This is a genomic window from Thioalkalivibrio sp. (assembly GCF_041685615.1).
Taxonomy (GTDB): Bacteria; Pseudomonadota; Gammaproteobacteria; order Ectothiorhodospirales; family Ectothiorhodospiraceae; genus Thioalkalivibrio.
This window is the reverse complement of sequence record NZ_JAWLFK010000004.1, coordinates 27,536-83,572: the sequence shown is the minus strand read 5'-3', so window position 1 is coordinate 83,572 and position 56,037 is coordinate 27,536. Positions and strand designations below refer to the sequence as shown.

Here is a 56,037-nt window from a genome sequence, read left to right as displayed (position 1 = left end):
ACGCCCGCCGCCGCGATGGAGGGCGAGGCCCTGGCCGCGCTGGAGTCGCTGGGCTATCCGCGGGCCAGCGCCGAGAAGATGGTCGCGGCGGTCCGCGACCAGGCGGATTCGGTGGAGACGCTGGTGCGGCTGGCCCTGCGCGCCACCGTCAAGCGCTAGCGCGTGCCGGGCCTCGCAGCGCACTGGCGAGTCAGCGCCGGGCAGTATGCGGACCGAGGAAACCGTAAACCCCCAGCGACGAACCGGGACCAGCCATAAAGCCGGATATTGAACTCGGGCCAGCTGCGAAGGGAGCGGGCGGCGACGCCGAAAGCGGGGATCTCGTTGGACGCCGCGCGCGGCGCTCGCGTACACTTGGAAGCGTATCCGCACCCGTCCCGTGAGCGCCGAACCGTTGTCCAGAACAGGGCCCCGTCCCTGTTGAGAACGGTGTGGGCGAGGTCGGGTCCAAGACCCGAATCGATCGCAGTATCGCCGCCGGTCACTGGCCTGGCGGCCCCGACCCAGACCATCCGGAGGTCCCCCGTGTCCGCGCCTGCTCTGCTCGTCCTGGAAGATGGCACTGTATTTCATGGTCAGGCGATTGGCGCCCTGGGCCAGACGGTTGGCGAGGTGGTGTTCAACACCGCGATGACCGGGTACCAGGAGATCCTGACCGACCCGTCGTATCACCGTCAGATGGTCACGCTGACCTATCCGCATATCGGCAATACCGGGACGAACCCGGAGGACGACGAATCCGCGCGTGCCCATGCCGCGGGGCTGATCATCCGCGACCTGCCGCCGCTGGTGTCCAATTGGCGCTCGCGCGAGTCGCTGCCGGACTACCTGCTGCGTCACGGCATCGTGGCGATCAGCGGTATCGATACCCGCAAGCTGACCCGCATCCTGCGCGAGAAGGGCGCGCTGAACGGCTGCATCCAGGCCGGCGAGGTGGATGAGGCCGCGGCCCTGGCGGCGGCACGCGAATTCCCCGGGATCAAGGGCATGGATCTGGCGCGCGAGGTGACCACGCGCAGCCGCTACGAGTGGCTGGAAGGGACCTGGCAGTTGGGCGAGGAGCCATCCCGGGTCGACCCGGACGCTGCCGACTATCACGTGGTGGCCTACGACTTCGGCATGAAGAAGAACATCCTGCGCATGCTGGCGGATCGTGGCTGCCGCGTGACCGTGGTCCCGGCCGAGACGCCGGTGGACGAGGTGATGGAGCTCGAGCCCGACGGGGTATTCCTGTCCAACGGTCCGGGCGACCCCGAGCCCTGCACCTATGCGATCGAGGCGATACGGGACTTCTGCGAGCGCAAGCTGCCACTGTTCGGGATCTGCCTGGGGCATCAGCTGCTCGGCATCGCCAGTGGCGGCAAGAGCATGAAGATGAAGTTCGGCCACCACGGGGCGAATCACCCGATCCGGCACGAAGAGAGTGGGCGGGTGATGATCTCGTCGCAGAACCACGGCTTCGCGATTGATGAGGACAACCTGCCGGAGACGCTGACGCCGACCTACCGCTCGCTGTTCGACGGCACGTTGCAGGGCATCGCCCGCACCGACTGCCCGGCGTTCAGCCTGCAGGGCCACCCGGAGGCCAGTCCGGGCCCGCATGACGTGTCCCCGGCGTTCGACGACTTCGTCGAGATGATGCGTGCCGCGCGCGGCTAGACCGTTTTTCCTGATTTCCGATTTCGACAGCCTGCGAGAGCTGCTCCATGCCCAAGCGTAACGATATCCAGAGCATCCTGATCCTCGGGGCCGGCCCGATCGTGATCGGCCAGGCCTGTGAGTTCGACTACTCCGGTGCCCAGGCCTGCAAGGCCCTGCGCGAGGAGGGTTTCCGGGTGATCCTGGTGAACTCCAACCCGGCGACGATCATGACTGACCCGGAGATGGCGGATGCCACCTACATCGAGCCGGTGGAGTGGGAGACGGTCGCCAAGATCATCGAGAAGGAGCGCCCGGATGCGGTGCTGCCGACCATGGGCGGGCAGACCGCGCTGAACTGTGCGCTGGATCTGTCGCGTGAGGGCGTGCTCGAGAAGTACGGCGTGGAGATGATCGGCGCGAACGAGGCGGCGATCGACATGGCCGAGGACCGCGATCACTTCAAGGCGGCGATGGCCGACATCGGCCTGGACACCCCGACCGCGATGCTCGCGCACTCCTGGGAGGAGGCGCAGGAGATCCAGCCGAAGATCGGCTTCCCGGTGATCATCCGGCCCTCGTTCACCCTCGGTGGTTCGGGCGGCGGTATTGCCTACAACCGCGAGGAGTTCGAGTACATCGTCAAGAACGGGCTCGACCTCTCGCCGGTCAACCAGGTGCTGCTGGAGGAGTCCGCGCTCGGCTGGAAGGAGTTCGAGATGGAGGTGGTCCGCGACAAGGCGGACAACTGCATCATCATCTGCTCGATCGAGAACCTCGATCCGATGGGTATCCACACCGGTGACTCGATCACTGTGGCCCCGGCGCAGACGCTGACCGACAAGGAATACCAGATCATGCGCGACGCCTCGCTGGCGGTGCTGCGCAAGATCGGCGTGGAAACCGGCGGCTCCAACGTGCAGTTCGCGATCAACCCGGAGAACGGGCGCATGATCGTGATCGAGATGAATCCGCGGGTGTCGCGCTCCTCCGCGCTGGCCTCCAAGGCCACCGGCTTCCCGATCGCCAAGGTCGCGGCCAAGCTGGCGGTGGGCTACACCCTCGACGAACTGAAGAACGAGATCACCGGCGGGCTGACCCCGGCCTCCTTCGAGCCGTCCATCGACTACGTGGTCACCAAGATCCCGCGCTTCACCTTCGAGAAGTTCCCGCAGGCCGAGGCGCGCCTGACCACGCAGATGAAGGCGGTGGGCGAGGCCATGGCCATCGGTCGCACCTTCCAGGAGTCGTTCCAGAAGGCGCTGCGCTCGATGGAGACTGGCATGGACGGCCTCGACGAGCGCATTGACCTGGAAGCCGACGACGTGGTGGACCAGCTGCGCACCAAGCTCGCCAACCCCAGCCCGGAACAGGTGCTGTACGTGGCAGACGCCTTCCGTGCCGGGTTCTCGATCCAGGATATCTTCGACCTGACGGCGATCGACCCCTGGTTCCTGGCGCAGATCCAGGAACTGGTGGACGTCGAGAAGGGCCTGCGCGATCGCATCCTGGGCGACATCAAGGCCGAGGAGATGTACCGGCTGAAGCAGCGCGGTTTCTCCGACCTGCGCCTGGCAACGATCCTCAACGAGACCGAAAAGGCTGTGCGCAAGCATCGCCACGGCCTCGGCGTGCGTCCGGTCTACAAGCGGGTGGATACCTGTGCGGCCGAGTTCGCGACCACCACCGCCTACATGTACTCCTCGTACGAGGAGGAGAACGAGGCGGAGCCGACCGACAAGCAGAAGATCATGGTCCTGGGCGGCGGGCCCAACCGCATCGGCCAGGGCATCGAGTTCGACTACTGCTGCGTGCACGCCGCGCTGGCGATGCGCGAGGACGGCTACGAGACCATTATGGTCAACTGCAACCCGGAGACCGTCTCCACCGACTACGACACCTCGGACCGCCTCTACTTCGAGCCCCTGACGCTGGAGGACGTGCTGGAGGTTGTGGCGACCGAGAAGCCGGCCGGCGTGATCGTGCAGTACGGCGGGCAGACGCCGCTGAAACTGGCGCGCGACCTGGAAGCCGCGGGCGTGCCGATCATCGGCACCAGCCCGGACTCCATCGACCTGGCGGAGGATCGCGAGCGTTTCCAGGCCCTGCTGAACAAGCTGGGGCTCAAGCAGCCGCCGAACCGCACCGCGCGCAGCGAGGAGGAGGCCGAGAAGCTGGCCGAGGAGATCGGTTACCCGCTGGTGGTGCGCCCCTCCTACGTGCTGGGTGGCCGCGCGATGGAGATCGTGCGCGATCGCGAGGACCTGCGCAGCTACATGCAGAACGCGGTGTCCGTCTCCAACGATGCCCCGGTGCTGCTGGACCGCTTCCTGGATGACGCCATCGAGGTCGACGTCGACGCGATCTCGGATGGCGAGAATGTGATCATCGGCGGGATCATGGAACACATCGAGCAGGCCGGTGTGCACTCGGGCGACTCGGCTTGTTCGCTGCCGCCGTTCTCGCTGTCTATGGAGCTGCAGGACGAGATGGTCGAGCAGGTGCGCAAGATGGCACTAGGGCTCAAGGTCGTCGGCCTGATGAACACCCAGTTCGCGATCAAGGGAAACGACATCTACGTGCTGGAGGTGAACCCGCGGGCCTCGCGCACCGTGCCGTACGTCTCCAAGAGCGTCGGCCGCCCGCTGGCCAAGATCGCCGCGCGCTGCATGGCTGGTCAGACCCTTCCCGACCAGGGCGTGGGGGACGCCGTTTATCCGGACTATTACTCGGTAAAGGAGTCGGTCTTCCCGTTCGCCAAGTTCCAGGGCGTGGACCCGATCTTGGGGCCGGAGATGAAATCCACCGGTGAGGTGATGGGGGTCGGCCGCAGCTTCGCCGAGGCCTTTGCCAAGAGCCAGCTGGGCGCGGGCGTGCTGCTGCCGTCCACCGGCAAGGCCTTCGTGTCGGTACGCGAGATCGACAAGCCGCTGGTGGGCGAGGTCGCCCGGCGTCTGGTCGAGCTGGGTTTCGAGGTGCTGGCCACCCGCGGTACGGCGAACGTGCTGGAAGAAGCGGGTATCGCGGTGACCCGGGTGAACAAGGTCACCGAAGGCCGACCGCACATCGTGGACATGATCAAGAACGACGAAATCAGCTTCATCATCAATACCGTGGAGGGCAAGCAGTCGACCTCCGACTCCTACACCATCCGCCGCGAGGCGCTCATGCACAAGGTGGGCTATACCACCACCATCGCCGGGGCCAGGGCCACCGTGCAGGCCCTGGACCATCTGGGGGCGAATGACGTCTTCCGGCTGCAGGACCTCCACCAGGAAAACCTCGGAGGGAAAAGCGCATGAACAAGACGCCCTTGACCGTGACCGGCGCGGAAAAGATGAAGGAGGAACTGAAGAAGCTGAAGGGCGAGGATCGCCCGCGCGTGGTCAACGCGATCTCCGAGGCGCGCGAACATGGCGACCTCAAGGAGAATGCCGAATACCACGCCGCACGCGAGCAGCAGAGCTTCATCGAGGGCCGTATTCGCGAGCTGGAGGCGAAGCTCTCCAACGCCCAGATCATCGATGTGACCACCTTGCCGCAGACCGGCAAGGTGGTGTTCGGCACGACCGTGGTGCTGGAGGCGACCGAGGACGGGCGCCAGGTGACCTACAAGATCGTGGGCGAGGACGAGGCCGATATCAAGAACAACATGATCTCGGTCTCCTCTCCCATCGCGCGGGCGCTGATCGGCAAGGAAGAGGGCGATGTGGTTACCGTGCAGGCCCCGGGCGGGGAGATGGAGTACGAGATCCTGGAGGTCCGCTACGTCAAGTGACGGGACCTTGGGTCGGGTCGCGCCCGTTTGCGGGGCGGGGCGGCGCCGTCAGGCCGGGTCCAGCGAGACCTTGGGGTCGTCCGGGTTGCGCCGGAACAGGGTGGCCACATACCCAATGCGCTGCACTCGCTCGGCGCCGGTGCGTTCGCACAGTTCTTCCACGGCCCCGTTGCGGGCCTCGCGGTCGCCGATGTTCACCCGGATTTTGACCAGTTCGTGGTGGGTGAGTGCCTGCTCCAGCTCCACGAGTACTGCGTCGGTCAGCCCATTGCGGCCAATGGTCACGATGGGTTTGCGAGGGTGGGCGAGGCTGCGCAGATGGCGCCGTTGCGCGTCGGTGAGGTTCACGGGAGGCCATTTTCGGTGTTGAAACCGCGAAATTGTAGCACGCCGCGCCCTGGCGCGAGGACCGGGCATGCCGAAGCGTAGCCGCTCGAGCCAGCGCTGGCTGAAGGAGCATTTCGACGACCCCTACGTCCAGCGGGCCCAGCAGGAGGGCTACCGCGGGCGCGCGGTCTACAAGCTCCAGGAGATCGACGAGCGCGACCGGCTGCTGAAGCCCGGGATGCGCGTGGTGGATCTGGGCGCGGCTCCCGGCGGGTGGACCCAGTACGCTGCCCGGAAGATTGGTCGCAAGGGCGCGCTCGTCGCCACGGACATCCTGCCGATGGACCCGGTCCCCGGCGCGGAGATCGTGACCGGCGACTTCCGCGAGGATGCCGTTCTGGAGGCGATCCTTGCGGCCCTCGGGGGCGAACCCGCCGACCTTGTCCTTTCCGACATGGCCCCCAACCTGACCGGTACGGATGCCGTGGATCAGCCGCGCTCGATCCACATTTGTGAACTGGCACTGGAGTTGGCCACCCAGATTCTGAACCCCCGGGGGGCGTTTCTGGTCAAGCTCTTTCAGGGGGAGGGTTCGGACGCCTACCTGACCGAGGTCCGCCGCCGGTTTGGATCGGTCAAGGTGCGCAAGCCGAAGGCCTCGCGGCCACGGTCACGGGAAGTGTATGTATTGGCGCGCGAGCCCCGGGATGTGTAAAGCTCCCCGCAACTGACGATTGATGTTTTTCGAGGTGTCGTTTTGAACGGTCTGGCCAAGAACCTGATTATCTGGGCGGTGATTGCCGTCGTCCTGATGTCTGTCTTCAACAACTTCGGCCCGCAGCAACAGACGCAGGACGTGCGGAGTATTACCTACTCCGAGTTCATCCGCGATGTGCAGGGTGGCCGCGTGGACAACGTCACCATCGAGGGCGAGAAGATCAAGGGCACCGACCTCGAGGGCCAGGAGTTCACTACGGTGAACCCGAATGACCCCGGTCTGATCGGCGACCTGCTGCAGAACAACGTGGATGTGAATGCCCAGGAGGAAGCCGAGCGCTCACTGCTGATGAGCATCCTCATTAGCTGGTTCCCGATCCTGCTGCTGATCGCCGTGTGGATCTACTTCATGCGCCAGATGCAGGGCGGCGGGGCTGGCGGGAAGGGCGCGATGTCCTTCGGCAAGTCCAAGGCCAAGCTGATGTCGGAAGATCAGGTGAAGGTCGGGTTCGGCGACGTGGCCGGCTGTGACGAGGCGAAGGAGGAGGTGACCGAGCTGGTCGATTTCCTCCGTGACCCGTCGAAGTTCCAGAAGCTGGGCGGCCAGATCCCACGCGGCGTGCTGATGGTCGGCTCGCCGGGTACCGGCAAGACGTTGCTGGCCAAGGCCATCGCCGGCGAGGCCAAGGTGCCGTTCTTCAGTATCTCCGGTTCCGACTTCGTCGAGATGTTCGTCGGGGTGGGCGCCTCGCGGGTGCGGGACATGTTCGCCGAGGCCAAGAAGCACGCCCCCTGCATCATCTTCATCGACGAGATCGACGCCGTCGGGCGCCAGCGTGGCGCCGGCATGGGCGGCGGTCACGACGAGCGCGAGCAGACCCTGAACCAGCTGCTGGTCGAGATGGACGGCTTCGAAGGTACCGAGGGGATTATCGTGATCGCCGCGACCAACCGCCCCGACGTGCTCGATCCTGCGCTGCTGCGCCCAGGGCGCTTCGACCGTCAGGTGGTGGTGCCGCCGCCGGATGTGCGCGGTCGCGAGCAGATCCTCAAGGTCCACATGAAGAAGACCCCGATCGCCGATGACGTGCGTCCCGACCTGATTGCGCGTGGCACGCCGGGCTTCTCCGGCGCGGATCTCGCGAACCTGGTCAACGAGGCGGCCTTGTTCGCGGCCCGTTCCAACAAGCGCCTGGTGGACATGTCCGACTTCGAGCGCGCCAAGGACAAGATCATGATGGGCGCCGAGCGCAAGTCCATGGTGATGTCCGAGGACGAGAAGAAGCTGACGGCCTACCACGAGGCCGGGCACGCGATCGTCGGCCTGACCGTGCCGGAGCATGACCCGGTGTACAAGGTCAGCATCATCCCGCGTGGACGGGCCCTGGGCGTGACCATGTTCCTGCCCGAGGAGGATCGCTACAGCCACTCCCGGACGCGCCTGGAGAGCCAGCTGGCAAGCCTGTTCGGCGGGCGTCTGGCCGAGGAGATCATCTTCGGCAATGAAAAGGTCACCACCGGTGCCTCGAACGACATCGAGCGCGCGACGCAGATCGCCCGCAATATGGTCACCAAGTGGGGCTTGTCGGACAAGCTGGGTCCGCTGGATTACGGCGAGGAGGAGGGGCATCCCTTCCTGGGTGGCCAGATGGGCAAGTCGAAGCCGATGTCCGACGAGACAGCGCGCGAGATCGACGCGGAAGTCCGTTACGTCATCGATGCGAACTATCAGCACGCCAGGCAGATCCTGGTCGATAACATCGACAAGCTCCACGCGATGGCCGGGGCGCTGATGAAGTACGAGACCATCGACGACAAGCAGATCGAGGACATCATGGCTGGGCGGGAACCCCGCGAGCCGGCCGACTGGGACAGTGGCGGTGGTTCCGGCGGTTCCCCGCAGGCTAGTGACGATGCCGAAGCCGGCGCCCCGGAAGCCGAGGGTGGTTCGGGCGACGGTTCCAGTGGCAGGGATGACGACAACAAGGGCGTCGTGGGCGGCCCCGCGCCGCAGTCCTGACCGGGCTCGTCCCGCTCGTGACCGGGTGTGGTTCCGGTCGCGGTATCAGGCCGCCAGGCCCGTTGCCTGGCGGCCTTTTTCGTTGGGCTCTTCGGGAGAATGACCGTGCCGATTGACCAAGCTGTCCTGCAATGCGGGGAGCGCACCCTGGGTCTCGGGCAGGCGCGCATCATGGGTGTCCTCAACGTGACCCCCGACTCGTTCTCCGATGGTGGCCAGTACGCCCGGGTCGACGAGGCCCTCGCGCGTGCCCGGGCCCTGGTCGCGGAGGGCGCCGACATCCTCGACATTGGCGGCGAGTCCACGCGCCCCGGTGCCGAGCCGGTACCGCCCGCGGAGGAGCGCCGTCGCGTACTGCCGGTGATCGAGGCCCTGCATGCGGAACTTGCCGTGCCGATGTCGGTGGACACGATGAAGCCGGCGCTGATGCGCGAAGCGGTGGCTGCGGGGGCCGGGCTGCTGAACGATGTCAATGGCTTTCGCGCCGAGGGGGCCCTGGCTGTTGCGGTGGAGGCCGCCCGCGAGCGTGGTGTGGCGGTTTGTGCCATGCATATGCAGGGCGAGCCGCAGTCGATGCAGCGGTCGCCGCACTACGACGACGTGGTGGCCGAGGTCGGTGCGTTCCTCGACCAGCGGGCCGCCGAGCTGATGGCGGCCGGGGTGCCGCGTGGCCAGATCCTGCTGGATCCGGGGTTTGGCTTCGGGAAGACCCTGGAGCACAACGTTGCGCTGTTTCGCGGGCTACCACGCCTGGCGGCCGCCGGTTTGCCGCTGCTGGTCGGGGTCTCGCGTAAATCGATGATCGGGCAATTGCTGGGCGACCGCCCGGTCGCCGAGCGGGATCCGGGCAGTGCGGTTGCTGCCCTGCTGGCCGCGCAGGCCGGGGCGCGTGTACTGCGTGTGCACGACGTCTCGGCGACCCGTGATGCTCTGGCGCTATACTCGGTACTGAATGCGGCTGGTGGCAACGAGCAGGACAATCGAGGGAACTGATGGGGAAGTATTTCGGAACCGACGGGATTCGCGGGCGCACCGGGGACTGGCCGATGACGCCGGAGTTCGCGCTGCGCCTGGGCTACGCCGTGGGCGAGGTGCTGGGCGAGAATGGCCAGTGCCAGGGCCCGGTGCTGGTGGGCAAGGACACGCGTGTGTCCGGCTACATGTTCGAGTCGGCCCTGGAGGCGGGCTTGTCCGCCGCCGGGTTGGACGTTGCGCTGCTGGGGCCGATGCCTACGCCAGCCATTGCCTACCTGACGCACACCTTCCGCGCCACGGCGGGAATCGTGATCAGCGCCTCGCACAATCCGTTTCACGACAACGGGTTCAAGTTCTTCACGCCCGAGGGCGACAAGCTGCCGGATGCGACCGAGGCTGCTATCGAGGCCCGGCTGGACCAGCCGACTCAGCCGATCGACGCCGCACGCCTGGGCAAGGCGGTGCGCATTGCCGATGCGGCCGGGCGCTATGTGGAGTTCTGCAAGAGTGCGATCCCGGCGCGCTCCGAGCTGCGCGGCATGAAGATCGTGATCGACTGCGCCCACGGGGCGACCTACAACGTCTCTCCGCACGTGTTCGAGGAACTCGGCGCCCGTGTCGAGACCCTCGGGGTCAGCCCGGATGGCTACAACATCAACGAGGGGGTGGGCGCGCTGTACCCGGAGAAGGTCGCCGAACAGGTCCGGGCAACCGGGGCCGACCTGGGTATCGCGCTGGATGGTGACGGCGACCGGGTGATCCTGGCCGACGCCGACGGCACGGTCGTCGATGGCGATCAGATCCTCGGAATCCTCGCCCTCGCGCGGCAGCAGGCCGGCGGCTTCGATGGCGGCGTGGTCGGGACCCTGATGACCAATCTGGGTCTGGAACAGACCCTTAGCGCAGCCGGTATCCCGTTCGTGCGCGCCAGGGTCGGGGATCGCTACGTGCTCGAAGAACTCCGTCGCCGGGACTGGACCCTAGGCGGCGAGGGGTCGGGCCATATCGTCTGTCTCGAGCACACCACGACCGGGGACGGCACCGTCGCCGCGCTGCAGGTCGCGCACCTGATGCACCGTACGGGCCAGCCGCTGTCGGCGCTGTCGGCGGCCATTCCCAAGCTCCCGCAATGTCTGATCAATGTGCCCGTTAGTGGCGCCGCGGCTGGCTGTCTCGAGGCCGATCCGGTGCGTGCTCAGGTCGCCGCGGTGGAGGGGCAGCTCGGCCAGCGCGGCCGCGTACTGCTGCGCCCCTCGGGTACCGAACCCCTGGTGCGAGTGATGGTCGAGGGCGAGGATGCCGACGAAACCCGCTCAGCCGCCGAACGCATCGCGGACAGCATTCGCGCCGCAATCTGATCCGAGCCGTCGCTCGGGCGTCGCCCTGCCGCCTGCCGTGGAATGCCCGGTCCCGGCGCCGGGCGCTCGCTTGGTTGATTTGCTCCCGGTGCGCCGGTAACATCCCGCCGCTCTAATCATCATGATCGGACCCCGTCTATCCGCGGGGTCCGGCCGATCGCAGGAGGAAGATCCGCATGCGCATGCCGCTGGTCGCCGGAAACTGGAAGATGAACGGTTCGCGGGACGCGAATCGCGCGCTCCTGTCCGCCCTGAAGGGCAGCCTGGGCGACATCCGGAGCGTGGACGTGGCGGTGTGCCCGCCCGCGGTTTACCTCGCCGAGATTGCCAGCGAGCTCTCCGGCAGCCCCATCGCGGTGGGCGCCCAGGACTGCTCGGATCAGGAAAAGGGTGCCTACACCGGCGAACTCGCCGGCTCCATGCTGGCCGAGGTCGGGTGCCGCTACGTGATCGTCGGCCACTCCGAACGCCGCGAACGCGAGCAGGAGGACAGCACCTGGGTGGCCGCCAAGTTCGTCGCGGCGCAGGCCGCCGGGCTGACGCCGATCCTGTGTGTCGGCGAGCAGAAGGCCGATCGCGAAGGCGGCCGCACCGAGACCGTGGTGTCCGAGCAGCTGGACGCGGTGTTGGACGCGGCCGGTGTCGAGGCATTCGAACGCGCGGTCATCGCCTATGAGCCCGTCTGGGCCATCGGCACCGGCCTGACCGCGACGCCGGAGCAGGCTCAGGAAGTGCACGCTTTCATCCGCAATCGGGTTGCCGGTCGCGACCCGCGTATTGCCGCGGACCTGCGTATCCTGTACGGCGGCAGCATGAAGGCCGACAACGCGGCCGGCCTGCTGGCACTGGAGGACATCGACGGTGGCCTGATCGGAGGAGCCTCGCTCGACGCGGACGCATTCACCGCCATCGCCCGCGCCGCGGGCGAGCGAGCCACAGCATGATTTACGGCCTGCTCCTGGTCGTCCAGATCGCGGCCTCGATCGGTCTGATCGCGTTGATCCTGATGCAGCACGGGAAGGGCGCTGACGCTGGCGCTGCCTTCGGTAGCGGGGCCTCGGCGACGGTGTTCGGGGCGGCTGGATCGGCCAACTTCCTGAGCCGCTCGACCGCCGTGCTGGCTGTGGTGTTCTTCCTGAACAGTCTGACGCTGGCCTATCTCGCCGCGTCCAGCCCCGAGGCCGAGAGCCTGCTGGACCAGATGGAGGCCACGGAAGAGGAAGGCGATGGTCCGCCGGACCTTCCGAGCGAAGTGAACCCGGGTGACGAACCCGCCGGAGATACCCCGGAACCGGGCCGGCCGGCCGACGTTCCCGACTGACATGGAGCCCTTGTAGCAATTGGCAGATGTGGTGGAATTGGTAGACACGCTATCTTGAGGGGGTAGTGGCGCAAGCCGTGTGGGTTCGAGTCCCACCATCTGCACCAAATTTGGGTTGGCCCGGGTTCTGAACGTGTGTTGGGTCCCGGGCTAAATAACAATAAAAACAGTGACTTACAAAATAGCGAATACTTGACACTGTTTTTGGGCATCACCTAGACTCCGTGCCCGGTGTGCGGCCCTGTCTCGCCCCTGCGAGACCGACCCGTACCCGCGCTTTCAACCAGCAACGCTGAACGGCTCGCCGGCGCGCCCGATCCACGCGACGCCTCGCGAACCTGCCCGCCCGAGGCGGCGTACGGGAGAGAGAAATGCTGGAAGGTTATCTACCCATCCTGCTGTTCATCGCAGTAGGGATCGTGATCGGCATTGTGCCGTTGATCGTCGGTATGGCGGTCGGGCCCAACAAGCCCGATGCGGCGAAGAACTCGCCGTACGAGTGTGGTTTCGAGGCCTTCGAGGATTCGCGGCTGAAGTTCGATGTCCGTTTCTACCTCGTCGCGATCCTGTTCATCATCTTTGATCTCGAGATCGCGTTTCTCTTCCCGTGGGCCGTGTCGCTAGACACCATTGGCCTGTTCGGGCTTCTTGCGATGGCCCTGTTTCTTGTCATTCTGGTCGTCGGTTTCATCTACGAGTGGAAGAAGGGGGCGCTGGAATGGGAATAGAAGGCGTTCTGGAGAAGGGCTTCGTTACGACCTCGGCGGACAAGCTCATCAACTGGGCCCGCACCGGGTCGCTCTGGCCGATGACCTTCGGTCTGGCCTGTTGCGCGGTGGAGATGATGCATGCCGGTGCGGCACGTTATGACCTCGACCGCTTTGGAATTATCTTCCGGCCGAGTCCCCGTCAGTCGGACGTGATGATCGTGGCCGGTACGCTGGTCAACAAGATGGCCCCGGCCCTGCGCAAGGTCTACGACCAGATGCCCGAGCCGCGCTGGGTGATCTCCATGGGGTCCTGCGCCAACGGTGGCGGGTACTACCACTATTCCTACGCCGTGGTGCGCGGCTGCGACCGCATCGTGCCGGTGGATGTCTACGTGCCGGGCTGCCCGCCAACGGCGGAGGCACTGCTCTACGGCATCATCCAGCTGCAGAACAAGATTCGGCGCACGAACACCATCGCGCGCTGACGCACCCGGGGTTTCAGATGGTTGAACAAGACAACTGGATCGACGTCCTGCGGGCGGAACTGGGCGATGCCCTGGAGAGCCTGCACGAGGCGAACGACGAGATCACCGTCGATATCGCACCTGATTCCTGGCGCGCGGCGGGCGAGAAGCTCCGCGATTCCCTGGGCTTCGAGATCCTGATCGACCTGTGCGGGGTGGATTACCTCGAATACGGTCAGGACGAATGGGGCACGGACTCGGCCACCAATACCGGGTTCTCGCGCGGCGTGGAGGCGGCGACCTCCGGGCGCTTCACCTTCGACGACGCACCGGAAGATTCCAACTGGGACGGTCCGCGCTTCACCGTGGTGGCCCACCTGCTGTCGGTGGAACACAACCGTCGCGTGCGCATGCGCGCCTGGCTGGATGACGAGGAATTTCCCGAGGTCGAGTCGCTGGTCGAGGTCTGGGCTTCGGCCAACTGGTTCGAGCGCGAGGCCTTCGATCTGTTCGGCATCCTGTTCTCCGGCCACCCGGACCTGCGCCGCATCCTTACGGACTACGGCTTCGTTGGACATCCGTTCCGCAAGGATTTCCCGTTGATCGGGCATGTCGAGATGCGCTACGACGCCGAGCAGGCGCGCGTGGTGTACCAGCCGGTGACCATCGAGCCACGCGTCCTGGTGCCCAAGGTGATCCGCGACGACCATCGCTACAGCGAGGGCGAGAAGCCGGGCGAAGGAGCCGAGAATGCCTGAGATTCGCAACTTCACCCTGAACTTCGGGCCACAGCATCCGTCGGCCCACGGCGTGCTGCGCCTGGTGCTGGAGATGGACGGCGAGGTCGTGCAGCGCGCCGACCCGCACATCGGGTTGCTGCACCGCGGTACGGAGAAGCTGGCCGAGAGCAAGCCGTACAACCAGTCGATTGGCTACATGGACCGCCTCGACTACGTGTCCATGATGGCCAACGAGCATGGCTACGTGCTGGCCATGGAGAAGCTGCTGGGCATCGAGGCCCCGCTGCGGGCGCAGTATATCCGGGTGATGTTCGACGAGATCACCCGCATCCTGAACCACCTGATGTGGCTGGGTGCCCACGCGCTGGATATCGGCGCAATGGCGGTGTTCCTGTACGCCTTCCGCGAGCGCGAGGATCTGATGGACTGCTACGAGGCGGTCTCGGGTGCGCGCATGCACGCGACCTACTACCGTCCGGGCGGCGTCGCGCGGGACCTGCCCGGCACGATGCCGAAGTACCAGCCCTCCGCCTGGAAGTCCCAGGACGTGGTGGACGACCTGAACAAGATCCGCCAAGGTTCGCTGCTGGACTTCATCGAGGCCTTTACCGAGCGCTTCCCGGGCTGCGTGGACGAATACGAGACCCTGCTGACCGACAACCGCATCTGGAAGCAGCGCACGGTGGGGATCGGCGTGGTGGATCCGGATCGCGCGAAGCAGCTGGGCTTTACCGGCCCGATGCTGCGCGGCTCGGGCATCGAGTGGGATCTGCGCAAGAAGCAGCCCTACGAGGTCTACGACCGGCTCGACTTCGATATCCCGGTGGGTGCCAACGGTGACTGCTACGACCGCTACCTGGTGCGCATCGAGGAGATGCGCCAGTCCAACCGGATTATTCGCCAGTGCGTGGACTGGCTGCGCCAGAACTCCGGCCCGGTGCTGCTGGACGATCACAAGATCACCCCGCCGAAGCGCGAGGAGATGAAGGCCGACATGGAGGCCCTGATCCATCACTTCAAGCTTTTCACCGAGGGTATGTGCCTGCCGGAAGGCGAGGCCTATGCGGCGGTGGAGCACCCGAAGGGCGAGTTCGGGGTCTATCTCGTCTCGGACGGGTCCAACAAGCCCTACCGTCTCAAGGTCCGTCCGCCGGGTTTCGTGCACCTGTCCGCGCTGGACGAGATGGCGCGCGGCCACATGCTGGCCGACGTGGTCGCCATCATCGGGACCCAGGACATCGTTTTCGGGGAGATCGACCGCTGATGGCTGCCGAACAGAAAACCGTTGCCTTCCACAAGCCGGCCGGCAAGAAGGTCGAGCTGAGCGATCACGAGCGCGAAGAGATCGACGCCTGGCTGGCGCGCTATCCGGACGACCAGAAGCGCTCGGCCGTGCTGGGCGCCCTGCGTGCGGTGCAGCACGAGGACGGCTATCTCTCCACGGCCAAGATGGACGCCGTGGCCGAATACCTCGATCTGCCGGCCATCGCGGTCTACGAAGTCGGCTCGTTCTATTCGATGTACGAGCTCGAGCCGGTGGGCAAACACACCATCATGGTGTGCAACAACATATCGTGCATGCTGCGCGGCGCGGAGCCCATCATCGAGCACATCGAAAACCGCCTGGGCATCAAGCGCGGCGAGAGCACCCCCGACGGCAAGTTCTACCTGAAGCTGGAAGAGGAGTGCCTGGCGGCCTGCTGCGGCGCCCCGATGATGCAGGTGGACCACAAGTACTACGAGAATCTCACGCCCGAAAAGGTCGACGAGATCCTCGACGGTCTGGAGAAGTAGCATGGCCAACCAGATCTGCTTTGCCACGCGTTACCTGGAAGATCCCGCCTCGCTCGAGACGTACAAGAGCGTGGGTGGCTACCAGGCGCTGGAGAAGGTGTACAAGGGCAAGATGGCCCCCGAGGACGTGATCGAGGAGGTGAAGACCTCCAACCTCCGCGGCCGCGGCGGCGCCGGGTTCCCGACCGGGCTCAAGTGGTCGTTCATGCCACGCAATACCCCCGGACAGAAATACATCGTGTGCAACTCGGACGAATCCGAACCCGGCACCTGCAAGGATCGCGAGATCCTGATGTACAACCCGCACGCCCTGATCGAGGGGATGGCTATCGCGGGCTACGCAATCGGCGCGACGGTGGGCTACAACTACATGCGCGGCGAGTTCATGGACGAGGTGAACACCCGCTTTACAACCGCCCTGCAAGAGGCCTATGACGCCGGCTATCTCGGGCAGGACATCTTTGGCTCCGGAGTGGACTTTGATCTCCACCCGTCCCTGGGGGCGGGCGCCTACATCTGTGGCGAGGAGACGGCGCTGCTCGAGTCGCTGGAGGGCAAGAAGGGCCAGCCGCGATTCAAGCCGCCGTTCCCGGCGAACTACGGCCTGTACGGCAAGCCGACCACGATCAACAACACCGAATCGCTGGCTTCGATCCCGTCCATCATCCGTAACGGCGGTCAGTGGTTCGCGGATCTGGGCGTACCCAAATCCGGCGGTGAAAAGCTGTTTTCCGTGTCCGGCCATGTGAACAAGCCGGGCAACTACGAGATCCCGCTGGGCACCCCGTTCAAGGACCTGCTCGAAATGGCCGGCGGCGTGCTGAACGGGCGCAAGTTGAAGGCCGTGATTCCGGGCGGTTCGTCGGTGCCGGTGGTGCCGGGCGACGTGATGCTGCAGGCCAACATGGACTTCGACTCCATCGCCCAAGCCGGGTCCATGCTGGGTTCCGGCGCGGTGATCGTAATGGACGAGACCGCCGACATGGTGAAGGCCCTGCAGCGGATCTCGCGTTTCTATTTCTCCGAGTCCTGCGGCCAGTGCACGCCCTGCCGCGAGGGGACCGGCTGGCTCTACCGGATGCTGTGCCGCATCGTCGAGGGCCAGGGGCGTCCCGAGGACCTGGAACGCCTGGACGACGTGGCGAGCAAGATCGAGGGGCACACCATCTGTGCCCTGGGCGACGCCGCCGCCATGCCGGTGCGCAGCTTCGTCAAGCACTTCCGCCACGAATTCGAACATTACATCCAGCACGGCCGGAGCCCGGTGGCAGACGCCGCCTGACGCTCTACCGCGCCATCGCATCAGGAATCGAGCATGAGTCAGGATCAGAAACAGGATCTGGTCAGCATCGAGATTGACGGCCGTACGGTGGAGGCGCCCAAGGGTGCCATGCTCATCGACGTTGCCGATGATGCCGATATCCGCATCCCGCGCTTCTGCTACCACAAGAAGCTGTCGGTGGCGGCGAATTGCCGTATGTGTCTGGTCGAGGTGGAGAAGGCGCCGAAGCCGCTGCCGGCCTGCGCCACGCCGGTGATGGACGGCATGAAGGTCTACACCCAGTCCCCGCTGGCGCTGCGCGCGCAGAAGGGAACCATGGAGTTCCTGCTGATCAACCACCCGCTGGACTGCCCGATCTGCGACCAGGGTGGCGAATGCGAGTTGCAGGACGTGGCCATGGGTTACGGCGAGAGCGTTTCCACCTACACGGAAGCCAAGCGCGTGGTGAAAGACAAGGACATCGGGCCGCTGATCGAGACCGAGATGACCCGGTGCATCCATTGCACCCGCTGCGTCCGCTTTGGCGAAGAGATTGCCGGGGTGCGCGAGCTGGGCGCAACCGGCCGCGGCGAGCACATGCGCATCGGCACCTACGTCGAGAAGACCGTGGCGCACGAGTTGTCGGGCAACGTAATCGACCTGTGCCCGGTGGGCGCACTGACCGCCAAGCCGTCGCGCTATGGCGCGCGGGCCTGGGAATATGCCCAGGCCGCCACCATCGCCCCGCACGATGCCGTGGGTTCGAACCTGTTCCTGCATACCGACGAAGGCCGCGCGATGCGCGTTGTCCCGCGCGAGAACGAGGCCGTCAACGAGACCTGGATCTCCGACCGCGACCGCTTCAGCTACACCGGCCTGTATGCCGAGGACCGCCTGACCCGCCCGCGGATCAAGGTTGACGGGCAGTGGCAGGAGGTCTCCTGGGAGACGGCGCTGAGCTATGCCGTCGAGGGCCTGAAAGAGGTCGCTCCGGAGCGAGTGGGGGCCCTGCTGTCGCCCGGGCTGTCGCTTGAGGAACACTACCTGGCGCAGAAGGCCCTGCGGGGCATGGGCGTGACCGACATCGACCACCGCGTGAACCAGCGCGATTTCCGCGACGAGGCGGCCGCGCCGCTGTTCCCCTACCTGGGTGCCGCGATCGGCGATCTGGAAAACGCGGATGCCGTGCTGCTGGTCGGCAGTAACCCGCGCCGCGAGCAGCCACTGATCGCCCATCGCCTGCGCAAGGCCGCCTCGCGCGGGGCCCAGGTCAGCCTGATCAACGACATGCTGCTGGAGCTGACCTATCCGGTACAGGCGCAGCTGGTTGGTAACGCGCAGGACCAGGTCCTGGCGCTGGCAGGGATTGCCGGGCAGGTCGCAGCGGCCGGCAAGGCGCTACCGAAGAAACTGGAAAAGATTGTCAAAGCGGCCGAGACAGACGACGCCGCCACCCGCGAGGCCTTCGAGCGTGCGGCGCGGGCGCTGCTGGACGGCAAGCAGGGCCATGTGCTGCTGGGGGCCGCCGCCATCAACGGGCCGACCTTTGCCACCCTGCGTGCCCTGGCGGGCTGGATCGCCAAGCATACCGGCGCGAGCCTGGGCTACCTGCCGCCGGGCGGGAATGCCGCCGGTGCCTGGCTGGCCGGCACCCTCCCGCATCGCGGCCCGGGTGGTGCAGGACTGGACACCTTGGGCGCGAATGCCGCCGAGATGATCGAGCAGGGTCGCGATGCCTTCGTGATCGCCGGTCTCGAACCGGGGCGGGATGGCGCCGATCCGGTGGCCTTCCGCGCGGCACTGGAGCGGGCCGGTCTGGTGGTCGCGCTGACCAGCTTCGTGAATGCCGAGATGGAGGCCGTGGCCGACGTGCTGCTGCCCGTGACCACGAGCTTCGAGCATTCCGGAACCTTCGTAAACGCCGAGGGCCGCTGGCAGAGCTTCCGGGCCGCCTCGCGGGCACCGGATGAGGCCCGACCGGGCTGGAAGGTCTGGCGCGTGCTCGGCAACCTGCTCGATCAGCGGGGCTTCGACTACCTGGATTCGCCTGCGGTGCGGGACGAACTGAAGGGCCAGTTGGCGGATGCCAGCTTCGATACCAGCGTCAACCTTAACAAGGTGCATGTGGAACTGCCCGAGGCCAGCGCCGGTGACGGCCTGCATCGCGTGCAGGCGGCGGCCCTCTACAGTGGCGATCCGCTGCTGCGCCGCGCCGAGCCCCTGCAGGCCAGCCCCGAGGGGCTGCTCGCCGAGAGCGTGCTGGTGCATCCCGATTCGGCCGGCGGGCATGCCCACGGCAGTCGCGTGCGGCTGCGCCAGGGCAAGGGCGAGACGGAGCTGACCCTGCTGCTGGACGACTCGGTGCCGCCGGGGCTGGCCGTGACCTTCGCCGGTTCCGCGGCCATGGGGGCGCTTGGCCTGCCGAACACGACGGTCGCGCTGGCGCGGGCCTGAGGAACTTAAGACATGTTCGACTGGATGATGAACCTCTTCCACAGCCTGCCGACGGTCATGCAGATCCTGATCGGCATTCAGCTGATCGTGATCCCGCTGATGCTGGCCGTGGCCTACACCACCTTCGCCGAGCGCAAGGTCATCGGGTACGCCCACGTGCGTGTGGGCCCCAACCGGGTCGGGCCGAGGGGCTGGCTGCAGCCGATTGCGGACGCCCTGAAGCTGCTGACCAAGGAGGTCATCCTCCCGACCAATGCCAACCGCTTTCTCTTTCTCAGTGCCCCGGTGCTGACCATAGCCCCGGCCCTGGCGGCGTGGGCGGTGATTCCGTTCTTCGAGGGTGGGGCGCTAGCCAACGTGAACGCGGGCCTGCTGTACCTGCTCGCCCTGACCTCGCTGGGGGTGTACGGGATCATTATCGCGGGCTGGGCCTCGAACTCGAAGTACGCACTACTGGGCTCCCTGCGCTCGGCCGCGCAACTTGTGTCCTACGAGATCGCCATGGGCTTCGCCCTGGTCGGCGTGCTGATGGCCGCCGGCACCCTGAACGTGGGCGGCATCATCGAGGCACAGTCGGGGAGCATGTACCATTGGTTCCTGCTGCCGCTGCTGCCGATGTTCTTCGTGTACTTTATCTCCGGGATCGCGGAGACGAACCGCGCTCCCTTCGACGTCGCGGAGGGCGAGTCCGAGATCGTGGCCGGGTTCCACGTGGAATACTCCGGCATGGCGTTCGCGGTGTTCTTCCTCGCGGAATACGCCAACATGATCCTGATCTCGGCACTGACCGCGATCCTGTTCCTGGGGGGCTGGCTGTCACCGTTTCAGGGCATCCTGCCGGCCGTTGTGTTCGACTGGCCGGTGATCGGGTCACTTCTGGGTCATGGGGTTCACTGGTTCCTGTTCAAGACGGCGGTGTTCCTGTTCGCCTTCCTGTGGTTCCGCGCCACCTTCCCGCGCTATCGCTACGACCAGATCATGCGCCTGGGATGGAAGGTCCTGATCCCGGTGACCATCGTCTGGTTGTTCGTCGAGGGTGGGCTGGTCGCGTTCAACGTTGGCCCGTGGTTCGCCTGAGGAGTTCGTGATGAAAGCCGTGCGTCGTTTCTTCAAGAGTTTCCTGTTCTTCGAACTGCTGCTGGGGCTGCGCCTGACCGGGCGCTACCTGTTGAGTCGCAAGTTTACCGTGCAGTACCCGGACGAGAAGACGCCGATGTCGCCACGCTTCCGCGGGCTGCACGCCCTGCGCCGCTATCCGAATGGCGAGGAGCGCTGCATTGCCTGCAAGCTCTGCGAGGCGGTGTGTCCGGCGTTGGCGATCACCATCGACTCCGAGGAGCGCGACGACGGCACGCGCCGGACGACGCGTTACGACATCGACCTGTTCAAGTGCATCTTCTGCGGCTTCTGCGAGGAGGCCTGTCCGGTGGATTCCATCGTCGAGACGCACCTGTTCGAGTACCACTTCGAGAACCGGGGCGAGCAGATCATGACCAAGGACAAGCTCCTGGCCATTGGTGACCGCTTCGAGAAAGAGATCGCGCAGGCCCGCGCGGTCGACGCCCCCTACCGGTAACGCAGGGAACGCCTCATGACCTTCGAGCTCGTCCTTTTCTACCTGTTCGGTGCGCTCCTCCTGGGGGGCGCGCTGGCGATGATCAGCGTGCGCAACCCGGTGCATGCGGCGCTGTTCCTGGTGCTGTGTTTCGTGTCCGCCGCCGCGCTGTGGCTGCTGGCAGAGGCCGAGTTCCTCGGCATCGTACTGGTGCTGGTGTATGTCGGGGCGGTGATGGTGCTGTTCCTGTTCGTGGTGATGATGCTGGACATCAATCTCGCCAAGCTCCGAGAGGGCTTCACCGAGTACCTCCCGGTGGGCATCGTGGTTGCACTGGCCATGGCCAGCGTGCTGGTGCTGGTGATTACTCGCTACATCACCATGGACGTTCCCGAACGCGCCGGTCCCGAATACGCCAACACCGACGCGCTGGGCGCGATCCTGTACACCGAATACGTGTTTCCGTTCGAGATCGCCGCGGTGATCCTGCTGGTCGCAATCATTGCCGCGATCTCGCTCACCATGCGCAAGCGCCCCGATAACAAGTCCATCGACCCCGGCAAGCAGATGGCGGTCTCCCGCGAGGGCCGGGTGCGCATGGTCGTCATGCCGTCGGAAAAGAAGAAGGCTCCGCGCCGCAGGCCGCAGGGGTCCGGGGCGAACACGCCGGACGGCGACGAAGAAGCGAAGTAGGCAAAGCGAGTACACAGGCATCCCGGCCGCGCGCCGGGACCCGGACACGGGGGGCGGTCGCCGTCCCCCAAAGAACTCAGGGCTAGAACATGATTACGCTAGAGCACTACCTGGTGCTGGCCGCGCTTTTGTTTTCCATCAGCGTGGCCGGGATCTTCCTGAACCGGAAAAACGTGATCGTGCTGTTGATGTGCATCGAGCTGATGATGCTCGCGGTCAACATCAACTTCATTGCCTTCTCGTTCTTCCTGCAGGACCTCGCGGGCCAGGTGTTCGTGTTCTTCATCCTGACTGTCGCCGCGGCCGAGGCCGCCATCGGCCTCGCCATCCTGGTGTTGCTGTTCCGTAACCGCGGAACCATCAACGTTCAGGACATGGACGCAATGAAGGGATAACCGGTCATGGATACGATTTATCTGCTTATCGTCCTGGCGCCACTGTTCGGCGCGATTGCCGCCGGCCTGTTCGGCCGCCAGATCGGACGGACCGGGGCGCACACCGTCACCATTCTGGGGGTGGCGCTATCGTTCATCCTGTCGGCGGTGGTGTTCTGGGCCCATGTCTTCGGTGATGCCGGGATCTACAACGAGACGATCTACACCTGGATGATCTCCGACGGGATCCGGTTCGAGGTCGGCTTCCTGGTGGACAACCTGACCGCGATGATGATGCTCGTGGTCACCTTCGTGTCGCTGATGGTGCACATCTACACCATCGGCTACATGCAGGACGATCCGGGCTACCAGCGCTTCTTTGCGTACATCTCGCTGTTTACCTTCTCCATGCTCATGCTGGTGATGGCGAACAACTTCATGCAGCTGTTCTTCGGCTGGGAGGCCGTGGGCCTCGTTTCCTACCTGCTGATCGGCTTCTGGTACAAGCGTCCAACCGCGACCTACGCCAACATGAAGGCGTTCATCGTGAACCGCGTCGGCGATTTCGGTTTCCTGATCGGGATCGCCGCGCTGGTCTTTTATACCGGCAGCCTCAGCTACACGGAGGTATTCGCCGCAGGGCAGTCGATGAGCGAGGCGACCATCACCATCTGGCCGGGCTGGACCTTCGGCCTGCTGGATCTGGCGCTGATCTTCCTGTTCATCGGTGCGATGGGGAAATCCGCCCAGGTGCCGTTGCACGTGTGGCTGCCGGACTCCATGGAGGGTCCGACGCCGATCTCTGCGCTGATCCACGCGGCGACCATGGTGACCGCGGGCATCTTCATGGTGGCGCGTATGTCACCGCTGTACGAGTTCTCGGTGGCGGCGCTGTCGTTCATCCTGATTATTGGCGCGATCACCGCGTTCTTCATGGGCCTGATCGGCCTGGTGCAGAACGACATCAAGCGCGTGGTCGCGTACTCCACGCTGTCCCAGCTGGGTTACATGACGGTCGCACTGGGGGCCTCGGCCTACGCCGCCGGCCTGTTCCACCTGATGACGCACGCGTTCTTTAAGGCGTTGCTGTTCCTCGCCGCGGGCTCGGTGATCATCGCGATGCACCACCTGCAGGACATGCGCGCGATGGGTGGCCTGCGCCGGCACATGCCGATCACCTACGTGACCGCCCTGATCGGCTCGCTGGCGTTGATCGGCTTCCCGTTCTTCTCCGGGTTCTTCTCCAAGGACGCGATCATCGAGGCCGTGGGCTACTCCGAGATTCCGGGGGCGACGTTTGCCTACATCCTGGTCCTGGCAGGAGTGTTCGTCACAGCGCTGTATACCTTCCGCATGTTCTTCATGGTGTTCCACGGCGAGGAGCGCTATGACCAGGCGCACAAGTACATGCCCGACCATGGTGACGACCACGACGAGGAGCACGGGGATGAGCACCACGCGCCGCTGCAGCCTAAGGAGTCGCCGTGGGTGGTGACCGTACCGCTGATCCTGCTGGCAATCCCGTCAGTAGTGGCCGGCTACTTCATCGGCCCGATGCTGTTCGGCGATTTCTTCGCCGACAGCCTGTTCGTGCTGCCGGAACAGGATGTGCTGGAGACCAAGGGCGAGTCCTACCACGGGGTGATCGGCTTCGTGCTGCACGGCCTGGTGCTGCCGGCCTTCTGGCTGGCGATGGCCGGCCTGGCCACCGCCTGGTACCTGTACATGAAACGCCCGGAATTGCCCGCGGTGATCGCCCGGCGCCTGAAGCTGGGCGTGCGCATCCTTGAGGACAAGTACGGCTTCGACCGCTTCAACGACTGGTTCTTCGCCGGCGGCACCGTTCGTCTGGGCCGTGTGCTGTGGCGCTACGGTGACGCGCTGATTATCGACGGGCTGCTGGTCAATGGCACCGCGCGCTCGATTGGCTGGATCTCGTCGCGCATCCGCCACATGCAGTCCGGCTTCCTCTACCACTACGCGTTCGTGATGATCATCGGCCTGCTGGTCCTGATGTTCGCCTTCGTGATCTGAGCGGCTTCGATACCCATGCGCTCGAAGCCCATCGCTGTTTCAAGGAACGACCATGTTTGCTGACTGGCCTGTCTTGAGTCTGTTGATCTGGCTGCCGATTCTCGGCGGCTTTCTGGTGCTTGTCGCCGGGCGCGATGCGCCCCATGTGGCGCGGCGGCTCGGGCTCGCGGTGGCCGTGGGGACCTTTGTGGCCAGTCTGCCGCTGTGGTTCATGTTCGAGCGCGGCACCGCCGAGATGCAGTTCCAGGAACTCGCCTCCTGGATCCCGGCGTTCAATGTGAACTACCACCTGGGCGTGGACGGCATCTCCATGCCGCTGATCCTGTTGACCACGCTGATCACCGTGGTTGTGGTGATCGCCGCCTGGGAATCGGTGAAGGACCGCATCGCCTACTACATGGCCGCGATGCTGGTGATGGAAGGCCTGATGATCGGCATGTTCGCGTCGATGGACGCGGTGCTTTTCTACGTGTTCTTCGAGGCCATGCTGATCCCGATGTTCCTTGTGATCGGGATCTGGGGTGGGCCGCGCCGTGTTTACGCGACCCTCAAGTTCTTCCTTTACACCTTCCTGGGCTCGGTATTCATGCTGGTGGCGCTGATCTGGATGTATATCCAGTCCGGCAGTTTCCTGATCCAGGACTTCCACGCCCTGCCGATTGGCCTGACCGCGCAGATCCTGATCTTCCTTGCGTTCTTCATGGCGTTCGCGGTGAAGATTCCGATGTTCCCGGTGCATACCTGGCTGCCGGATGCGCACGTGGAGGCGCCCACCGGCGGCTCGGTGATCCTGGCCGCGATCATGCTGAAGATCGGCGGCTACGGCTTCCTGCGCTTCTCCCTGCCGATCACCCCGGATGCCAGCGCCGTGCTGGACACGATGATGATCGTGCTGTCGCTGATCGCGATCGTCTACATCGGACTGGTCGCACTGATCCAGAGCGACATGAAGAAGCTGATCGCCTACTCTTCGATCGCCCACATGGGCTTCGTGACGCTGGGCTTCTTCCTCGCGTTCTACATCTACTCCAACACCGGTGACTGGGAAGGCGCCTCGCTCGGAATCGCCGGTGGCATGGTGCAGATGATCTCGCACGGGTTCATCTCGGCGGCGATGTTCCTCGCGGTGGGTGTGCTCTACGACCGTCTGCACAGTCGCCAGATCGCCGACTATGGTGGCGTAGTAAACACCATGCCGTGGTTCGCGGCGTTCTTCGTGCTGTTCGCGATGGCGAACACCGGTCTACCGGGCACATCCGGATTCGTCGGCGAGTTCATGGTTATCCTGGCCGCGTTCCGGGCGGACTTCTGGATCGCCTTCCTGGCCGCGACCACCCTGATCCTGGCCGCCGGCTATACCCTTTGGCTGGTCAAGCGGGTGATCTTCGGCGCGGTGGCCAATGACAACGTAGCGGGCCTGTCCGACATGAATCGCCGCGAGTTCTTCCTGATGGGCGTGCTGGCCTTCTTCACGCTGCTGCTGGGCGTGTGGCCGGCCCCGCTGCTGGATGTGATGAACGCGACCATCGACCACCTCGTGGCGCATATCGCGCAGTCGAAGCTCTGAAGGGACGCCTGACATGAATTTCGAGATCCCCGATTTCCTCCCTGCCGTGCCCGAGATGTTCGTGCTCGGGATGGCGTGCCTGATCCTGGTGATCGACGCGTTCCTGCCGGATTCGCGGCGCGATATCACCTACGGCCTGGTGCAGGCGACCCTGGTCGCGGCGGCCGGCCTGACGCTGTGGATGATGGGTCCGGAGACGGTCCTGACCTTCTCCGATACCTTCGTGAAGGACCCGATGGCCGATATCCTGAAGGTGGCGGTGTACGTGACCAGCTTCCTGGTCTTCCTGTATTCCCGGCCGTACCTGATGGAGCGGGGCATCCACAAGGGCGAGTTCTATGTGCTGGGCCTGTTCGCGGTGCTCGGCATGATGATCATGATCTCCGGGCACAATCTGCTGTCCCTGTATCTGGGCCTGGAACTGCTGTCGCTGTCGTCCTACGCGCTGGTCGCGTTCTGGCGCGACAACTCGCGGGCCACCGAGGCCGCCATGAAGTACTTCGTGCTGGGTGCGCTGGCCTCCGGTCTGCTGCTGTACGGCATGTCAATGATCTACGGCATGACCGGTTCGCTGGACATCGCGGTGATCGCGGCCGAACTGGTGGCGGCGGACGAGAGCCTGAACATTCCGCTGGTGTTCGGCCTGGTGTTCCTGGTGGTGGCAATCGCCTTCAAGCTGGGCGCGGTGCCGTTCCACATGTGGGTCCCGGACGTCTATGACGGTGCCCCCACGGCGGTCACGCTGTTCCTCGCCACCGCACCGAAGATCGCGGCCTTCGCCTTCCTGATGCGACTGCTGGTGGAAGGCATGGGGCCGATGCACGCCGACTGGCAGGGCATGATGATCATCCTGGCCGTGCTGTCGCTGGCCGTGGGGAACGTGATCGCGATTGCCCAGACCAGCATCAAGCGCATGCTGGCCTATTCGACCATTGCCCATATCGGTTTCCTGTTCATGGGCATCCTGGCGGGTACCGATAGCGGGTACGCCTCGGCGATGTTCTACGTGATCGTCTACGCGATCACTGCGGCGGGCGGTTTCGGAATGATCGTGTTCCTGTCGCGTGAGGGCTATGAGGCCGACCAGATCGACGACTTCAAGGGGCTGGCAAAGCGCAACCCGTGGTTTGCCTTCATTATGCTGTTACTGCTGTTCTCCATGGCTGGCGTTCCGCCGACGGTCGGCTTCTATGCCAAGCTGGCGGTGATCCAGGCCGCGGTGGGCGTGGACCTCGTGTGGCTGGCGATTGTGGCCGTGATCTTCTCCATCATCGGTGCCTTCTATTACCTGCGCGTGGTCAAGATGATGTTCTTCGACGACCCGCAGGACGGGGCCGCGGAGCCGGTACAGCCGTCCGGCGCGCTGGCCACCGCGCTCAGCATCAACGGGCTGGCGGTTTTGCTGCTGGGAATTTTCCCGGGCCTTCTGCTGTCACTCACTCACTACGCAATCATCGGATAAGTCGTGACACAGTGGATTCCGTTTGAAGCCCTGGTCTGGGGGTTTGTGATCGTCGCGTTCATCAGCGCGAACCTGCCCTGGTTGAGCGAGCGCATCGGTTTGATGGTGTTGCCGGAGAGCGGTATCAAGGGTCCCTGGACCCGGATCGCCGAATGGCTCGTGCTCTACTTCCTGGTGGGTGCCATCGGAAAGGGCCTGGAGTTCCAGGCGACCGGCGGCATCCATGAGCAGGGCTGGGAGTTCTACGTGATCACTCTGTCGGTGTTCGCGATGTTCGCGTTGCCGGGGTTCATCTGGCGCTACGACCTGCGCCCGCATTTGCGTACCGGCGAGCGCCGCACCCGGTAAATAATCGCCGTCATCCCTTGCGGGGTTGGCCAGCGCTTTGGTATAGTTCTGCGTCTCGGATGCGGGGTGGAGCAGTCTGGCAGCTCGTCGGGCTCATAACCCGAAGGTCGCAGGTTCAAATCCTGCCCCCGCTACCAATTGTCAGAGAGGCCCCGTACGGGGCCTTTTTGTTAAGGGAGATCGCCGCTGGCGTATCGCCCTTGGGCCGCGCTCCCGCGCGCCTCGTGGCACCCACGGTGTCGCTGTCATCTTCAGAGGTGTACGAGGGGCGTTCGGCGCCCTTTTTTTGTTTCCGGGTCCCGCAAACGGGACGGAGTTGATCGAGACGCCCTTGTCGCAGAAGGCCGAACAACTGAATACGCTGCTAACCCCAGTGGTCGAGGGGGAGGGCATGGACCTGTGGGGGCTGGAGTACCATGCCGGGTCCAAGCCGCCCGTGGTGCGGGTTTTCATTGATGGCGAGAATGGCGTCACGGTGGAGGACTGCGCGCGCGTCAGCGAACAGGTCGGCGCGGTACTGGAAGTCGAGCAGATCCTGAAGGGCAACTACACCCTGGAAGTATCCAGCCCGGGGGTGGAACGCCCCCTTTTCACCCCCGAGCAGTTCCGTCGCTACATCGGCCACCCGGTGAAGGTGCGCCTGTCGTGGCCGGAGCACGACCGCCGCAATTTCCGCGGCGTGTTGCTGTCGGTGGACGATCCCATGATCGAAGTGGAAGTGGACGGCATGGCCTACGAGCTGCCACTGGCCGCCATCCATAACGCGCGGGTCCTCGAACAGCTGTAAAGGCAGCTGTCTTACAGAGGGTGCTGCTACGCTTTTGTTGAATCGGCAGGTGACTGCCGAGTGCGGAGAGGCAAGACATGAACAAGGAGATCCTGCTGGTCGCCGATGCCGTGGCGAACGAGAAGGGAGTGGAGAAGGACATCATCTTCGACGCCCTGGAATCGGCCCTGGCGATGGCGACTCGCAAGTACCACGGCGGCAAGATGGACGTCCGCGTGAGTATCGACCGCGAGGAAGGCGACTACGAAGCCTTCCGCCGCTGGACCGTGGTGGACGACGAGGATCCGGAGTTCGAATCCCCGGAGTACCAGATCCTGCTGTCCTATGCCCAGCAGAAGAATCCGGACGCCCAGGTGGGCGACGTCATCGAGGAACGGGTCGAGGCCGTGGACTTTGGGCGCATCGCGGCGCAGACCGCGAAGCAGGTCATCGTGCAGAAGGTGCGCGAGGCCGAGCGCGCCAAGGTGGTCGAGGAATACCAGGATCGTGTCGGCACGCTGGTGATGGGGATCGTCAAGCGCACCGACCGCAACGGCACCTACGTGGACCTGGGCAACAATGCCGAGGCACTGATCCCGCGGGAACACATGATTCCGCGGGAGACGGTCCGCACCAACGACCGGCTGCGCGGCTTCCTCAAGGAGATTCGCCCCGAGGCGCGCGGGCCACAGCTGATCCTCAGCCGGACGGCGCCGGAGTTCCTGATCGAACTGTTCAAGCTCGAAGTGCCCGAGGTGGGTCAGAACATCATCGACATCATGGGGGCGGCCCGTGATCCGGGCATGCGTGCCAAGATCGCCGTGCGTTCCAACGATTCGCGCCTCGACCCCGTGGGCGCCTGTGTTGGCATGCGCGGCTCGCGTGTGCAGTCGGTGTCCAACGAACTCGCCGGCGAGCGCATCGACATCATCGTCTGGGATGAAAACCCGGCGCAGTTCGTGATCAACGCAATGTCGCCGGCCGAGGTCCTGTCCATCGTGGTCGACGAGGACAAGCAGTCGATGGACATCGCGGTCGAGGAAGACAAGCTGTCATTGGCCATCGGCCGTGGCGGGCAGAACATCCGTCTGGCCTCCCAGCTGACCGGCTGGGAACTGAACGTGATGACCGAGGAACAGGCGGCCGAGAAGAGCGAGGCCGAGGCACAGCAGCTGGTCACCTTCTTCATGGGGGCCCTGGACGTCGACGAGGAAGTCGCCGGCATTCTGGTCCAGGAAGGCTTTACCACCCTGGACGAGGTGGCCTATGTGGACGAGGCCGAGTTGCTGGCCATCGAGGAGTTCGACGAGGACATGGTCGAGGAGCTGCGCAACCGCGCGAGCGACGCGCTCCTGACCAAGGCCATCGCGGCCGAGGAAGGTCGCGAGGGTTATCAGCCCGCGGAGGATTTGCTCAACATGGACGGCATGACGGCGGCGCTGGCGAACAAGCTGGCGTCACACGGCGTGTGCACCATGGAGGACCTGGCGGAGCAGGCATCCGACGATGTGGTCGAGATGACCGGCCTGGATACGGAAGAGGCGTCGGCGCTGATCATGACGGCGCGCGCCCCGTGGTTCGAGACCGGGGATTAACCCCGGTCGCTGGCATCGCGAACCCGTATCACAGGCTGTCGGCTGGCCTGAAAAGAATCTGGAATGGAGGTAGGCGCCATGGCGCAAATGACAGTGCAGCAATTCGCGGAATCGGTGGGGACACCGGTTGACCGCCTCATGGTTCAGCTCAAGGAGGCGGGCGTCGACGTCGATGGTCCCGAGGCGGCGATTACCGATGCCGAAAAGCGCAAGCTGCTCGATCACCTCCGCCAGTCGCACGGCGAGGGCGGCGAGTCCGGGCGCGTGACCCTGAAGCGTCGGACCCAGGCGCAGACCCTCAAGGTCAGCTCCGGTCAGGGGCGCTCGAAGACGGTCAACGTCGAGGTGCGCAAGAAACGCACCCTGAAGCGCAAGCCGGCCGAGGCCCAGCCCGAGGCGCCGGTGGAAGAGGCACCGGCGGCCGAGGAACAGGCCCCGGCTCCGGAGGCCCCCGAGGAGACCCAAGCGTCCGCCGCCCCGGTGGAAGAGCCCGCGGCCGAGGCGCCGGTGGAGGAGACCCCGGCCGCCGAAGAGACGCCCGCCGCCGAGCCGGAACCCGTTGAAGAGACGCCGGCCGAGCCGGAACCCGAGGTCGCTGAAGAGGCGCCGGCCGAAGAGCCCGCGCCGGAACCGGAGCCCGTTGAAGAGGCGCCGGCCAAGCCGAAGCGTCCGCTGAGCCGGACCGAGCAACTCGCGCTGCAGGTCGAGGCCGAGCGCGAGGCCCAGCGCAAGGCCTCCGAGGTGCGCAAGCAGGAAGCCGCCGAACGCGAGGAACGTCAGAAGCGTCGCCAGAAGGAACTGGAGGCCCAGGAAGCCAAGCGCGAGAAGGAAGAGCAGGCACGCTTGGAGCGCGAAGCCGCGTCGCGGGCGGCCGCCCCGGCGGCGCCGGAAGGCGATGCCAAGTCCGGCAAGGGCGCCCGCAAGGGCGGTCGCAAGGACGATCGCAAGGAACTGCACGTGGCCGGCGATCGTCGCGGTCGCCGCAAGAAGGGCGAGAGCCGCAAGGCTCAGTCCGCCGCCGCTCAGGCGGTGACCAGCAAGCACGGCTTTGCCAAGCCGACCGCTCCGGTGGTGCGCGAAGTCGAAGTGCCGGAGACCATCACCGTGGCCGATCTGGCCCAGGCGATGGCGATCAAGGCGCCGCAACTGATCAAGGCGCTGATGGGCATGGGCGTGATGGCGACCATCAATCAGTCCATCGATCAGGACACCGCGATGCTGGTGGTCGAGGAGATGGGTCACAAGCCGATTGCTGCGAAGGAGACGTCGGTGGAAGACGAGATCGATACCGGTCTCGAGCAGAACGCCGAGGCCAAGCCGCGTCCCCCGGTGGTCACGGTCATGGGACACGTCGACCACGGCAAGACCTCGCTGCTGGACTACATCCGCAAGGAGAAGGTCGCCTCTGGCGAGGCCGGCGGGATTACCCAGCACATCGGCGCCTACCACGTGAAGAACAACCACGACGGCGTGACCTTCCTGGATACGCCCGGCCATGCCGCGTTCACCGCGATGCGGGCCCGGGGCGCGCAGTCCACCGACATCGTGATCCTGGTGGTGGCCGCGGATGATGGCGTGATGCCGCAGACCATAGAGGCGATCCAGCATGCGAAGGCGGCGGGTGTGCCCGTTGTGGTCGCGGTAAACAAGGTCGACAAGCCAGAAGCCGAACCGGACCGGGTCATGAACGAACTGGCCCAGCACGAAGTGATCCCGGAGGCCTGGGGCGGCGATACCCAGTTCATCCATGTCTCTGCCCATACCGGGCAGGGGATCGACGAACTCCTGGAGGCCCTGGGCCTGCAGGCCGAGGTGATGGAGCTGAAGGCCCCGGACGAAGGTCCAGCCCGTGGCGTGGTGATCGAATCGCGCCTGGAGAAGGGCCGTGGCCCGGTTGCGACTATCCTGGTGCAGTCCGGCAAGCTCAAGCACGGCGACATCCTGCTTTCGGGCAAGGAATACGGTCGCGTGCGGGCGATGTTCGATGATACCGGTACGGCGGTGAAAGAAGTCGGCCCGTCGATGCCGGTGGAGGTCCTCGGGCTCTCCGGCGTGCCCGAGGCGGGCGACGAGGTCCTCGTGGTCGCGGACGACAAGACCGCCCGCGAGGTGGCCGAGCACCGCGACACCAAGCAGCGCGAGCGCAAGCTGGCCGCGCAGCAGGCAGCCAAGCTGGAGAACATTTTCAACCAGATGCAGGAAGGCGAGATCGCCACTGTGAACATCCTCATCAAGGCGGATGTCCAGGGGTCGGCCGAGGCGCTGCGCGAGTCGCTGGTCAAGCTGTCGACCGACGAGGTCCGGGTGAAGGTGGTGTCCGCCGGTGTGGGCGGGATCTCCGAGTCGGACATGAACCTGGCGATGGCCTCCGAGGCGATCGTGATCGCGTTCAACGTGCGTGCCGATGCCGGGGCCAAGCGCCTGGCGGCCGAGAACGACATCGACGTGCGCTATTACTCGGTCATCTACGAGGCCATCGACGACGTGAAACAGGCGCTGTCCGGCCTGCTGTCGGCGGAGATCCGCGAAGAGGTCATCGGTCTGGCCGAGGTGCGCGACGTGTTCAAGGCCTCGGGCTTTGGCCAGGTCGCGGGCTGCCTGGTGGTCGAGGGCTCGGTCAAGCGTGGCAACCCGATTCGCGTGCTGCGAGACAACGTCGTGATCTACGAGGGCGAGCTGGAGAGCCTGCGTCGCTTCAAGGAGGACGTGAGCGAGGTCAAGGCGGGTACCGAGTGCGGTATCGCGGTGAAGAACTACAACGACGTGAAGGCGGGTGATCAGATCGAGGTCTTCCAGCGCGTCGAGGTGGCCCGGACGCTCTGATGCCCGGAAACCGCGATTTCCATCGGTCGGACCGTGTCGGCGAGCAGATCCAGCGCGAGCTGGCCGAGCTGATCCGCATGGAGGTCAAGGATCCGCGCGTCGGCATGATTACCCTGGCCGGGGTCGAGGTCTCGCGCGATCTCGCCCATGCCCGGGTGTTCTTCACCCAGCTGGGGGGGGCCGAAAAGGGCCAGGAAGCGCAGAAAGGGCTGAACAATGCGGCCGGCTTCCTGCGCCGGGCACTGGGCCAGCGTATGCGGCTGCGCTCGGTGCCGCAGCTGCGCTTTGTCTACGACGACACCCCGGAGCGCGGTGCCCATCTGTCTTCGCTGATCGACCAGGCGCTGGCAGAGGACCGGGCGCATCATGCCGACGACGCGGAATCGCGGACGGACGATGCTCCGGATGAAGACGGGGATGACGGACGCGGGCCCGGCGAAGGACCGGAACGCGGGGCCTGAGCCCGCGCGTATCCGGCCGGACGGTTCTTCCATGGCGGGCAAGCGGCGCGAGGTCGACGGCATCCTGTTGCTGGACAAGCCGCGCGGGCGCAGTTCCAACCAGGCGCTTGGCCGGGTCAAGTATCTGTTGCAGGCGAAGAAGGCCGGTCATACCGGGGCGCTGGATCCGCGGGCGACCGGCCTGCTGCCGTTGTGCTTCGGGCAGGCCACCAAGGTCTCCGGCTGGCTGCTGGATGCGGACAAGCGCTACATCGCCGAGGCGCGCCTGGGTGTGGAGACCGACAGTGCGGATCTCGATGGCGCGGTGATCCGCGAGGCGGTTGTCCCGGAAATCGCGCCGGCGACGTTGCGCGAACTGGAGCAGCGCTTCAGTGGCGAACAGGCGCAGGTGCCGCCCATGGTCTCGGCACTGAAGCACCAGGGCCGGCGGCTGTACGAACTCGCCCGTCAGGGCATGGAGGTTGACCGGCCCCCGCGCGTCGTGCGGATCCATTCCCTCCGCATCGAGCAGACGGCCCCGGATCGCCTGCGTCTTGACGTGCATTGCTCCAAGGGGACCTATATCCGTTCGCTGGTGGCCGATATCGGCCACGCACTGGGTTGTGGCGCGGCGGTGGATACCCTGCACCGAGTGGGGCATGGTCACTTCGATGCGTCCGCGATGGTGTCGCTGGAGGCCATCGAGGCCGCCTTCGAGGCAGGTGGGGCGCCCGCCATCGAGGCCCTGCTGCATCCCGCGGAGACGGCACTGGCGCACTGGCCGGCCGTGACGCTGGATGCGGCCGCCGGCGCTGCCATGCGTCATGGCAATCCGGCCGGCGCCGAGGCGGTACTGGAACAGTCCCCGGGTGCGCCCGATGCCCCGCTGGAGCCGGAAACCGGCTGGCCGCTGGTGCGGATATGTGATGCCGACCGTCGCTTCCTGGCGGTGGGCGTGCGCGACGATCAGGGGCAGGTTCGGGCGCGGCGTCTGTTCGTGCCGCCGGTCTGAGTGCGCCCGGTTGTTTTCTGTTCATGGCCGCGCGCGTCGTGCTACCATTGCGCGCCTATCGCCAGCGCCACTGGTCGATTAACGGTCTAGAAATCTCAGGAGTCAGGTTTTCATGTCGCTCACTACCGAAGAAAAATCGGCCATCGTCGAGAAGCACAAGCGCGATGCCAACGACACCGGTTCGCCCGAGGTCCAGGTTGCGCTGCTGACGGCCCGCATCCAGCATCTGATGGGGCATTTCGACAAGCACAAGCAGGATCATCACTCGCGCCGCGGGCTGCTGAAGATGGTCAGCCAGCGTCGCAAGCTGCTGACCTACCTCAAGCGCCACGACCAGGACCGCTATCAGGCCCTGGTTCAGGAGCTTGGGCTGCGCCGCTAAGGCCGGCACAACGGGCCCGCGCCACCGGTGCGGGCCCGTTCGCTTTCGGGGCCGCGCAAACGTCCCGCGAAGGCTAGAATTCAGGCATCAATGTCGCATGAACACGGGAAACGGGAAATAACGTGGCATACAAGAAGTCATTCCAGTACGGAAACCATACCGTCACCTTCGAGACCGGTGACATCGCACGCCAGGCCAGTGGCGCCGTCCTCGTCAACATGGCCGAGACCGTGGTTCTGGTCACCGTGGTCGCCCGCAAGGACGCCGATCCCGGGCGCGACTTCTTCCCCCTGACCGTGAACTATCAGGAACGCACCTATGCGGCCGGCAAGATCCCCGGCGGGTTCTTCAAGCGCGAGGGACGTCCGAGCGAGAAGGAGACCCTGACCTGCCGTCTGATTGATCGCCCGATCCGTCCGCTGTTCCCCGAGGGCTTCAAGAACGAGACCCAGGTGGTTGCGACCGTGATGTCGATCAACCCCGAAGTGGACCCCGACATCCCCGCGATGCTCGGTACCTCCGCAGCGCTGGCGCTTTCCGGCGTGCCGTTTGCCGGCCCGATCGGTGCCGCGCGCGTCGGTTACCGCGCCGGCGAGTACCTGCTGAACCCGACCTACAGCGCCCTGGAGGAATCCGACCTGGACTTGGTCGTGGCGGGTACCGAGAACGCCGTGCTGATGGTGGAATCCGAGGCCAATCAGCTGTCCGAAGAGGCGATGCTGGGCGCGGTGATGTTCGGTCACGAGCAGATGCAGGCTGCCATCCAGGCGATCCGGGAGCTGGCCGCCGAGGCCGGCAAGCCCGCCTGGGACTGGCAGCCGCAGGCATCCATCGAGTCGCTGGAGGATTCGATCAAGGGCGTGATCGGCAGCGAGCTCGTCGAGGCGTACCAGATCGCCGAGAAGCAGGCACGCACCCAGCGCATCGGGGAGCTGCGGGCCAAGGCCGTGGAGGCCCTGGCCAGCGAGGACGAGTCCGGCCCCAGCGCGGATGACGTGAAGACGGCCTTCCATGACCTCGAGTACCGCCTGGTGCGGGATCGCATCCTTGACGGCAACCCGCGCATCGACGGCCGCGACACGAAGACGGTCCGGCCAATCACGGTGGATACCAGTGTCCTGCCGCGCGCGCACGGTTCCGCGGTGTTCACCCGCGGCGAGACGCAGGCGATGGTGGTTGCAACCCTTGGGACGGACCGCGACGCGCAGGTGATCGACGCACTGGAAGGCGAGCGCCGCGACCGCTTCATGCTGCATTACAACTTCCCGCCCTACTGCACCGGCGAGACTGGTTTCGTCGGCACGCCCAAGCGCCGTGAAATCGGCCACGGGCGACTGGCCAAGCGCGGTGTGCAGGCGGTGGTGCCAAGCGAGACCGATTTCCCCTACGTAGTCCGCGTGGTCTCCGAGATCACGGAATCCAACGGGTCCAGCTCGATGGCCTCTGTCTGTGGCACTTCGCTGGCGCTGATGGATGCCGGGGTCCCGCTGAAGTCTCCCGTCGCGGGGATCGCGATGGGGCTGATCAAGGAAGGCGAACGCTTCGCGGTGCTATCCGACATCCTGGGCGACGAGGACCATCTGGGCGACATGGACTTCAAGGTCGCGGGGACCTCGGACGGCGTCACCGCCCTGCAGATGGACATCAAGATCGACGGCATCACCCGCGAGATCATGGAGCAGGCACTGGCGCAGGCGCGCGACGGCCGCATGCATATTCTCGGCTGCATGAACGAGGCGCTGCCGCGGCACCGTGAAGAGATGTCGTCCCATGCGCCGCGTTTCATCACCATGAAGATCAACCCGGACAAGATCCGCGACGTGATCGGCAAGGGCGGGGCGACCATCCGTGCCCTGACCGAGGAGACCGGCGCAAGCATCGACATCCAGGACGACGGTACGGTGAAGGTGGCCTCCACCGACCAGGCCGCCGGGCTCGAGGCCAAGCGGCGCATCGAGGAGTTGACCGCGGATATCGAGGTGGGTCGCCAGTACACCGGGAAGGTGGCCAAGATCATGGATTTCGGCGCGTTCGTGTCGATCCTGCCGGGCCGTGACGGCCTTGTGCATATCTCGCAGATCTCCGACGAACGAGTCGAGAACGTAGGCGATTTCCTGTCCGAGGGTGATTCCGTGACGGTTCGCGTGCTGGAGGTGGATAAGCAGGGTCGCATCCGCCTGAGCATGAAGGCGGTCGAACCCGAATCCTGATCGGACACCGTTCGTTCAGGGGCACCGGATTCCGGTACCTGACCATTCAGATTCGGGACGTTTCGGCATGGACCTCGTCAGTATTCGCAAGAGTTATCGCCGGTATGCCCGCCATTACGACGCGACGTTCGGGCGGGTGTTCGCCACGGGGCGTGCGAGTGCGCAGGAAACCCTGGCACCTCTTTCCGGCAAGAGAATCCTGGAGGTTGGCGTGGGTACCGGTATCTCGCTGCCGGACTACCCGGACGACTGCGAGGTTGTGGGCATCGACGTCTCCCGGGAGATGCTGGAGGTCGCGCGCGACCGCCTGAACGGTGGCCTGCCCGCCGTATCGGGGCTGTGCGAGATGGACGCGGAGCAACTCGGCTTCGCCGACAACAGCTTCGACGCGGTGGTGGCAATGTACGTGGCGACCGTCGTACCCGATCCCGAGGCGCTGTTCGCCGAGATGTGGCGGGTCTGCCGCCCGGGCGGGCGCCTGCTGGTGGTCAATCACTTCGCCTCGCAGCAGTGGCTGCTCCGGGGCTTCGAGCGATGCCTGCGGCCGCTGTCGAAGGCCGTGGGCTTTCGCCCGGACATGGAGTACGAGGACTTCGTGCGCGTGACCGGGCAGGAACCCTGCATGGTCGCCCCGGCCAGCCTGTTCGGTTACTGGAAGCAGGTCGAGTTCCGCAAGCCCGCCTGAACAGCCGTCCTTCCGGGTGGGGCTTCGCTACGAGCACCACCATCGCGAGACTCCGGCCAGGGGCCGCGGCACAAAAGCGCGCAGCGCGTTGAACGGCCGCAGGCCGGTCCGAAGGACGAGCGCAGCGAGTAATCTCCGGACGAAACCCCGTGTTCGCCCCGGCCCGCGCCCGGGGCCGCCCATGAACGTCGCCACGTCGCAGCGCTCCTCGCGATCGCGGTGCTTGTGACAACGCCACGTTTTGTCAACGCCGCGTGAACAGCGGCAGTTCGTGGCGCCGCGCATTGGCCGCGATGAAGCGGCCCCTGCTGTCCTCCTCCTGGTCCAGGGCCGCCTGTTCGGTCGAGGCCTCGCCGATGATCGTTGCGAAGAAGACCTCGAGTTCGCGGCCGTCCACCCGCAACGCACCAAAGGCGGAACCATCCGCCGCCGGGTGCCAGAAGAGTCGCGGTTGCCAGTTGCAGCCCTGGATCTTCGGGTGGTGGAACAGCTCGATCAGCCGTTGTTCGAGTATGTCGGACATGGGAACCTCGGTTGGGACGTGGCGGACGAAGACCTGAGCGGGACGCTGATCCGTGTTTCCATGGCGGTTGCGCCTGCTGTTACGAAAAGGCGTTACTGTAGAGGAACCCCGCCCACTGCGTCAGAGGACCCCGACGAATGGCCATCGACTGGAAGCGCTACGACCCCGCCCCGTTCTATGACGAACTGATCGAAAAGCCGGGCAAGCCCCGTGGGCCGGGCAAGGCGCTGGCCGAATACCTCGCCTCGCTGGACGAGGGCGAGATTCACAGCCGCAAGCAGTCGGCGGACAACGCGATCCTTGAGATGGGCATTAGCTTCACGGTCTACACCGAGGGCGAGAACATCGATCGCGCCTGGCCGTTCGACATCATCCCCCGGGTCATCGCGCGCAAGGAGTGGGATCAGGTCTCGGCCGGCCTGGAACAGCGGCTGAATGCGCTGAACCTGTTCATTGACGACATCTACAACGAGCAGCGGATCTTTCAGGACAAGGTGATCCCGCGCTATGTACTGAACCAGTCGAAGAACTTCCGCGAGCAATGCATCGGGATCAAGCCGCCGCAGGGCGTGTGGGCGCATATCTGCGGCACCGACCTGGTGCGCGACGGGTCGGGGCAATTCTATGTCCTGGAGGACAACCTGCGGGTGCCCTCCGGGGTCTCCTACATGCTGGAAAACCGCCAGGTCACCAAGCGCGTGTTCCCGGAGATGTTCGAGAGCTCCAGCATCCTGCCGGTGGACGAATACCCCACCCAGCTGTTCGACATGCTGGCGTCCATCTCGCCGCGGCCGCAGGATTACCCGGAGATCGCGGTGCTGACACCCGGCATCTACAACTCCGCGTATTTCGAGCACTCCTTCCTCGCCCAGCGCATGGGTGCCGAGCTCGTGGAGGGCGCGGACCTGGTGGTCGGGGACGACGACTGCGTCTATATGCGCACCATCGACGGGCTGGAGCGCGTCGACGTGATCTACCGTCGCATCGATGACGAGTTCCTCGATCCGGAGGTCTTCAACCCCGACTCCATGCTGGGCGTGCCCGGCCTGATGCGGGCCTGGCGCCAGGGCAACGTCGGGCTGGCCAACGCCCCCGGCGCCGGCGTGGCGGACGACAAGGTGATGTATGCCTACGTGCCGGACATCATCCGCTACTACCTGGACCAGGAACCGATCATCCCCAACGTGCCGACCTATCTGTGCGTGAACGAGAAGGACCGCGCCTATGTGCTGGACCATCTCGACGAGCTGGTGGTGAAGCCGGCCAACGAGTCCGGCGGCTACGGGATGCTGGTCGGCCCGCACGCCACCAAGAAGCAGCGGGCGGAGTTTGCCCAGCTGATCAAGAAGGACCCGCGCAACTACATTGCTCAGCCGACGCTGGATCTTTCCGTGGCACCGACCCTGTGCGGCGACGAGATCGAGCCGCGCCACCTGGACCTGCGCCCGTTCATCCTGCAAGGCGTACGCACCGACGTGACCGCCGGCGGATTGACGCGCGTGGCCATGCGCAAGGGTTCACTGGTGGTGAACTCCTCGCAGGGCGGGGGCAGCAAGGACACCTGGATCGTGGACGAGGAGAACTGAGATGCTCTCGAGAGTCGCCGAACGCGTCTACTGGATGGCGCGCTATGTCGAGCGCGCCGAGAATACGGCACGCATGGTCACGGCCTTCAATCTGTTGTCGCTGGACATGCCGAAATCGGTGCAGGTGTCGTGGAAGGGCCTGGTGGAGGTCACCGGCAACGAGGGCCTGTTCGACAATCACTATCAGCGGGACGATGAGCGCAATTGTGTGAAATTCCTGCTGGCGGATGCCGACAACCCGAGTTCGGTGCTCAACTCCCTGCAGGCGGCGCGCGAGAATGTGCGTACCACCCGCGACCTGGTTCCCTCCGAGGCGTGGGAGGTGATGAACGAGCTGTATCTGTTCGCCCGTGACCATATCGACCAGGGCATCGGCAAGCGCGGCCGTTTCGAGTTTCTCTCCGAGGTGGTTCAGCGCTGCCAGACCCTGACGGGGCTGCTGGCCGGCACCATGAGTCATGATGCGGCCTATGACTTCATCCGCCTGGGTCGCAATCTGGAGCGAGCCGACATGTCCACCCGGCATGTCGACGTGGGCGCACTCAAACTCCTGAAAAAGGACGGCGAGGACCCCGACCCCTACGAAGGACTGCTATGGACCAGCATCCTGCGCTCCGGGAGTGGTTTCCAGATGTACCGCCAGCATGTGAAGAGGCGGATCAACGGTGTGGACGTGGTGCGGTTCCTGCTGCAGGACACCGCCTTCCCGCGTTCGGTGACCCACACCCTGACTCAGGTGCAGGATGCGCTGGAGAAGTTGCCACGCAACGAACTGCCGCTGCGTCTGGTCATCCAGGCGCGCCGCCACGCCTCCAGTGCGCATGTGGAGGAACTGATCGCGGAAGACGGCCTGCATGCCTTCATGGATGTGCTGCAGCGGGATATCGGGGATATCCACGGTGCGAACGTGGAGACCTGGTTCCGGATCGCGCCGGTGCAAACCCAGACTCAGGCGGCATAGGGAGGTATTGGACGGATCGCGGGTGAAGCTGCGATCCGTTCAGCGGCGGGACTTTTTCGGCTTGCCGGAAGAGGATGCGGCCGACTTGCCGGATCCGCGGCTGACGCGGGTCCCGCGCTGCTTGCGCGCGTGGGCGGACTCCCAGTCGAAGCGGGGCAGCTCGGTGAAGGCCTTCTTGATGTTGGTGTCCCAGGCCTGCGTGAGCGAGCGCAGGTAGGCGTCGTCGGTCTCCAGGCACAGGTAATGGTCGAAGGTCAGGGTGCCCCGCTCGTAGACCATCACCTCGATCGGCGGGCCCACGGTCAGGTTCGAGCGAATGGTCGAGTCGATGGAGACCAGGGCGCAGCGCGCGGCATCCCCCAGCGGGGTGGCCGGTTCGATGATGCGATCCAGGATCGGCTTGCCGTACTTGCTCTCGCCGATCTGAAGGAAGCGGGTCTGCTGCGAGGTGGTGATGTAGTTGCCCTGCGGGTAGACCATGAAGATCGCCGGGGTGTCGTCGCCGATCTGGCCGCCGATGATCAGGGTGGCCTCGGCCTTGATGCCGGAGCGGGACAATGCTTCGGAGTGCTTCTCCGCCTCTTCCCGGTTGAGCCGGCCAAGGTATTCGGCGGCATCCGACATGCGTTCCACCGTCGCCAGGCTTTCCTCGGCGCCTTCCTCCATGTCGCGCTTGAGCTGCTGCACCACCGATTGCGTGGTGGCCAGATTGCCCGCGGTGAGGACGACGAAGACTCGCTGCCCCTCGATCTCGAAGGTGTGCATCTTGCTGTACGTGCTCACCTGGTCCACGCCCGCGTTGGTGCGGGAGTCGGAGGCGAAGACGAGGCCGTCGTCCAGATCGATGGCGACACAGTAGGTCATGGGGGCGCGGGTTTCCGGGCAAGGCAGTGACGGCATACTAGGGCTGGGGTCGGGGGGCGTCAACGCGGTGCAGCGATGAGCCCTGCCGGCGAATGCACCGAACCGGTGCCCCCGAACGGTGGTCTGTTACGGCATTGGACCCCAATTCCTCGAGGAGATTGCGATGTTCCGGGCGGGCCTGTGGCTGTTGCTGATCCTGTTGGTTCTGCCCTCGACGGCGGGGGCCGATGCCCTCGAATCCGACGCCCTGATCGAGCGCATGAAGGCCGGCGGGCTGGTGATCTACTGGCGCCACGCGGCCACGGATCGCAGCCGCCGTGACCAGGACCTCACCGACATGAATCGCTGCGAGCTGCAGCGCAATCTGGACGACGGCGGGCGCGAACAGGCACGCCGGGTGGGCGAGGGGTTCGAACGCCACGCGATCCCGGTGGAGCGCATCCTGAGCTCGGCGTTCTGCCGCAATATCGATACCGCGCGGATCGCCTTCGGCGAGGACTCCTGGGAGGTGCGGGACGATCTGTTCAACGTGCCGCCGGTACGTGACCGCCAGCGTCAGCAGGACCTGGTGGCCGCCCTGCGGGACTACCTTGTGACACCGCCGGAGGATGCGAAAAAAAACGTGGTCATCGTGGGCCACAACATTAATCTGCAGCGCGCCGCACGCGTGCGCATCGACGAGGGCGAGATGGCGCTATTCGAGCCGGGCGGCGACATGCCCCGTGTCCTTGGAACTCTCACTCCCGGCGATTTCGAGTGATACCCGGCCCCGCGCGGCGGGGCCGGGACGGAGGCTAGTAGAGGAAGTCGGGCAGGTGCTTGCGCAGGGTAGTAGCGTCGGTGGACTTGGTCACGTTCTTGGCCACCTCGGCGGTGACACTCTGGGCAACGGTCGGGTCCAGCATGTCGCGCAGGGCGCCCAGGAACGAGGGTGCGGCGACGATTACCAGCTTCTTGAAACTGCCGCTGTGGTAGGCGGTCTTGAGTCGCTCCGCCACCTGGCGGGCAAAGCGGTTGCGCTCGTTGGCGGCAGGGTCTGTGCTGTCCTGCATGGCGTGGCGGGCGTCTCCGCTGGCACTGCTCCAGCTGCGCCCGGGACGGTCCGAGACCAGATCCTGATTGTGGGCGCGGGACTCGGTGTGCGAGAGCGTCTCGCTCTCGTGCATCCCCTGACAGGCGCGGCCCTCGCAGGCAAAGATGCGGGCGCGCGCGGCATCGGCGACAACGATCCAGACAGTATCCATGCAGATCCTCCTGTAGCGTAGACGGGGTCCCGTCCGGCCCGTTACTGGGCCACGGGGACCGCTGCGGGGTTGGCCCGGCAGACACCGGCCCCGTTTCCGAGTGTAGATGCTTTGCCGTCGCCCGGATGGGAGGGCCGTGCGATGGTGATCACCGATCCCGAGGTCAAGCCACGAACGACGATCCGGATCCTGGAGGTCACCCGGGAGGCCCTGTTTGCGCCACTACGCTTTGATCCCCACCATCACTGCCCAGCACCCGCTGGACGGGCGCCATGGTGACCCTCCAGCGGGTGCGGTATTCCAGGGTGCCTCCGGCCAGCAGTGGCAACACCGTGGCCGGTGACGACGTGAGCCCGCTCTGGGCCGATGACCCGCGGTCAATCTTGGGCGGGACCGATATCCTGTGACGTTTGTTGCCCTGCGTGGGACGTCCGGTACTGGCGGAGGCGCCGGGGCTGGCCTGACGAGGAGTTCGAGACGGATGGAGTTCAGGACTGTCAGCGGCGCGGGGATCGTGCCCTACCTGGAAGATGTGGCGCGCCTGCGCATCGCGGTGTTCAGCGAGTGGCCCTATCTCTACCAGGGCAGCGCGGAGTACGAGGCGCGCTACTTGCAGGACTACGTCGACTGTCCGGACAGCACGCTGGTGCTGGCGCTGGAGGGCCGGCGTGTCGTGGGGGCTTCCACCGCGCTGCCGCTGGCGGCGGCCGAGCCGGAGTTCCAGGCCCCGTTTCGCGAACACGGGCTGGATCCCGCGGCGTACTACTACCTGGCGGAATCGGTACTGGAACCCGACTACCGCGGGCAGGGAGCCGGGCACCGGTTCTTCGATGAACGCGAGGCGGCGGCCCGGCGCCTGGGCTTCGCCCATGCCACCTTCTGTGCCGTGGTACGACCGGAGGATCACCCGCGGCGCCCGGCCCGTTACCGGCCGCTGGACGCCTTCTGGGAGAAGCGCGGTTACCACCGCGCCGAGGGGCTGGTCTGCCATTTTCCCTGGCCGGACATCGGCGAGACGCAGGACAGTCTCAAGCCCCTGCAGTTCTGGTGGCGACGGCTCTGAGCGGATCCTGGTATCCGGGCGCTACGTCCCGGAATGGTCGTCGCCCGGATCGTTCTCTCCCTTGAGCAGGCCGGCCAGTCCGGCGAACGGGTTGTGCGTGGCCGCGGTCCCCGTCGCCGTGCCACTGCCGGGGGTGGCGTCGGTGTAGCGCTGGTGCTCGTTGTCGTGGCAGTACAGGCACAGCAGCTCCCAGTTGCTGCCGTCGGCGGGATTGTTGTCGTGATTGTGATCACGGTGGTGCACGGTCAGCTCGCGCAGGTTGGCACGGGTGAACTCGCGTCCGCAGCGGCCGCATATCCACGGGTACATCTTGAGCGCCTGTTCACGGTAGCCGCGCTCCCGTTCGGCCTGCGACTGCCGCGCCTGTGCAACGAGTTGGTCCAGTCGGTCATTGGAATGTTTCATGGTGCCCCCAGACATGCTCATGCGGCGACGCGTGCGTCGATGATGCGATCACCGCCCTTGTCCTTGGCACGATACATCCGAAGGTCCGCCTCGTGCACCAGGGCCCCGGCGTCGGTTGCCGTCGTGTCCTCCGGCCAGCTCGCGATGCCGATGCTCGCGGTCAATGGCTTGCCGTCGGGCGTGTGACTGGCCGGTTCACCTAGCACCCGTTCAAGTGCCTGGCGTGCCGCGTCCCGGTTGGTTTCCGGCATCAGGATCAGGAATTCCTCGCCGCCCCAGCGGATCACGCTGTCGATACTGCGCAGGCGGTTAGTCAGGGCGGTGGCGACGGCGCACAGGGCTCGGTCGCCTTCCTCGTGTCCGAAGCGGTCGTTCAACGCCTTGAAGCGGTCGAGGTCGACAAAGGCCACGGCGAGTGGCCGGCCCTGCCGTCGCGTCCGAGCCATCTCGCGCTCCAGCAATTGTTCGCCGCTGCCGCGCGTATAGCAGCCGGTCAGGGCATCGCGCGAAGATTCCCGCACCAGAGCGGCCAGGAACTGTAACTGGCTCGTGCTGGCCAGCGCGCCGACCGAGGCAATCAGGAGCAACAGCCAGAAGGCACCGAGATGCGTGGTCCACTCCATGCTGTCGAGCTGGAGCAGGGCCGCCACCGCCTGGCCGGCGAGTACCGGGATCGAGTAGGCCACGGCCTCGGTGACGGTGAGCGGAAAGATGGCCAGCCCCGCGATCATCACGAAGGGCAGGAAGGCGTAGCCGGCGGCGATGGCGGCTTCGATCCCGGCCATTTCCTGCAAGGCGAGCAGCGGGTGGGAATAGAGAAAGAAAAGGGTCGGAATGGCGAACAGAAGGGCCAGCGCGACCCAGGCCCGCGGCATGCTGTCCGAGGACTGATAGCGGAGCGACATCCACAGGAAGGCGGCGCTCGTCAGCAGGCGCACCAGCGCGAGTTCGCCCCAGACCGGCCAGGGCAGGAACACGAGGTCCACCAGGATCCAGAGTGGCGTGAGCAGGGCGAAAAGGAACGCGACCAGGCGCACCCGGGAGATGATCAGGCGGGCCCGCTGGTGCTCCAGCAGGGGGTGGTGACGCCAGGGCATCAGCAACAACTCCGGGTCGGGGCAGCCCAGCTGCTGTTTCAACCCCTGGATCAGGGTGGGCGGTGCCCCACTCATGCAGGTGGGTTCCCGAGCCGTGGACCGGGGTGGCCGACGTGGAAGCCGATCGACTGGACCGCTTCGAGGATCTCCCGATCCTCGACAAATTCCTCAATGGTGTGTTCGTAGAACAGGGGGGTGGTCGCGTTGACGGTCAGGAATACCAGCAGGGCGACGGCCATGATCGCTGCGATGATGAACAGTCTCAGGCGCGGGGCATGGCGGGACGCGGGTCGAGATTCCGCATTCATGGATGACCTCGAGCATGGGTGGATGCCCGTGGCCGGGCATGGAGGTCGTCAGGTTGAGGAATCGGTTCCGATTTCGGCTTGATCTGGATCAACATCCATCGAAAATCTATATATCGGAATGAATCGATGGATGCTTTGGTTTCTCCCGGTCATCCTTGGGGCCCGCTTGACGGGCCCTCCGGGCTGCGCGGCGGGTAACTGCCGCGTGGCCCGGCTGCCGGGGCTTAGTCACTCTCGCGGAGGTGGCGGGCCAGGTCCCCGGGTGGGCGTTCATGACCTGCGGGCAGGGTGGCTCCAGGGTCCCGCAGCCAGGCGGCGATGTCCGCGAAGGTGGACTCGGCTCGGGTGTAGCGGGTCAGCATGTGGTAACCCTCGGGATAGAGCACGGCGCGATGATCGCCGGACTCCTTCGCGGCCAGTCCCTCCAGCAGGCGCGCCAGGGGCAGCGGCGGCACCAGGTCGTCGCGGCCCCCGTACAGCGTCAGGCTAGGTGGAGGAAGGTCGGGGCCGGCCTCCAGCGCGCGGCTCATCAGGGTGGTCAGGCCATCCAGGGCATCGATGCGGGCATGGCGCAGCACCCGCGGGTCGTCGCGCATCTGCTCCAGCACGGCAGGGTCATCCGTCGGGCGGATATCCAGTTCCGCCGCCATCTCGCCGTCCAGGCGCCAGCCGGGCGTCAGGCGCGCCCCCAGCCACAGCCCGAAGCGCTGGTACCAGGGCATGTCGCCGCGGCTCCAGACCGCGGGTGCGATCAGTACCGTCCCGGCCACCAGCGACGATGCATCCCCGTGGTCGGGTGTGCCCGCGACGGCGAGCAGCGCGACGGCGCCGCCCATGCTCTTGCCGATCAGGTAGGGCGACTTCCCGGGATAGCGTTCGTGCAGCAGCCGCAGCGCGGTGCGGGCGTCCTCGGCCATCAGCCGGTAACCGGACCAGTAGCCGACGTTCCGCGTGGCCCCGAAGCCGCGCTGATCATAGGCATAGACCGCGATGCCGTGTGCGGCGAGCGCTTCACCCAGGGCCTGCATGCTGCCCCCGTGGTCGTTGAAGCCGTGCAGCGCGAGCACGACCTCATCGGGTTCGTCCGGTCCCCAGCGGTGCAGCGGCAGCTGGTCGCCATCGGCCGTTTGGATGGCTTCCGGGTCGATCATCGGTGTACGTGGTTCGTCGCCGGCCGGGCTGGGGGTCGGTCCCGCGCAGCCGGCCAGCCAGAGTGCGGCGACCGGCACCAGCAGGCGAAGCGTCCGGTTACCGCGCATCGGGCGGGTCGTCTCCCCCGTCGGCGCTGCTCTGGGCCTTGGGCGGGAACAGGAACTCGCGGGGATGTTCACGCAGGTGGTGACCGTAGGCGCGGAACACACGCCCGAAAGCCCCGATACGCACGCCGCGGGCGCGCAGCGCGACGTAGAGCGCGAGCCCGAAACTGACCCACAGGTTGACCGCGCCGATCAGCAGCACGAACACCAGGAACAGCGCAAACACCGTCAGGCCGGGGGCCTCGCTCGCGGTTACATAGCCCAGGTTGGCCGAGGCGAAGGCTACGTGCTGGATATCCAGCGGGAGGCTCAGCAGGTACCCGATATAGCCGGTAACCCCCAGCAGGACCCCGAACAGGAAGTTGCCGAACAAGGCCCCGTAGTTGTAGCCGATCCAGTCGGCCAAGCGGTGCCGCGCGCCAGTCGGGAGCAGCCGACGCAGCAGGGGGTGTTCGCGCAGTCTCCCGGGCAGGTCAAGATAGGCGCAGCGGTTGTCGAAGAAGCCGGCGATCAGTCCGGAGACGAACAGCCATACCCCGGCGATCGCGGCGAAGAAAAGCGCCAGGCCCATGATCGGGCGCAGGCCGTCCATCAGGTAGTCGATCTCGCGACTCGACAGGATCGGGGACTCGAACATCGTAGGCGCGAGGAGGCCAATCACGATGGCTGTGGGCAGGGCAATGCCCACGTTGCCGAGCACCGCGGCAAACTGCGAACGCCCCACGCGCATCAGCAGATCCGCCATCTTGCTCGGGTCGGCCGTGCCCCGTTCGCTCTCCTCGATCGCGGCGGCCAGGTGCGCGGCGGTCATCGCCGGCTGCTTGGTGGCCACGGTGAAGTGCAGGATGTGGATCAGCACGAAGCCCAGACCGTAGTTGAGACTCACCCAAAGGGTGTTGGCGGCCTCGGACAGCCCCAGTGATTCGATCTGGATCTTGATCAGGGCCATGACCGCGATGATCAGCCCGGCGCCGGCGCCGGAGCACAGCATCTGGAGGTACTCGCTGCGCGATTGCGTGATGTATTGTTCGCCGGTATCGCTGACGTGCTGGGTGATGCTGCGCGAGACCAGCCGGATGTTGTCCTGCCACAGGGAGCGCACTCCGTGCTGGCGGGCGCTGATGGTGATGAGTTCGCGGAATACCCCTACCGCTGCGGCGCGGGTGTCGCGGCCAGGGTCGGGTTCCAGCAGGTCGAGCAGCTTGTGGATGCGCTGGAGCGTCTGGTCCAGCCGCTCCAGTAGGTGGGTGAGCGACAGGCTGTTCCCGTGTGCGATGGCCTGACGGCGCAGGCGCGCGATTTGCTCGCCGCACTGCTCCAGCAACACCCGCGCGTGGCGGTCGTCCATGCGCTCGTGGTTGGGGTCTTCCAGTGCGGTGCGGTAGTCGAGAACGTAGGCGGAGATCTCCCGCTCCTGGGCGACAAAGGCGGAGTTACGTTCGGCGATGGAGGGGTCCAGGCGCAGCAGTTCCGGCTCCAGTTCCTCCGCGGCGACCCAGATGGAGAGCATCTCCAGGGCGTAGAGGATCTCTTCGCGGGCCCGTTGCAGCACGCCGGGGTGCTCGCCGGAAAGGCAACCCAGAGACTCCAGAAAACGCCACCAGGCATCGTCCGGTAGGGCCGCGACCCAGATGGCATCCTCGGTCTGGTGGAAGACGTGGAACAGCACGTCCTTCAGATCCCGCCGGTCCATGGGCCGCGGATTGACGCGCTCGTAGATCAGTTCCGTCGCCTCGCGGAAGAACCCCTTGCGCGAGAACAACCCGATATCGGTGTACAGCGTGAGGTGCCGGGCGTCTTCCAGCCCGTCTTCCAGCCGTGTTCGAAGCCGGTCCTGCAGGCGTGGGTTTTCCGTCAGCGCCAGGGTCAGTTGTTCGATCCGGGCGATCACCGGAGCGACGTTGCGCGGGTCTTCCGGGCGCAGCCAGTCGACGAGCCGGCGGAGTGTCTCGGCCAGGTCGAGGTCGGCGTCTTCCACGCGGGCGAGAAGGTGGTCCGCATCCTGCTTTGGCATGGCAATCCCTGGGCTCGTGGGCGTAAGTGCATCATTATACGAGTGCAGGTCCGGGCGGCGCCGTCCGAGGCGTCGATTCATGCCGGCCTGAACGCTGGAGCGACCGAACGTGGGTGGCGCGGCGCCGCCGGCACGGAACCGTGCATTGAGCTTGGGGCCCGCGGCGTTCACAATACGCCCTCCAATTCTCCCGTGTACCCGCGCCGGCCGGCGTTGTATGAGGCGGCCGGCAGTGCGTGCGCGGACTCCCGTGCGGGTTCGGGCCGCGACGCGCGGGAACCACGCGACCCCGGGTCATGGCCCAGAGCGAATCGATGATCCAGCTGCGTACCTACGTCTACATGGATTCCCTCCAGCCGCAGCTGGCGGAATACATGGCTACGGTCTCCCAGGGTTTTCTGCCCGTTCCGGGGGATTCCTGCCTGTGGGTGGAGGTCTCGCCGGGGATGGCGGTGCACCGTCTGACCGACGTGGCACTGAAGGCGACCAACGTCCACCTCGCGCAGCAGGTGGTGGAGCGCGAGTTCGGCTCCATGGTGATCCACCACCGCGACCAGAGCGAAGTGCAGGAGGCCGGCCGGGGGCTGCTGGCGCGTCTGGGCGCCAGCCAGGACGATCGCCAGCCCTGCCGCATCCCGTGGCAGGAGACCATTCGCGGGATGACCCCGGATCATACCGTGCTGATCAACCGCCAGAATCGCCGCGGCAACATGATCCTGCCGGACCAGAGCATGTTCATTCTCGAGGCGGAACCGGCCGGTTATATCATCTACGCCGCGAACCAGGCCCTGAAGGCGGCCAGTGTCTCGCTGATCGACGTACGCGCGGTCGGCGTCTTTGGCCGTCTCACCCTGGCCGGTCGGGAAGGCGACGTCGACGAGGCAGCGCGCGCGGCGATCCACGCGCTGCACAACCCCGCCGGGACCTGAGATGCATCGCGCGCAGCTGCTGGAACTGCTCGCCCGGCACCAGACGACCTTCATCGAGGAGGCCGGTTTCGTCCGCCGGGCGCTGGATTTCGTCAACGAGCACCCGGACTGCTTCCACTGTGACCTGACCCCGGCGCATGTGACCGGCTCCGCCTGGGTGGTCAGCCCGGACCGCGAGAAGGCTCTGTTGCTGCTGCACGGCAAGCACCATCGCTGGTTCCAGCCGGGCGGGCATGCCGACGGCCAGGCCGACATCCTGCAGGTGGCCCTGCGCGAGACCCACGAGGAAACCGGCCTGGCCCCCGAGCAGATCCGGCTTGTCGAGGAAGACATCTTTGACCTCGACATCCACACGATTCCGGCCAGGCCGGATTTCCCGATGCACGAGCATATCGACGTGCGCTTTCTGCTGGAGATCGACGACCGTTTGCCGGTGCCCGGCAGCCACGAGTCGCACGACATCCTCTGGGTGCCGCTGCAGCATGTCTCCCGTTACAACAACAGTCGGTCCCTCTGGCGCATGGTGGAGAAGACCCGCCGCCTGCGTACCTACCGGCACACGCACCCGCGCTGACGCCACCCGCGCGGATTATGCGCGCGCCATTCTCGCGGACCGGGTGGGGCGCTATAGTCTCGATCGGTTCTCCCCGAGGGATGCGCCCCTGTCGATGAGCGTCCTGCCGCGCCTTTGCCTGCTCCTGTACCTGTTCTTGCTGTCCGTGCCGGCGCTGATTGCTTCGCGGCGTTCGCAATCACGGGGTAGAGGGTCTCCTCGGCTAGTCGCTCGCGGCGCCCTCGACGGTCGTGAGGCCGAAGGAATGCCACATCTGCATGCCCCCGCGGTACCACTTGATGCGTTCGGCCGGGTAGCCGAGGTTGGTCAGGGTGCGGATGTTGGTGGGGGACTGGCCGCACCAGGGGCCGTTGCAGAAAAGCACCAGGGTCTTGGCGTGGCTGAAGTCGTAGAAGTCACCGTCAAAGATCACCCCGAACTCGTCGGCCAGCACGTTGCGCACGTCGTCCGGGTCGGCCCCGGAGGTAAAGTGCATCCGGTCCCAGGGGATGTTGATGGCCCCGGGGATCGTGCCGCGGCGGTATTCGCGCGGCGTGCGCGAGTCAATGATGACCAGATCGTCGCGCTCGGTGGTCTGCTGCAGGTAGTCGATGAACTCGAGTTCACCCAGCGTCTCGACGCCGCGCTCAAGGTTCATCGGCTGGATGCAGAAGGGCGGGCAGGGGCGAGCGATCTGCGCGTAGTCGAGGTCGATTGTCGCGAAGGTGTCCTGGTCGCGAGACACCGTTACGCGCTCGTCGCCGTGGCGCACTTCGAATTCGGCCATGTCGGCGGTGATGCCGACCTCCACCTCCGCGAGTGCTGGTAACGCAAGCCAGAATCCCGCGATCGCGAGCAGTGGGAGTGCGGCTGTTCGTATGCTCCGACGTATCTTCATGGCCATCTCCTGTTGGCGTCGCCCAATCCTGAAGATAGGTCCTGCTGGCAGCGCCCGCACGCAAGACCGCACGCGCGTCTGGGTTGCCCGGCCCCCCCGGTTTGTTGTGGCACTGGCTGTTCGCCGTGGGGAGCCAGCGGAAAACGCCCGGATGCCGGATGCGCCAAGGCGGGATCGGTTCGGTCAGTGTTCCCCCGGTGCGGAGCGCTGCCGGGAATGCCCTGGTGCCTATGAATCCTCTTCAAGGACTTCGCGGATCTGGTCGATGACGGCGGGCTCGGTCCATTCGATGGCGCCGAACAGGTAGTAGCGCAGGCGCCCGTTGCGGTCGACGACGTAGCTGGTGGGGTAGGCCATGGCGCGCCAGTCCTCGAGTGAGTCCTGGTCCGGGTCGAGGAGAATGGTGAACTCCGTTCGTACTTCGTTCTCGATGAAGCGACGGATGGTGTCCTCGTCCTCTCCCAGGTTCACTGCAAGGATACGGAAGCCTTCATCGCCCAGTTCGTCCTCCAGCAGCTGCATGGAAGGCATCTCGTGTATGCAGGGCGGGCACCAGCTGGCCCAGAAGTTGATCAGCACCACTTCGCCGCGATAGTCCTCCAGGCGGTGGGTGTCACCTTCCAGGCCGCGGCGCTCCAGTGGCGGGGCCGCCACGGGCTCTTCCAGCGCGTTGAGTTGTGCGTCGGTGCCGTCAGGGGTGCTCACGGTCAGATCCGTGTCCGCCTCGGCAACCCCGGGCATCCGCTGGCGGGGCAGACGCGCCAACAGTCCCATGCCGAAGGCGATCTCGCGATGCAGGGTCTCGCTTGCCAGCCGCTCGCGCTCGGTGGCGTCCGGCCGGAAGAAGAACCGGTCGCGGATATCGGGGAGGAGGCGGGCACCCACCGCACTACCGCCCTCGGCAAGTCCCGCGCGAACCCGGCCGAGTTGCTGGCGCTGGGGCGACTGTTCGGGTTGCAGGATGTACACCGGCAGGTTGGTCAGCCGGACGATGGGCTGCAGTTCGGTCGCTTCCGTGTCCGCACCGGTGTGCAGGAAGGGGCTGGCCATCAGGAGGCCACCCAGGTGATCCGCCCCGGGGTGAGCCTGCTGCCATTGGTAGAGGCCGGTGAGCAGCCAGGGCAGGGCGCGGTCGTGCCCGAACGCGAAGACCGGTCGGCCGGTGTCGGCATGCGCCGCCTCGATCAGGTCCGCCACCGTGGTGGTGGGCATCTTGTCGAAGCTGGATGGGGTCTCGGGCAGGAAGTGGCCGGTGAACGGATCGGCCAGCCAGACCTCGACTCCGGACGCCTGTAGGGCCAGGGCCTGTTCCCGGTGCCCGCTCCGGACCCCGTGTTCGGAGGGAAACCATAGCAGGACCGCGTCGCCCGCGGTGCGGTAGCGTTCTACCGGCACCTCCGCACCGCCGGCTGCGATCGTGGCGGACGCATCCACGGCGCCCGCAGCGCCACTGGATGTCTGAGCCACAACAGGGAATGGCGTCCAGATCAGGGGTAGCAGGGCAAGGAGTACTGCGGTAATGGGACGAGTCATGGAGACCCTTGTGGGGGGGCTTCGATAGTAGACGCTCGAGGGCCCGGGATTGATCCAGGGATGCCCGTACGGGCTTCGGGTCCGCTCTGTGGCCCCCTTGTTGGGAGATCACATCTAGAGCGACAGCGGGACCCTTCGGTAGAACTCGGGAGCCGGTTGCGCATGGTCGTTGCTTTCGGGGAAGCGCTGGATCAGCTTGTCGTAGTAGCTGCGGATGTTCTGCACGTAGGCCACCGGCTCCCTGCCGCGCGCGTAGCCGTAGCGCGTGCGCTCGTACCATTCGGGTTCGGCCAGCCGGGGGAGCCACTGCATTACGTCCAGCCAGCGGTTTGGGTCATCGCCATTGGCCTCGGCCAGGCGCCGCGCATCGTGCAGGTGGCCGAGGCCAACGTTGTAGGCGGCCAGTGTCATCCAGGTTCGGTCGGGCTCCGGGATGCGGTCCGGAAGGCGGTCGCGAAGGTTTAGCAGGTAGCGGGTGCCGCCATCCACGCTGGAAGCCGGGTCGGTGCGGTTCTCGATGCCCAGTCCGGCTGCGGTGTTCTGGGTCAGCATCATCAGCCCGCGGACCCCGGTTGGGGAGATGGCATCCGCATTCCAGTGCGATTCCTGGTAGGCCACCGCGGCAATGAAGCGCCAGTCCAGGCCGTACTCCTCGCTGGCGCGCTCGAACAGCTCGCGAAAACGGCCCAGGCGATTTTCCACGCGGCGGGCGAAGGTCAGGGCGTCCACCAGGTCGTGGATCTCCAGGTGTCCCAGATAGCGGTCCCTCAGCAACTCAAGCTCCTGGCTTTTACGCAGCCGTTCGACAAATCGCTCCGCCGCGTTGATCAGGCTGCGATCGAACCCAGCCGGGAACAGCCAGGTCACGCTGGCTGCCTTCTCGAACTCGTGCGCCGTGCGCAGTTCCGGGTGCAGCCGCCGAAGTCGACCGAATTCCAGCGAGTTCATCAGGGCGTAATCGATCTCGCCCGCGGCCAGGGCCTGGCGCAATGCCTCGGCGGTACCCATGGGGACCAGTTCCACGGCCGGTATTTGCGCCGGATTGTCTTCCTGGCCGGGTCTCTCCCGAACCACGGACTCGGCACCGGGATCCTCTTCCGGAATGCCGTACGGGGCCTGGCCGTTGTTGACCCCGGCGAGATACAGGCGCAGGCGTTCGGGCAGGGGCGACTGGGCGGTGAGTCCCAGCCGGGTCCCGGCTGGCAGATCGCTGAGAGACGACAGATCTCCGGCGGACTCGTTGCCGAGCCAGAACGCGAGGAGATGCTGGATGGTGAGGATCTCCGGGCCCGCCTTGATGGACGGGTCGTCGGGGGCCACCAGCAGCCCGGCGGCCAGGTCCACGCGCTGCTCGCGCAGGCGCTGGTGCGCCTCGGCCGCTGTCTCCACCCGGGTCACCCGGATACGGGTGCCCAGTTCCCGCGCAAAGGCGTGCAGGAGTGCCAGTTCCAGCTGGTCGTGACCGTTGGTGGCCGTCAGTTCCGAGCGCCCAAGCGGATTCTCGACCAGCACCACCTGCAACTCCTCGCGGAACGTCAGCTGCTGCAGGGCCGAGGGCGGCTGGAACCATACCCGCAGGCCGATCATGACCAGCAGCACGATAAAGAGGCACAGTTCGATCTGGCGCCAGGTGGTGCTCGGGGGGCGGAGGCGGAGGTACGGGGCCATGGGCCTGATCATACCCAATCGGTCATGCCGTAAGCGTGACCCCGGGGCCCTTGCGGTGCCGCTACCGCCAGTTCAGCACCAGCCCCTGGGCGCGGAGGATCTGCAGCGCGGGATCGACGCAGGTATCGATGAAGGTGGCACGCCGAGGGTTGTTGTGGGCAAGAAGGCGGTAGTCCGGCCCCGCGGGCAGGCCTGCCAGTTGGTAGATATCCGCGGTTGGATAATAGAAGGCGTGGACGAACTGCCGGAAAACGTGCCGCATCAGCGGGCGATAGGCCGCTTTCTGCCATGCAGGGAGGGTGTCCAGGCAGCTCTCCAGTGTATCCCGGGCATGCGCCATGTGACGGGCCTCGTCGATCATGTGGGTGGTCACCACGTCATGCACGGTGGGACTGATTTCTTCGCGGCGCTGGTGGATCAGGCGGTTCATGCGGTCAGGGACTTCCTCGCCGATCATGACCGCGATCCAGAAAACCGAGGACTCGAAGGGGGCAAAGCGGCCCACCAGGGTGGCGAGCCGGGGCTTGGGGAATCGTCTCTCGGGCAGGTCCAGGCCGCTGCGGCGCATGAACTCGATGAACATCAGGCTGTGCCCGGCCTCTTCGCGCAGCTCGTGTAGGCGGTAGTTCAGGCGGTCCAGACGGCCGGTCGAGTGCATGGAGATGCGCGAGATGCGCTCCATGAACAGGCCTTCCAGCCACAGTGCACCGCTGATGAAATAGAGAAACTCGTACTGCGACAGGCGGCGTTTCTGCACGCCGGACAGGGCGGAGTACTCCGGGGTGCCGAACAGCGAGATGGCCTCTTCCGGGATCCAGTAATCCTCCGACGACAGTGCATCCCAGCGAATCCGCATGAGCGGATCCTGGTACGGCGAACTGTTGCGGCTCAAGTGATCGAGCAGCTCCTGGGAGGAATTCATCGTTGGTGTGCCGGGGCCCATGCGGATGACGGCGGGAATCATACCGACTCTGTCCGCGTGGACCAACGCCAACCCGTTGCAATCTGCGGTTGCTCCCCCATGATGGAGTGCATGGAAAAGAACATACGCTACCGCATCAGCTTTCTGAACAACGGCAACACGTACGAGTTGTTCGCCCGCGACGTCTATCAGGACGAGCTCTACGGGTTCGTCACCATCGAGGGTCTGTTGTTTGGCGAACGCTCGCAGGTGGTGGTGGACCCGTCGGAGGAGCGGCTACGCACCGAGTTCGAGGGAGTGGAGCGCTTCCATGTGCCGATGCACGCGCTGATCCGGATTGACGAGGTGACGGCCGTGGGGACGCCCCGCATCCACGATGCGGGCACGGCGGGTGGTAATGTGCACGCGTTTCCCGGGCTGCCGGGCAAGGGCGGTTCCTGAACGCGCAGGCGTTCCCCTGAACGGTTCCATTGCGCCGATGCCCGGCCTGGTTTAGGATTCCGCGCTTCGTGGCCGTCCAGAGGTTGCGGAAAACGGAGAGGTGGCCGAGCGGTCGAAGGCGCACGCCTGGAAAGTGTGTATACGGTAACCCCGTATCGAGGGTTCGAATCCCTCCCTCTCCGCCAGATTCAAGCAAAGGGGCCCGCGTGGCCCCTTTTGCATGGTTGTCCCCGGCGCTCTGGGATTCGAACCCGAGAAATCGAACATGA

The 56,037-nt window shown here is 65.6% G+C and carries 53 protein-coding genes and 3 tRNA genes (1 of these 56 running past the window's edge); 43 read left to right on the top strand and 13 right to left on the bottom strand.

Annotated elements, in window-relative coordinates; all coding sequences use genetic code 11:
- The 4 genes from ruvA to greA form a co-directional block, all read left to right on the top strand.
- Window positions 1-159: the end of a Holliday junction branch migration protein RuvA gene (ruvA, locus tag ACESLR_RS01640; RefSeq protein ID WP_373024012.1), read on the top strand. Its footprint begins 450 nt before the window's first position; only the last 159 of its 609 coding nucleotides appear in the window; its start codon lies off the left edge, out of view; the stop codon is at window positions 157-159.
- Window positions 160-525: 366 nt separating this feature from the next.
- Window positions 526-1,659, top strand: coding sequence for a glutamine-hydrolyzing carbamoyl-phosphate synthase small subunit (gene carA, locus ACESLR_RS01635; RefSeq protein WP_373024013.1), 1,134 nt, complete (start codon window positions 526-528; stop codon window positions 1,657-1,659).
- 47 nt (window positions 1,660-1,706) lie between these two features.
- Window positions 1,707-4,940, top strand: a complete 3,234-nt coding sequence (gene carB, locus ACESLR_RS01630) for a carbamoyl-phosphate synthase large subunit (protein ID WP_373024014.1) — start codon at window positions 1,707-1,709, stop codon at window positions 4,938-4,940.
- Window positions 4,937-5,416, top strand: coding sequence for a transcription elongation factor GreA (gene greA / locus ACESLR_RS01625; protein WP_373024015.1), 480 nt, complete (start codon window positions 4,937-4,939; stop codon window positions 5,414-5,416). The genes carB and greA overlap by 4 nt, the downstream gene beginning before the upstream one ends.
- Window positions 5,417-5,464: 48 nt before the next feature.
- Here greA and yhbY read toward each other — a convergent pair whose 3' ends face one another.
- Window positions 5,465-5,764 carry a ribosome assembly RNA-binding protein YhbY gene (gene yhbY, locus ACESLR_RS01620; RefSeq protein ID WP_373024016.1) on the bottom strand — a complete coding sequence of 100 codons (300 nt, stop codon included), beginning with the start codon at window positions 5,762-5,764 and terminating at the stop codon, window positions 5,465-5,467.
- Between the two features lie 67 nt (window positions 5,765-5,831).
- On the opposite strand from yhbY, the gene rlmE reads away from it, so the two are divergent.
- From rlmE to ACESLR_RS01465, 31 genes are all read left to right on the top strand, one after another.
- The gene (rlmE, locus tag ACESLR_RS01615; RefSeq protein ID WP_373024017.1) at window positions 5,832-6,458 is read left to right on the top strand and encodes a 23S rRNA (uridine(2552)-2'-O)-methyltransferase RlmE; all 627 of its coding nucleotides are present in this window, start codon (window positions 5,832-5,834) and stop codon (window positions 6,456-6,458) included.
- Window positions 6,459-6,500: 42 nt separating this feature from the next.
- Window positions 6,501-8,480, top strand: coding sequence for an ATP-dependent zinc metalloprotease FtsH (ftsH, locus tag ACESLR_RS01610; protein ID WP_373024018.1), 1,980 nt, complete (start codon window positions 6,501-6,503; stop codon window positions 8,478-8,480).
- A gap of 99 nt (window positions 8,481-8,579) precedes the next feature.
- Window positions 8,580-9,473: a dihydropteroate synthase gene (gene folP / locus ACESLR_RS01605; RefSeq protein WP_373024019.1), complete on the top strand. Its 894-nt coding sequence runs from the start codon at window positions 8,580-8,582 to the stop codon at window positions 9,471-9,473.
- The gene (glmM, locus tag ACESLR_RS01600; protein WP_373024020.1) at window positions 9,473-10,813 is read left to right on the top strand and encodes a phosphoglucosamine mutase; all 1,341 of its coding nucleotides are present in this window, start codon (window positions 9,473-9,475) and stop codon (window positions 10,811-10,813) included. Before folP ends, glmM begins: the two co-directional genes overlap by 1 nt.
- Before the next feature lie 176 nt (window positions 10,814-10,989).
- Window positions 10,990-11,757 (top strand): triose-phosphate isomerase, encoded by a 768-nt coding sequence (gene tpiA, locus ACESLR_RS01595; protein WP_373024021.1) that lies wholly within the window; start codon window positions 10,990-10,992, stop codon window positions 11,755-11,757.
- A complete protein-coding gene (gene secG, locus ACESLR_RS01590) occupies window positions 11,754-12,134 on the top strand; it encodes a preprotein translocase subunit SecG (RefSeq protein ID WP_373024022.1) in 381 nt (126 codons plus the stop codon). The genes tpiA and secG overlap by 4 nt, the downstream gene beginning before the upstream one ends.
- 22 nt (window positions 12,135-12,156) lie before the next feature.
- Window positions 12,157-12,241, top strand: a tRNA-Leu gene (locus ACESLR_RS01585).
- Window positions 12,242-12,505: 264 nt separating this feature from the next.
- Window positions 12,506-12,862, top strand: coding sequence for an NADH-quinone oxidoreductase subunit A (locus ACESLR_RS01580; protein WP_024326953.1), 357 nt, complete (start codon window positions 12,506-12,508; stop codon window positions 12,860-12,862).
- Window positions 12,853-13,329 (top strand): NuoB/complex I 20 kDa subunit family protein, encoded by a 477-nt coding sequence (locus ACESLR_RS01575; RefSeq protein ID WP_012982122.1) that lies wholly within the window; start codon window positions 12,853-12,855, stop codon window positions 13,327-13,329. The genes ACESLR_RS01580 and ACESLR_RS01575 overlap by 10 nt, the downstream gene beginning before the upstream one ends.
- A 17-nt stretch (window positions 13,330-13,346) precedes the next feature.
- Window positions 13,347-14,066 carry an NADH-quinone oxidoreductase subunit C gene (locus ACESLR_RS01570; RefSeq protein ID WP_373024023.1) on the top strand — a complete coding sequence of 240 codons (720 nt, stop codon included), beginning with the start codon at window positions 13,347-13,349 and terminating at the stop codon, window positions 14,064-14,066.
- On the top strand, window positions 14,059-15,312 hold the full coding sequence (locus tag ACESLR_RS01565; RefSeq protein ID WP_373024024.1) for an NADH-quinone oxidoreductase subunit D: 1,254 nt from the start codon (window positions 14,059-14,061) through the stop codon (window positions 15,310-15,312). The genes ACESLR_RS01570 and ACESLR_RS01565 overlap by 8 nt, the downstream gene beginning before the upstream one ends.
- A complete protein-coding gene (gene nuoE / locus ACESLR_RS01560; protein ID WP_373024025.1) occupies window positions 15,312-15,842 on the top strand; it encodes an NADH-quinone oxidoreductase subunit NuoE in 531 nt (176 codons plus the stop codon). Before ACESLR_RS01565 ends, nuoE begins: the two co-directional genes overlap by 1 nt.
- Window position 15,843: 1 nt before the next feature.
- Complete coding sequence (nuoF, locus tag ACESLR_RS01555) at window positions 15,844-17,124, top strand: NADH-quinone oxidoreductase subunit NuoF (protein WP_373024026.1); 1,281 nt, start codon at window positions 15,844-15,846, stop codon at window positions 17,122-17,124.
- A 33-nt stretch (window positions 17,125-17,157) separates the two neighbouring features.
- Window positions 17,158-19,557, top strand: a complete 2,400-nt coding sequence (gene nuoG, locus ACESLR_RS01550) for an NADH-quinone oxidoreductase subunit NuoG (RefSeq protein ID WP_373024027.1) — start codon at window positions 17,158-17,160, stop codon at window positions 19,555-19,557.
- A gap of 12 nt (window positions 19,558-19,569) precedes the next feature.
- Window positions 19,570-20,634 (top strand): NADH-quinone oxidoreductase subunit NuoH, encoded by a 1,065-nt coding sequence (gene nuoH / locus ACESLR_RS01545; protein ID WP_373024028.1) that lies wholly within the window; start codon window positions 19,570-19,572, stop codon window positions 20,632-20,634.
- Window positions 20,635-20,644: 10 nt separating this feature from the next.
- Window positions 20,645-21,133, top strand: a complete 489-nt coding sequence (nuoI, locus tag ACESLR_RS01540; protein ID WP_018146229.1) for an NADH-quinone oxidoreductase subunit NuoI — start codon at window positions 20,645-20,647, stop codon at window positions 21,131-21,133.
- A gap of 15 nt (window positions 21,134-21,148) precedes the next feature.
- Complete coding sequence (locus ACESLR_RS01535; protein WP_373024029.1) at window positions 21,149-21,805, top strand: NADH-quinone oxidoreductase subunit J; 657 nt, start codon at window positions 21,149-21,151, stop codon at window positions 21,803-21,805.
- A gap of 89 nt (window positions 21,806-21,894) precedes the next feature.
- A complete protein-coding gene (gene nuoK, locus ACESLR_RS01530; RefSeq protein ID WP_018141813.1) occupies window positions 21,895-22,200 on the top strand; it encodes an NADH-quinone oxidoreductase subunit NuoK in 306 nt (101 codons plus the stop codon).
- A gap of 6 nt (window positions 22,201-22,206) precedes the next feature.
- The gene (nuoL, locus tag ACESLR_RS01525) at window positions 22,207-24,213 is read left to right on the top strand and encodes an NADH-quinone oxidoreductase subunit L (protein ID WP_373024030.1); all 2,007 of its coding nucleotides are present in this window, start codon (window positions 22,207-22,209) and stop codon (window positions 24,211-24,213) included.
- A 52-nt stretch (window positions 24,214-24,265) separates the two neighbouring features.
- The gene (locus ACESLR_RS01520) at window positions 24,266-25,780 is read left to right on the top strand and encodes an NADH-quinone oxidoreductase subunit M (RefSeq protein WP_373024031.1); all 1,515 of its coding nucleotides are present in this window, start codon (window positions 24,266-24,268) and stop codon (window positions 25,778-25,780) included.
- Between the two features lie 13 nt (window positions 25,781-25,793).
- Window positions 25,794-27,242 (top strand): NADH-quinone oxidoreductase subunit NuoN, encoded by a 1,449-nt coding sequence (gene nuoN / locus ACESLR_RS01515; RefSeq protein ID WP_373024032.1) that lies wholly within the window; start codon window positions 25,794-25,796, stop codon window positions 27,240-27,242.
- Between the two features lie 3 nt (window positions 27,243-27,245).
- Window positions 27,246-27,590 carry a DUF2818 family protein gene (locus tag ACESLR_RS01510; protein ID WP_373024033.1) on the top strand — a complete coding sequence of 115 codons (345 nt, stop codon included), beginning with the start codon at window positions 27,246-27,248 and terminating at the stop codon, window positions 27,588-27,590.
- Between the two features lie 60 nt (window positions 27,591-27,650).
- Window positions 27,651-27,727, top strand: a tRNA-Met gene (locus ACESLR_RS01505).
- A 179-nt stretch (window positions 27,728-27,906) separates the two neighbouring features.
- Window positions 27,907-28,377 carry a ribosome maturation factor RimP gene (gene rimP / locus ACESLR_RS01500; protein ID WP_373024034.1) on the top strand — a complete coding sequence of 157 codons (471 nt, stop codon included), beginning with the start codon at window positions 27,907-27,909 and terminating at the stop codon, window positions 28,375-28,377.
- Window positions 28,378-28,454: 77 nt separating this feature from the next.
- Window positions 28,455-29,951, top strand: a complete 1,497-nt coding sequence (gene nusA / locus ACESLR_RS01495) for a transcription termination factor NusA (protein WP_373024035.1) — start codon at window positions 28,455-28,457, stop codon at window positions 29,949-29,951.
- Between the two features lie 63 nt (window positions 29,952-30,014).
- Window positions 30,015-32,774, top strand: coding sequence for a translation initiation factor IF-2 (infB, locus tag ACESLR_RS01490; protein ID WP_373024036.1), 2,760 nt, complete (start codon window positions 30,015-30,017; stop codon window positions 32,772-32,774).
- The gene (rbfA, locus tag ACESLR_RS01485; protein ID WP_373024037.1) at window positions 32,774-33,235 is read left to right on the top strand and encodes a 30S ribosome-binding factor RbfA; all 462 of its coding nucleotides are present in this window, start codon (window positions 32,774-32,776) and stop codon (window positions 33,233-33,235) included. Before infB ends, rbfA begins: the two co-directional genes overlap by 1 nt.
- 31 nt (window positions 33,236-33,266) lie before the next feature.
- Window positions 33,267-34,226, top strand: a complete 960-nt coding sequence (truB, locus tag ACESLR_RS01480; RefSeq protein ID WP_373024038.1) for a tRNA pseudouridine(55) synthase TruB — start codon at window positions 33,267-33,269, stop codon at window positions 34,224-34,226.
- A gap of 112 nt (window positions 34,227-34,338) precedes the next feature.
- Window positions 34,339-34,608 carry a 30S ribosomal protein S15 gene (gene rpsO, locus ACESLR_RS01475; protein ID WP_018867806.1) on the top strand — a complete coding sequence of 90 codons (270 nt, stop codon included), beginning with the start codon at window positions 34,339-34,341 and terminating at the stop codon, window positions 34,606-34,608.
- Between the two features lie 122 nt (window positions 34,609-34,730).
- Window positions 34,731-36,818, top strand: a complete 2,088-nt coding sequence (gene pnp / locus ACESLR_RS01470) for a polyribonucleotide nucleotidyltransferase (protein WP_373024040.1) — start codon at window positions 34,731-34,733, stop codon at window positions 36,816-36,818.
- A 67-nt stretch (window positions 36,819-36,885) separates the two neighbouring features.
- On the top strand, window positions 36,886-37,503 hold the full coding sequence (locus ACESLR_RS01465; protein ID WP_373024041.1) for a class I SAM-dependent methyltransferase: 618 nt from the start codon (window positions 36,886-36,888) through the stop codon (window positions 37,501-37,503).
- A 244-nt stretch (window positions 37,504-37,747) separates the two neighbouring features.
- Here ACESLR_RS01465 and ACESLR_RS01460 read toward each other — a convergent pair whose 3' ends face one another.
- Complete coding sequence (locus ACESLR_RS01460) at window positions 37,748-38,026, bottom strand: hypothetical protein (RefSeq protein WP_373024042.1); 279 nt, start codon at window positions 38,024-38,026, stop codon at window positions 37,748-37,750.
- Between the two features lie 137 nt (window positions 38,027-38,163).
- On the opposite strand from ACESLR_RS01460, the gene ACESLR_RS01455 reads away from it, so the two are divergent.
- Complete coding sequence (locus tag ACESLR_RS01455; protein WP_373024043.1) at window positions 38,164-39,612, top strand: circularly permuted type 2 ATP-grasp protein; 1,449 nt, start codon at window positions 38,164-38,166, stop codon at window positions 39,610-39,612.
- Between the two features lies 1 nt (window position 39,613).
- Window positions 39,614-40,573, top strand: a complete 960-nt coding sequence (locus tag ACESLR_RS01450) for an alpha-E domain-containing protein (protein ID WP_373024044.1) — start codon at window positions 39,614-39,616, stop codon at window positions 40,571-40,573.
- A gap of 39 nt (window positions 40,574-40,612) precedes the next feature.
- Here ACESLR_RS01450 and ACESLR_RS01445 read toward each other — a convergent pair whose 3' ends face one another.
- Window positions 40,613-41,437: a peptidase gene (locus ACESLR_RS01445; RefSeq protein WP_373024045.1), complete on the bottom strand. Its 825-nt coding sequence runs from the start codon at window positions 41,435-41,437 to the stop codon at window positions 40,613-40,615.
- A 163-nt stretch (window positions 41,438-41,600) separates the two neighbouring features.
- On the opposite strand from ACESLR_RS01445, the gene ACESLR_RS01440 reads away from it, so the two are divergent.
- Window positions 41,601-42,197 carry a histidine phosphatase family protein gene (locus tag ACESLR_RS01440; RefSeq protein ID WP_373024046.1) on the top strand — a complete coding sequence of 199 codons (597 nt, stop codon included), beginning with the start codon at window positions 41,601-41,603 and terminating at the stop codon, window positions 42,195-42,197.
- Window positions 42,198-42,231: 34 nt separating this feature from the next.
- On the opposite strand, the gene ACESLR_RS01435 is transcribed toward ACESLR_RS01440, so the two are convergent.
- On the bottom strand, window positions 42,232-42,681 hold the full coding sequence (locus ACESLR_RS01435) for a host attachment protein (RefSeq protein ID WP_373024047.1): 450 nt from the start codon (window positions 42,679-42,681) through the stop codon (window positions 42,232-42,234).
- Between the two features lie 481 nt (window positions 42,682-43,162).
- On the opposite strand from ACESLR_RS01435, the gene ACESLR_RS01430 reads away from it, so the two are divergent.
- Window positions 43,163-43,744, top strand: a complete 582-nt coding sequence (locus tag ACESLR_RS01430) for a GNAT family N-acetyltransferase (protein ID WP_373024048.1) — start codon at window positions 43,163-43,165, stop codon at window positions 43,742-43,744.
- A gap of 21 nt (window positions 43,745-43,765) precedes the next feature.
- Here the strand turns inward: ACESLR_RS01430 and ACESLR_RS01425 are convergent, their stop codons facing one another.
- From ACESLR_RS01425 to ACESLR_RS01405, 5 genes are all read right to left on the bottom strand, one after another.
- Window positions 43,766-44,149 carry a YajD family HNH nuclease gene (locus ACESLR_RS01425; protein WP_373024049.1) on the bottom strand — a complete coding sequence of 128 codons (384 nt, stop codon included), beginning with the start codon at window positions 44,147-44,149 and terminating at the stop codon, window positions 43,766-43,768.
- Between the two features lie 17 nt (window positions 44,150-44,166).
- Window positions 44,167-45,321, bottom strand: coding sequence for a sensor domain-containing diguanylate cyclase (locus ACESLR_RS01420; RefSeq protein ID WP_373024050.1), 1,155 nt, complete (start codon window positions 45,319-45,321; stop codon window positions 44,167-44,169).
- On the bottom strand, window positions 45,318-45,554 hold the full coding sequence (locus ACESLR_RS01415) for a hypothetical protein (protein ID WP_373024051.1): 237 nt from the start codon (window positions 45,552-45,554) through the stop codon (window positions 45,318-45,320). Before ACESLR_RS01415 ends, ACESLR_RS01420 begins: the two co-directional genes overlap by 4 nt.
- A gap of 224 nt (window positions 45,555-45,778) precedes the next feature.
- A complete protein-coding gene (locus ACESLR_RS01410; RefSeq protein ID WP_373024052.1) occupies window positions 45,779-46,813 on the bottom strand; it encodes an alpha/beta fold hydrolase in 1,035 nt (344 codons plus the stop codon).
- Entirely contained in the window at window positions 46,803-48,824 is a 2,022-nt protein-coding gene (locus ACESLR_RS01405) for a site-specific recombinase (protein ID WP_373024053.1), read from the bottom strand. Before ACESLR_RS01405 ends, ACESLR_RS01410 begins: the two co-directional genes overlap by 11 nt.
- A gap of 314 nt (window positions 48,825-49,138) precedes the next feature.
- Here ACESLR_RS01405 and ACESLR_RS01400 point away from each other — a divergent pair, with 314 nt between their 5' ends.
- Together ACESLR_RS01400 and ACESLR_RS01395 are read left to right on the top strand one after the other, a co-directional pair.
- On the top strand, window positions 49,139-49,753 hold the full coding sequence (locus ACESLR_RS01400) for a BMC domain-containing protein (RefSeq protein WP_373024071.1): 615 nt from the start codon (window positions 49,139-49,141) through the stop codon (window positions 49,751-49,753).
- Window position 49,754: 1 nt separating this feature from the next.
- Entirely contained in the window at window positions 49,755-50,327 is a 573-nt protein-coding gene (locus tag ACESLR_RS01395) for an NUDIX hydrolase (protein WP_373024054.1), read from the top strand.
- 202 nt (window positions 50,328-50,529) lie between these two features.
- Here the strand turns inward: ACESLR_RS01395 and ACESLR_RS01390 are convergent, their stop codons facing one another.
- From ACESLR_RS01390 to ACESLR_RS01375, 4 genes are all read right to left on the bottom strand, one after another.
- The gene (locus ACESLR_RS01390; RefSeq protein WP_373024072.1) at window positions 50,530-51,093 is read right to left on the bottom strand and encodes a rhodanese-like domain-containing protein; all 564 of its coding nucleotides are present in this window, start codon (window positions 51,091-51,093) and stop codon (window positions 50,530-50,532) included.
- Between the two features lie 339 nt (window positions 51,094-51,432).
- Window positions 51,433-52,737 (bottom strand): TlpA family protein disulfide reductase, encoded by a 1,305-nt coding sequence (locus tag ACESLR_RS01385; RefSeq protein ID WP_373066596.1) that lies wholly within the window; start codon window positions 52,735-52,737, stop codon window positions 51,433-51,435.
- A 114-nt stretch (window positions 52,738-52,851) separates the two neighbouring features.
- A complete protein-coding gene (gene mltF / locus ACESLR_RS01380) occupies window positions 52,852-54,405 on the bottom strand; it encodes a membrane-bound lytic murein transglycosylase MltF (protein ID WP_373024057.1) in 1,554 nt (517 codons plus the stop codon).
- A 61-nt stretch (window positions 54,406-54,466) separates the two neighbouring features.
- Window positions 54,467-55,327: a diiron oxygenase gene (locus ACESLR_RS01375; RefSeq protein ID WP_373024058.1), complete on the bottom strand. Its 861-nt coding sequence runs from the start codon at window positions 55,325-55,327 to the stop codon at window positions 54,467-54,469.
- A gap of 111 nt (window positions 55,328-55,438) precedes the next feature.
- Between ACESLR_RS01375 and ACESLR_RS01370 the strand changes: the two genes are divergently transcribed.
- Together ACESLR_RS01370 and ACESLR_RS01365 are read left to right on the top strand one after the other, a co-directional pair.
- Window positions 55,439-55,768, top strand: coding sequence for a DUF1820 family protein (locus tag ACESLR_RS01370; RefSeq protein ID WP_373024059.1), 330 nt, complete (start codon window positions 55,439-55,441; stop codon window positions 55,766-55,768).
- A gap of 94 nt (window positions 55,769-55,862) precedes the next feature.
- Window positions 55,863-55,953 (top strand) — tRNA-Ser (locus tag ACESLR_RS01365).
- Window positions 55,954-56,037 lie beyond the last annotated feature (84 nt).

What these genes read in the sequence shown, in the direction of transcription:
- ACESLR_RS01420 (WP_373024050.1), bottom strand. Translation starts at nt 45,321, where the DNA reads ATGAGTGGGGCACCGCCCACCCTGATCCAGGGGTTGAAACAGCAGCTG.
- tpiA (WP_373024021.1), top strand. Translation starts at nt 10,990, where the DNA reads ATGCGCATGCCGCTGGTCGCCGGAAACTGGAAGATGAACGGTTCGCGG.
- mltF (WP_373024057.1), bottom strand. Translation starts at nt 54,405, where the DNA reads ATGGCCCCGTACCTCCGCCTCCGCCCCCCGAGCACCACCTGGCGCCAG.
- ACESLR_RS01435 (WP_373024047.1), bottom strand. Translation starts at nt 42,681, where the DNA reads ATGGATACTGTCTGGATCGTTGTCGCCGATGCCGCGCGCGCCCGCATC.
- rbfA (WP_373024037.1), top strand. Translation starts at nt 32,774, where the DNA reads ATGCCCGGAAACCGCGATTTCCATCGGTCGGACCGTGTCGGCGAGCAG.
- nuoG (WP_373024027.1), top strand. Translation starts at nt 17,158, where the DNA reads ATGAGTCAGGATCAGAAACAGGATCTGGTCAGCATCGAGATTGACGGC.
- ACESLR_RS01455 (WP_373024043.1), top strand. Translation starts at nt 38,164, where the DNA reads ATGGCCATCGACTGGAAGCGCTACGACCCCGCCCCGTTCTATGACGAA.
- rlmE (WP_373024017.1), top strand. Translation starts at nt 5,832, where the DNA reads ATGCCGAAGCGTAGCCGCTCGAGCCAGCGCTGGCTGAAGGAGCATTTC.
- ACESLR_RS01375 (WP_373024058.1), bottom strand. Translation starts at nt 55,327, where the DNA reads ATGAATTCCTCCCAGGAGCTGCTCGATCACTTGAGCCGCAACAGTTCG.
- truB (WP_373024038.1), top strand. Translation starts at nt 33,267, where the DNA reads ATGGCGGGCAAGCGGCGCGAGGTCGACGGCATCCTGTTGCTGGACAAG.
- ACESLR_RS01430 (WP_373024048.1), top strand. Translation starts at nt 43,163, where the DNA reads ATGGAGTTCAGGACTGTCAGCGGCGCGGGGATCGTGCCCTACCTGGAA.
- ACESLR_RS01520 (WP_373024031.1), top strand. Translation starts at nt 24,266, where the DNA reads ATGTTTGCTGACTGGCCTGTCTTGAGTCTGTTGATCTGGCTGCCGATT.
- nuoN (WP_373024032.1), top strand. Translation starts at nt 25,794, where the DNA reads ATGAATTTCGAGATCCCCGATTTCCTCCCTGCCGTGCCCGAGATGTTC.
- nuoI (WP_018146229.1), top strand. Translation starts at nt 20,645, where the DNA reads ATGAAAGCCGTGCGTCGTTTCTTCAAGAGTTTCCTGTTCTTCGAACTG.
- ACESLR_RS01385 (WP_373066596.1), bottom strand. Translation starts at nt 52,737, where the DNA reads ATGACTCGTCCCATTACCGCAGTACTCCTTGCCCTGCTACCCCTGATC.
- ACESLR_RS01460 (WP_373024042.1), bottom strand. Translation starts at nt 38,026, where the DNA reads ATGTCCGACATACTCGAACAACGGCTGATCGAGCTGTTCCACCACCCG.
- ACESLR_RS01580 (WP_024326953.1), top strand. Translation starts at nt 12,506, where the DNA reads ATGCTGGAAGGTTATCTACCCATCCTGCTGTTCATCGCAGTAGGGATC.
- ACESLR_RS01410 (WP_373024052.1), bottom strand. Translation starts at nt 46,813, where the DNA reads ATGCGCGGTAACCGGACGCTTCGCCTGCTGGTGCCGGTCGCCGCACTC.
- ACESLR_RS01395 (WP_373024054.1), top strand. Translation starts at nt 49,755, where the DNA reads ATGCATCGCGCGCAGCTGCTGGAACTGCTCGCCCGGCACCAGACGACC.
- carB (WP_373024014.1), top strand. Translation starts at nt 1,707, where the DNA reads ATGCCCAAGCGTAACGATATCCAGAGCATCCTGATCCTCGGGGCCGGC.
- infB (WP_373024036.1), top strand. Translation starts at nt 30,015, where the DNA reads ATGGAGGTAGGCGCCATGGCGCAAATGACAGTGCAGCAATTCGCGGAA.
- ACESLR_RS01465 (WP_373024041.1), top strand. Translation starts at nt 36,886, where the DNA reads ATGGACCTCGTCAGTATTCGCAAGAGTTATCGCCGGTATGCCCGCCAT.
- ACESLR_RS01450 (WP_373024044.1), top strand. Translation starts at nt 39,614, where the DNA reads ATGCTCTCGAGAGTCGCCGAACGCGTCTACTGGATGGCGCGCTATGTC.
- ACESLR_RS01370 (WP_373024059.1), top strand. Translation starts at nt 55,439, where the DNA reads ATGGAAAAGAACATACGCTACCGCATCAGCTTTCTGAACAACGGCAAC.
- nuoL (WP_373024030.1), top strand. Translation starts at nt 22,207, where the DNA reads ATGGATACGATTTATCTGCTTATCGTCCTGGCGCCACTGTTCGGCGCG.
- ACESLR_RS01575 (WP_012982122.1), top strand. Translation starts at nt 12,853, where the DNA reads ATGGGAATAGAAGGCGTTCTGGAGAAGGGCTTCGTTACGACCTCGGCG.
- ACESLR_RS01440 (WP_373024046.1), top strand. Translation starts at nt 41,601, where the DNA reads ATGTTCCGGGCGGGCCTGTGGCTGTTGCTGATCCTGTTGGTTCTGCCC.
- rpsO (WP_018867806.1), top strand. Translation starts at nt 34,339, where the DNA reads ATGTCGCTCACTACCGAAGAAAAATCGGCCATCGTCGAGAAGCACAAG.
- ACESLR_RS01405 (WP_373024053.1), bottom strand. Translation starts at nt 48,824, where the DNA reads ATGCCAAAGCAGGATGCGGACCACCTTCTCGCCCGCGTGGAAGACGCC.
- glmM (WP_373024020.1), top strand. Translation starts at nt 9,473, where the DNA reads ATGGGGAAGTATTTCGGAACCGACGGGATTCGCGGGCGCACCGGGGAC.
- nuoF (WP_373024026.1), top strand. Translation starts at nt 15,844, where the DNA reads ATGGCCAACCAGATCTGCTTTGCCACGCGTTACCTGGAAGATCCCGCC.
- ACESLR_RS01425 (WP_373024049.1), bottom strand. Translation starts at nt 44,149, where the DNA reads ATGAAACATTCCAATGACCGACTGGACCAACTCGTTGCACAGGCGCGG.
- nuoE (WP_373024025.1), top strand. Translation starts at nt 15,312, where the DNA reads ATGGCTGCCGAACAGAAAACCGTTGCCTTCCACAAGCCGGCCGGCAAG.
- greA (WP_373024015.1), top strand. Translation starts at nt 4,937, where the DNA reads ATGAACAAGACGCCCTTGACCGTGACCGGCGCGGAAAAGATGAAGGAG.
- ACESLR_RS01390 (WP_373024072.1), bottom strand. Translation starts at nt 51,093, where the DNA reads ATGGCCGAATTCGAAGTGCGCCACGGCGACGAGCGCGTAACGGTGTCT.
- ACESLR_RS01570 (WP_373024023.1), top strand. Translation starts at nt 13,347, where the DNA reads ATGGTTGAACAAGACAACTGGATCGACGTCCTGCGGGCGGAACTGGGC.
- secG (WP_373024022.1), top strand. Translation starts at nt 11,754, where the DNA reads ATGATTTACGGCCTGCTCCTGGTCGTCCAGATCGCGGCCTCGATCGGT.
- ACESLR_RS01415 (WP_373024051.1), bottom strand. Translation starts at nt 45,554, where the DNA reads ATGAATGCGGAATCTCGACCCGCGTCCCGCCATGCCCCGCGCCTGAGA.
- ACESLR_RS01400 (WP_373024071.1), top strand. Translation starts at nt 49,139, where the DNA reads ATGATCCAGCTGCGTACCTACGTCTACATGGATTCCCTCCAGCCGCAG.
- folP (WP_373024019.1), top strand. Translation starts at nt 8,580, where the DNA reads ATGACCGTGCCGATTGACCAAGCTGTCCTGCAATGCGGGGAGCGCACC.
- nuoH (WP_373024028.1), top strand. Translation starts at nt 19,570, where the DNA reads ATGTTCGACTGGATGATGAACCTCTTCCACAGCCTGCCGACGGTCATG.
- nuoK (WP_018141813.1), top strand. Translation starts at nt 21,895, where the DNA reads ATGATTACGCTAGAGCACTACCTGGTGCTGGCCGCGCTTTTGTTTTCC.
- ACESLR_RS01445 (WP_373024045.1), bottom strand. Translation starts at nt 41,437, where the DNA reads ATGACCTACTGTGTCGCCATCGATCTGGACGACGGCCTCGTCTTCGCC.
- ACESLR_RS01565 (WP_373024024.1), top strand. Translation starts at nt 14,059, where the DNA reads ATGCCTGAGATTCGCAACTTCACCCTGAACTTCGGGCCACAGCATCCG.
- ACESLR_RS01535 (WP_373024029.1), top strand. Translation starts at nt 21,149, where the DNA reads ATGACCTTCGAGCTCGTCCTTTTCTACCTGTTCGGTGCGCTCCTCCTG.
- nusA (WP_373024035.1), top strand. Translation starts at nt 28,455, where the DNA reads ATGAACAAGGAGATCCTGCTGGTCGCCGATGCCGTGGCGAACGAGAAG.